This is a genomic window from Streptomyces phaeochromogenes, assembly GCF_001418655.1.
GTDB classification, from domain to species: domain Bacteria; phylum Actinomycetota; class Actinomycetes; order Streptomycetales; family Streptomycetaceae; genus Streptomyces; species Streptomyces phaeochromogenes.
Genome location: NZ_LIQZ01000105.1, coordinates 54359 through 101638, shown reverse-complemented (window position 1 = coordinate 101638; position 47280 = coordinate 54359). Strand labels below are relative to the sequence as shown.

The following is a 47280-nucleotide window of genomic DNA, read 5'->3' as shown; positions in this document are numbered from 1 at the left end:
GCTTGGTGACGTAGTCGTCGCTGCCGGTGGTGAAGCCGATCAGCCGGTCGACCTCCTCGTCCCGAGCAGTGAGCATGATGACCGGGATCTGGCTCGCCTCCCGGATGCGGCGCAGTACCTGAAATCCGTCCAGCCCCGGGAGCATCACATCGAGCACCACGAGGTCCGGCCGGTCACGGGTGACCGCCTGCAGGGCGGATGGTCCGTCCGCAGCTTCGACGACATGGAACCCGTCCGCCTCCAGGTAACCCCGCACGGTCATGCGGATCTTGGGTTCGTCATCGACGACCAGAACGCGCTGCGTACTCATCGTGCTCGCTTTCGCCCGAGGTGGGGAGGGAAGGGGAGGGCCGTCATGGCCGCGGGGTGACCGGCGGCGTGGAGGCGGAGGGCCTCGAATGTGACCAGCGTACGGTGGATGTCGTCGTCGGTAACGATCTCTCGGACTGCCTGGCCCTTCCGGCGCCGGGCCGCCGGGTCGTCGAGCAGTTCCCGCACGGACCCTCGTCACCGGTGCACGTTGTCGCCGCGCTCCACCTGGGCACCTCGGCTTGGTCCTCGCCTGGCTGCGTACCCCGGCAGCCGAGCCCACCGCCGCACCGGGCCCGCCACCGCAATGGGCCGAACGCCGAGGGCCGCGGTGATCTCACTGCGACAGGAGCGACGACCCGCCACGGTCGAAGCGGACCTGTGCAAACCTGCTTCCCCGTCCTGCGGGCCGCGTTCGACCGGCAGGCGACGTCGATTTCCCGTCGATGGCCCCTCCGTCGGCCGCGCTGACCTTTACACGGAGCACCGCCCGCGCCCCGTCGGCGGGGCAGCGGGCGGCGGGCTCGGCTCGCGGTCGCGGCTCAGCGCGAGCCGGCGCGGCGTATACGCGCCTTCAGCTTCGGGAACTGCTCGAGGGCGTTGGTCCGCTCCAGAGCGATCCGCTGGCGCCGACTGTAGATCTCGTCGACGGTCGGTTCGGGGTCGCCTGCCTTGAGATTCGGCAGGCTGCCCTTGAGGAAGGGCATCGTCTCGACGTTGTCGGCCGCGTAGAGGTGGCGGGTCGCGGGCCAGTCGCTGCCGAACATGATGTGGTCGTCGGGCACCAGCGACGCCAGCGGCTCCAACTGCGCGGCAGTGAACGCCTGTGCATTGTCGAAGAACATCCGCTTGATGTACTTGAGGGGTCCTTCCGGCAGCACCTCGTTGAACGGCGGGAAGGCCGAGTGCCGTGTCGCGAGCCGGAAGGCCAGGAACGGCAGTGCCCCGCCGCAGTGCGTGAAGTGCCAGCGGATGTTCGGGTAGTCCCGCAGAACACCGTTGTAGATCAGGCTCGTCATCGCACGGGTCGCGTCGAAGTTGTACTCGAAGACGTTGTTGCCGGCCGGGATGTCGGGGCCGAAGCAGAGCTTGGGAGCCGGGTTGTTCTCCGGACCCGTCGGGTGGACATAGACGTAGGCATGGCGGTCGTTGAGGACCTCGTACAGAGGCGCGAACGAAGGATCCCCCAGGTAGACGCCCTTGTAGTTGGTGAGCAGGCAGATGCCGTCGAGATCCAGTTCGCCGAGCGCTCGGTCCACCTCGGCCACCGAGCCGTCGATGTCGGGCATCGGGGTGACCGCGAAGATCCCGAACCGGTCGCCCCGGGTCTGCACGAGGTTGTGGGCGTAGTCGTTGACCGCGCGGGCGGTGGCGCGCCGGTCGTCGACCGGGCCGACGGTGACCTGGAGGTCGCCGAACGACAGGACGCTGGCCTGGATCCGGTACTGGTCCATGAAGGCAACGTGCCGCTCGACCGACCACGGACCGTACGCCCCGGTAATGGCGCCGAGGAGGCCGTAGCGCTGCAGGTAGTCGTTGTACACGTCGGGCGAGTAGTGCGCGTGGGTGTCGATACGCCAGTTGCCCTTCGGCAGCCCCGGACCGGACGATGCCGTCTCCGGACTGGCCATGGCAGCAGGCACCGTGGCCGCCGCCGCCGTGACGAGCGCCGCGGCCGATGCGCCTTCGATCATCCTTCGACGCGAGATGTTCCGTCGCAGGTTCATTTCAAGTTCCCCTCTTCATTCTGGGTGCGAGTCAGGTCGTATGTGCGTGCGTCACGGCGCCGTCGCCAGGCCGGGCAGGGCCCGCGCAGGACGCGATGGTCCCCGCCGTGATGAGGGCCGCCCTCTCCGCAGGCGGGTATGCGCGAGGTCCAGGCCGATACGGGAGCGCAAGCGGGTAGGCCGCTCCTCGGCCCGGCCAGTCGCCGCCAACAGGTCGATCCGACAGTCATGCGTGGGATCCCGATGGCGCCGACGTAGCCGCACCGGCCGGCAGGCGGCTGCGGAGCGGACCCGCGAGCAACGCCGCCGCCCTCACCCTGGTGAACAGGCCGGCGGTTCCGTCCCGCAGCGCGTCATCGCCGACCTCCTGCCCAGCGGAATCCACGTGCTTGGACGACCCCGGACGCAGGAGCGCGCCGATCACAGCGGAGCCGGACAGCGCGGTGTCAACCGCCGTCGTCAGGTGCCGCACGGCAGGGTGACCAACGCTGTCCACCGGCGGGATGAGGAGTGCGTGCATGACCGCCAGACAACAGCCGCCCCATAAAGCACGTACCGCTCGGCTCATGAAGCTTCCATGAAGCCAGGCGCCGGACTGACGCCCACTTCCCGAGGCGGTCTCCTGCTTCTTCCAGATTCAGGTGCCGCCCCGGCCGCCGTGCTGAGGAAGCTGACACGGAGGGCCAGGTGCTGCCACCTGACTCGTACGACGAACGCGAGACTGACTCGGACGGGTCCGTCAGGAGTGGTGGTCAGCTCTTGGGAGCCTCAACTCGACGGGGGCGACGACGGATTGACACGAGTCCGCTTTCGCTGCCTGAACGCGGTTGTTCCGGTTGGTCTCCGTCAAGACCCCTCGGTGACTACTACTGGAAGTCTCGCGGTGTGTCGGCGTGCTGGAGCGTGGTGAGCCACTGGGTGACGACGGCGTCGATGAAGGCGTCGGTGACCTGGCCGCGGTCGAGGAAGAGGCGGGCCAGGACGGGCCCGTAGAGCAGGGTGAACTCGTCCTCGCTGATCTGGATGCCCGAAGGCTCCAGCAGTTGGTTGAAGCCGGTGTAGCGGTCTTCGCTGATGCGGACGAGTGCCCGGGCGCTGTCGGGGTCGTGGTCGGCCTGAGCGGTGACGGCCAGTGCCGCGGTGCGTACGGCCGGGACGCTGACGCCGGCGCGCAGGCTTTTGAGCCAGGCGGTGGCCACGTCACGTACGTCGTTGCCCGGTTGGGGGTAGGTGCCGAGGTCTGGGCCTTCGAGGACGAGGTCGAAGAGGAGCGCGGCTCGCGTGGGCCAGTGCCGGTAGAGGGTCTGGCGGGTGACGTCGGCCCGCTCGGCGAGCAGGGCGTAGGTCAGCCCGGACGGGCCGACCTGGGGCAGCAGTTCTCGTGCGACGGCCAGCACGCGGTTGCGGGTGCGCTGCACGCGCGGGTTGCCCGGGGTCGGCTGACGGCGGTGGAGGGGCTGCTTCATGCCACCACCCTACCCACACATCATACATTGCGTGTGATTGAGGTCACAATCCAATCCGAATCATACGTTGCGTGTGATAGTTCTTGGAGCGTAATCACACGCACTGGATGATTAACTTGTCACGGTGCACCTTCGAAAGGTGAACAGCCATGTCATCTCGGAACCTGCCCGCACCCGCGTTCGCCCGCACCCGCCTCGGCTCCGGCCCCGGCCTGCTCCTCGCCCACGGCGCCGGCAGCAGCCTGGCCGGCACCTACGGCCCCGTCCTGGAAGCACTCGCCGCCCGCCACACCGTCGTCGGCATCGACTACCCCGGCAGCGGCGACACCCCCCGCTCCACCACCCCGCTGACCGTCGACGACCTCGCCGACCAGCTCATCGCCGCCGCCGACGCCGAAGGCCTCGACCGCTTCGCCATTTCCGGCTACTCCCTCGGCGGCCCCGTCGCCATCCGCACCGCCACCCGCCACCCCGAACGCGTCACCGCACTCGTCCTGACCGCCGCCTTCCCGCACCGCGACAACCGGCTCGCTCTCGCCTCCTCGGTCTGGAGCAAGATCGCCGCATCCGGCGATCGCGAACTGCTCGCCGAATTCCAGCTCATGATGGCTCTCGGCACCCAGGCGCTGGAATCCATGCCCGCCGAACAACTGCAGCAGACCCTCGGCTACGTCGCCGCCGGCGCGGCCGACGGCAGCTCCGAACAGACCGACCTCGTCGGCCGGCTCGACGTCCGGGACGACCTCGCCGGCATCACCGTCCCCACCCTGGTCGTCTCGACCACCGACGACCGGCTCGTCTCCACCGCTCTGCACCGCCAACTCGCCGAGACCATCCCCGGCGCCCAGCTCGCGGACATCGCCACAGGCCACCTGCCGATGCTGGAACGAACCAACGAATGGCTGCAGCTCACCACCGACTTCCTCGACAAGCACCACGCCTGACAACGCACCACGGGCGCGGCCACGCGACGAACAGCGGCGCAGCCCCTCCCCCGGACCGACGATTGATCGCGAGTCACTTACAAGCCCTAGTGATGGAATTGTCCGCCTCGCGGTCCCGAATCACTTGAATTCTGTGGGTTCGTAGACCCACTTCCCCTCTCGAGTTCATGGAGGAACCATGCTCAGCTTCGGCAATCTCGACGGGTCCACCCACTTCCGCGACCAGCAGAAGGAGAAGGCCGGCCCGGTCACCATCATCAACACGTTCGTCGCCCCGGAAGGTAAGGAGGACGAGGTTGTGGCCGCCTGGACGGACGACGCGGAGTACATGAAGAAGTCGGGGAGCCTTCTTTCGGTGCAGCTGTACCGGGGCATCGGCGGCAGCCGACTGTTCACCAACGTCGCGGTCTGGAAATCCACCGAGCACCTCCGTGCAGCGCTCGGCACGCCGGAGTTCGCCTCGCACCTGGAGCGCTACCCTGCCGGCACCGTCGCCTACCCGCACCTGTACCAGAAGTTCGCTGTCGAGGGCGTCTGCGAAGGGGAATGACGACCGCTCCCCGGTTCCGGGTCACACGTCGCCACGCACACGACGCGTGGCGACGTGTGACCCCTGGGCCGCCGGACGACCAGCGGAAGCGGCAGCATCACCGCAAAGTCGTCCGCCCGTCCTCCGCGGCGGCGAACACTGTCACACCGTCTCGACGGGGTTTGCCTTGCCACGGACGACTTCCCGCAGACGCTTCTTGTCGATCTTGCCCACCTTCGTCAGCGGAAGTTCGTCCAAGACCAGCAGGTCCTCGGGGAGTTTGTAGCGGGCCACCTGCATCGTGGTGAGGGCGACGCGGACCGATTCGAGGGTCAGGTCAGTGCCGGGTTCGAGGACCACCACCACGCACACCCGCTCGCCCAGGTCCGGGTCGGGCTTCGCGACGGCGGCGACGCGGGCGACACCAGGCAGGCAGTAGATGAGGTTCTCGACCTCTTCGGCGGATATCTTCTCGCCGCCTCGGTTGATGAGGTCCTTGTCTCGTCCTTCGACGACGAGGTTGCCCGAAGGGTGCAGCCGGACGATGTCGCCGGTGCGATACCAGCCGTCGGGGGTGAACGCACGGGCGTTGTGCTCGTCAGCCCGGTAGTAGCCGCGTGGGGTGTACGGGCCGCGGGTGAGGAGGGCGCCCATGCTTCCGGGGGGCACGGGATTGTCGGAGGCGTCGACGAGCAGGATTTCGTCGTCCGGGCACATGGGGCGCCCCTGGGTTTCGATCTTGATGTAGTCGGGGTCGTCGGGGCGCGTGTAGTTCAGCAGCCCCTCCGCCATGCCGAACACCTGCTGGAGCGTGCCGCCGAGCACCGGTTCGGCGCGGCGGGCCACCTCCGGGGCGAGGCGGGCGCCACCGACCTGCAGCAGTCGTAGCGCGGGTGGGGCGGCGTGGCGGCCGGAGGACACGGCGTCGATCCAGCGCTGGACGACGGCCGGCACAGCTGCGGTGGCCGTCACACCCTCGGCGGCCATCAGCGGCAGGACCTTGTCGGGGTCCGGGGTCCGGGCCAGCACCACACGGCCACCGTTCATGAGGGTGCCCAGAATCCCGGGGCAGGCCAGGGGAAAGTTGTGCCCGGCGGGCAAGGCCACCAAGTAGACGGTGTCCGAGTCGAGGCCGCACACCTCGGCGCTGCGCCGCGCGTTGTACTCGTAGTCGTCGTGAGTGCGGGTGATGAGCTTCGGCAGTCCGGTCGTACCGCCGGAGAGCAGGAAGACGGCGATGTCGCCGCTGTCCGGAGCGATGTCGTCGAGCCGGGCCTGTGCGGCGGCCGGGTCGTCGGCCGGGTCGGCCAGGGCGCGCAGATCCGTGGCATCGGTGTCGACCGTGCCACCCGCGACGAGCAGCAGCCGTACGCTCGGCGTGGCTTCGGCGACCTCCCGCCCCAGTGCCTGGTGATCGAAGTCGCCCAGCCTGTCCGGTACGGCGATCGAGGTGACCTCGGCATGGGCTGCCAGGTAGCGCAGTTCGTGGCCGCGGTGCGCGGGCATCGCCATCACGGGGGCGATGCCCGCTCGCAGACAGGCCAGGGTGAGTGTGACGAATTCCCAGCCGTTGGGCAGCTGGACGAGCATCGCGTCACCAGGGTGGAGGCCGGAGTCCAGGAGGCGGCACGCCAATCCGTCGGCGCGGTGGACGAGTTGACGGTAGGTCAGGCGGGTGTCGCCGTCCACGACGGCCACCGCGTCGCCATAGGTCTCGGCCCATTCGTGGAGGTACGAACCGAGCGGCCTGCCACGCCAGTACCCGGCCTCGCGGTAGCGGTCGGCCGCTTCCTTGGGCCAGGGGACGAATCCCTCACGCATCGTCGGATCCTCCTTGATCCCGGGGGTCACGCAGTAGCAGTACGGCGTCGAGCGCGACGACATCGCCGTCGGGCAGAACGCGCAGGGGGTTGATCTCGCACTCGGTTACGGCGTTGTCGGCGGCGAGGGAGGAGAGGGCGAGCAGCACGTGAGTGAGTCGCGCGCGGTCGACCGGGGTGGCGCCGCGCGCGCCGAGGAACATGTCGCGGGTGGCGAGTTCGTCGAGCATTGCGTGGGCCTCGTGTGTGGGCAGGGGCGCGAGGCGCAGGGAGATGTCGCCGAGGATTTCGGCGGCCGTTCCGCCGGCACCCAGCGCCAGGACGGGGCCGAAGACCGGGTCGCGGCGTACACCGACGATGAGTTCGGGGCCCGTGGGGGCCATCTGCTCGACCAGGAGTGCGGGGCTTGCGGGCATGCGGGCGAGCGCGTCGTCGAGCTCCTGGTGCGTGCGGATGCCGATCTGGACCCCGCCGACCTCCGTCTTGTGCAGGATCTCCGCGTCGAGGATCTTCACGACGACCGGTCCGCCGAGCTCATCGAGTGCCGCGTGCGCCGCGGCGGGGTCGGCGCACACCCGTCGTACGGGCGTACGGATGCCCAGGTCCGCGAGGACTCCCTTGGCGGTGTGCTCGTCGACAGGGCCGGACAGGAGCAGAGCGGGTGCACCCGGCGCGGTGACCACGGTGGCCTCCAAGCGGGCGCGGGCCGCCGCGTCCTCGACGAGCGCGCGGACCATGGCCGCTCCGGAGGCCGGTGTGGCCGCGCAAGGGATGCCGGCTTCGCCGAGTTGTCGTCGGGTCTGCCGCGCCTGTTCCGCGGGTCCGCCGACGACGGCGACGAGCGGGGTGGCCGTGCGGGCGGCGGCCAGCGCGGCCGAAAGGTCGACGGCCGTGGGTTCCAGCAGCCCGTAGACAGCGGTGACGTCGATGCCGGGATCCTCCGAGACCCGCTCCACGACCTGCGTGAGCGCGGGCGAGGGGCGGCCGGTGTCGACGGGATTGTTGAGGTAGGTGAGGGCGGGGAGCAGCTCGCGCAGCTCCTTCACCGTCCGTTCGACCAGTGGCGGAACCTGGATGCCGTGGGAGCGCAGGTCGTCGGTGAGCAGCAGGCCAGGTCCGGCCTGTGCGGTGACCAGGCCGATGCCTGGACGTGGGTTGGCCGGGAGCCGTACCCGGCTGAGGGCTGCGACGGCGTCGACGAGGCCGCGTTCGTCGTCCACGAGGACGGCTCCGGCCTGGCGCAGGGCCGTCCGTGTCACGCGCCAGGAGGTGGCCAGGGCGCCGGTGTGGGAGCGGGCGAAGTCGCCGATGTCGCTGCGGCCCACGACCAGGGCCACGACGGGGACATGACCGGTCAGGCGGCGCACGGCCTCGGTGAGGCGGCGGCCTTCCGCAGCGGTCTCCACATGCAGGGCGACGGCCCGTACGGCGTCGTCCTCGGCAAGGTGGCCCAGGACGTCGGCCTGGGTGACGTCCAGGCTGTTGCCCAGCCCGACCCCGAGGCGCAGACCGACGCCGGCCTCGGCCAGGGCGAAGGCCAACGCGTGATTCACGCCGCCGCTGGCGGCCACGACCGCCACCGGGCCCGGTTCCAGGTCGGCCACGCCCGGGACGAAGCTGGCCGTCAGTCGTCGGTGGGGGGCGAGGAAGCCTGAGGTGTTGGGCCCCAGGACACGGATGCCGGTGTCCCGCACCACCTCGGCCAACGCCTGTTGCAGCAGCGCACCGTCGCCGCCGGCTTCGGCGAAACCGCCGGCGCACACCAGGGCGGCACGAGCGCCGGCAGCCGCCGCGTCCCGGACGGCCCCGGCGGTGGCGGCGGCCGGGATGCAGGACACCACCAGGTCCGGTGCAATGCCATGGGCCTCGGCAGCCTCGGCGACGGTCGCGAAGAAGCCCTGGCCGGGATCCGGCCGGCCGGCGTTGACCTTCATCACCGGTCCGGGGAACGAGGCGAGGGAGTCGGTCATCGCAGAGCCGAGCTTTCCAGGTGTGGCCGACGCACCGAGCACGGCGATGGCACGGGGCGCGAACAGTGCATCGATGGCGGTCACTTGGTGCCTCCGACGAGGTCGGCCCGGCCGGACAGCAGGAGTGTGGTCGCGCTGTCGTCGTCGTACGCGCCGATGACCGCGGCGGGCAGGCCGTGAGTGAGTCGGGCCCCCTCCGCGACCAGTACCCGGGTCAGCGTCGTACCGCCGCGTATGCCGACGAGCGGGGCGCCCGCCTCTGCCGTCTCACGCACCTGGTCGAGGGCGAGCGGCACCCCCTCCTCGGTGTCCGGGGCGTCGATCCACACGCCCGCGCACGACGACTGACCGCTGAACGGGACCATCGGGATGTCAGTGCCGTCGGTTCCGGTCAGAAGGTCGTCGGCGGCTGTCACCCGGCGCGACGGAAGCCGGAACGGCCCTCCACGGAAGGGTGTCTCCAGGGGCACCGTCTCGTGGCGCTGTCGCCACCATCCGTCGACGCGGTCCACGTACGCCGCGTCGCGCACGGCTAGTTTGCCGCGCGGGATGCTGCGGGTGAGGAAGTGGAAGGCGAACTGCGTCGGATCGTCGAACGAGCGGACGTAGCGGCCGAAGTGCTCCCACCACGAGAGGCTGGGCCGCGCCGAGTTCTGGATCTTCTCGACCTTGGGGCGGCGGCGCGTCTCGTAGGTCTCGAGTGCCTCCGGCACGCTGTGCGGCGCCTCCCCCAGTGCCTCGGCCAGCGCGACCGCGTCCTCCATGGCCATCTTGGTGCCGGACCCGACGGAGAAGTGCGCGGTGTGCGCCGCGTCGCCGAGGAGCACCCACTTTCCCCGTCGCCATGAACGGGCCCTGCGGGTGGCGAAGTTGGCCCAGCGGGAGTTGTTGCCGACCAGTGTGTGCCCGTCGATCTGCTCGCGGAACAGGTCTTCCAGATAGCTCTTGGTCTTCTCGTCGCTCGTGCCCGGCGGGGTCGAGGGATCGAAGGCGTCGAGTCCGGCCCTGGCCCAGGAGTCGGCGTCGGTCTCGACGATGAAGGTGCTCAGCGAGTCGCTGATGGGATAGGCGTGGGCGGCGAAGACACCGTGGGGGCCGTCCTGGTGGACGAAGGTGAGCCCGTCGAACATGTACGGGGTGCCGAACCAGATGAACTTCGCGGTGGCCACCTCGGCGGTCGGTCCGAAGTCGTCGGCGAACAGGGTGCGGAGGCGACTGTTGGCGCCGTCGCACACGACGACCAGATCGAAGTCGTCCAGTTCGGCGGGGTCGCGGACCTCGTGCTGGAAGCGCGTCGACACGCCCTCGGCGCGAGCCCTCTCCTGCAACAGGCCGAGCAGCGTCTTGCGGGCCACGGCCGCCATGCCCATGCCTCCGACCCGCTCCCGTGCGCCGTGTACGCGGACCTCGATGTCGTCCCAGTGCCTGCCGTGCTTGTCCAACGCCTCACTCAGGACGGGGTCGGCGTTGTCGATGGCGTCGAGTGTGGCGTCGGAGAAGACCACTCCGAAGCCGAACGTGTCGTCGGGACGGTTGCGTTCGAAGACCACGACATCGGCGCCAGGCAGGCTCCGCTTCAGCAGTGTGGCGAAGAACAGTCCTCCGGGACCTGCGCCGATGCAGGCAACTTTCATCGTCTTTCCTTCGCTGTCACAACCACGCGGGCAGCTTCGGCAGGGATTCCCCGCCGGCGGGATGGAGGGGGCCGGGCACGGGGCGCCCGGTCGTGTAGGCGGCCAGGCTGGGAAGAGCACCGCTCACCACGACCGGCTCCGCGCCGCCGGGCACGCCCAGGAGCCAGCTGCGGGCGCCGTCCTGGGTCCGCAACTCGACGGGGGGACAGTCCGGGTGGGTCAGGAAGGCGGTGGCCACATCATCGACGAGCGCCGCACACACTTCGTGCGGGATGTCGTCGAAGGTGGTGATGTCCAGGTCGACGGTGTGGACCCATACTTCCCGCACCCGCATCCACGGCACCATCGTGGCCGGCACTTCGCGTCCCCGTGCCGTCCGCACGGTCGCACCCCAGCACTGGTCCGGCAGACCGGCGAGTTCCTCGGCCAGTCGTCCGTCGGCCGCGAGGAGGTCGGCGCGCAGGGCGCCGGCCGGTTGGCGGGCGCCGTCCTCGATCTCGTTCATGCGCTGGTCGGGACTTGTGTACATGGGCGTCTCGACACCCGTACGCGCCCAGATCAGCAGGTTGACGAGTGCGTCGGCGTTGCGGGCGACGTGGGCGACGACGTGGGCCCGGCTCCAGCCAGGCAGGTACGACGGCGTTGTGATGCCCGAGTCGGTCAGCCAGTGCACGGCGGCTTCGAAGGCCGCCGTGCCCTTGGCGACCCACTCCAGCATCGGCTCGGGGCGTGCACTCACCGGGTCTCCCGGCGGCAGGTGTTGCGGCACTCGCCGATGCCCTCGATCCGGGTGACGAGGCGCGTACCGTCCTGCAGATAGCGGGCGGGCTTGCGGGCATGGCCGACGCCGCCGGGAGTGCCGGTGGCGATCACATCGCCGGGCACCAGCGTGATGATCTCGGAGAGGTACGCGACCAGCGTCGCGGGGTCGAAGACGAGGTCGCCGGTGTCGGCCTTCTGGACCGTGTCGCCGTCGACCTCGCAGGTCAGGCTCAGGCCCTGGGCGGTGACCGCGGGGTCGTCGGCGGTCACCAGCCACGGCCCGATGGGGGTGGTGGCCTCGAAGGTCTTGCCCTGGTCCCACTGGGTGGTGCGGTACTGCCAGTCGCGGGCGGTGACGTCGTTGAGCACGGTGTACCCGGCGATCGCGGCCCGTGCCTGCTCCCGGTCGGCGTGCCGGACCTCGGCCCCGATGACGACGCCGAGTTCGGCCTCCCAGTCCACCTGCTCGGACGCGGCGGGCAGGGTCACGTCGTCGTACGCGCCGACCAGTGCCCGCGCGTACTTGTTGAACAGCGTCGGATGCGAGGGGAGTTCGCGCCCCATCTCCAGAATGTGGGTGCGGTAGTTGAGACCGACGCACACGACCTTCTCCGGAGCGACGACCACCGGGGCGTAGTCCAGGGCGCCTTCGTACGTCTCGCCGTCGGCGTTCGCGGCACGCGCGGTCCAGTCGCCGTGGCGCAGGAAGGCCACCAGGTCGGTCTCGCCCAGGTCCACTGCCTTGTTCTCGTCGACGCGGACGGCGCGCGTGGTGCCGTTGACCCGGATGGTGGCGAGCTTCACTTGTGTTCTCCTCGGGCGGTACGGGCGAGGCCCAGGGCCTCGTAGACGGGCTCGTCGCTGAACCGGAACAGGTCGACCTGGGTGCGGGCGGACAGCGAGACCTCGCACCAGGACGGGACGACGAACAGGTCGCCCTTGGCTATCTCGAAGACCTTGTCGCCGACATGGGCGACCGCCTCGCCGTCGAACACCTGCCAGACCGCGGAGCCGACCGTGCGCACCGGGACGGTCTGGGTGCCGGCCCGCAGGCGGCGCATCTCGGTGCGCATCGTGACCAGGGCGTCCTTGCCGGTGGTGGGGTTGGAAAAGCGCACTCCGGCGTGCCCGGGCTCCAGCACACCTGGTACGCCTTCGTTCTCCAGCTCCAGTTGTGCGGTCAGAGCGGCGTCGGTGTGCTCCCAGCGGTAGGCGCCCAGCGGGGAGTTGGGCTGGTCGAGCTGCCCGATCGGGCGCAGCCCGGGGTGGCCCCACAGTCGCTCGCCGCGCGAGCGCTCGGGGGTTTCACGGGTGGAGAGTTCGTCGGGTCCGAACTCGAAGAATCCCGCGTCCAGTTGGGAGACGAGCGGGATGTCGAGGCCGTCGAGCCAGGCCATCGGCTTGTCGGTGACGTTCTGGTGCTCGTGGAAGGCCCAGCTCGGCGTGAGCAGCAGGTCACCCCGCCGCATCGCCACCGCGTCCCCGTCGACGTTGGTCCACACACCCTCGCCCTCGACGACGAACCGAAAGGCTCCCTGGCTGTGGCGGTGCGAGGGGGCGACCTCGCGCGGGCCCAGGTACTGGATCGCGGTCCACAGGGTCGCAGTGGCGTAAGGGCGGCCCGGCAGGCCGGGGTTGGACAGGGCCATGGCGCGGCGCTCACCGCCACGCCCCACCGGTACGAGCTCTCCGGAGCGCTGTGCGATGGGCAGCAGCTCCGCCCACCGCCACAGGTGCGGGACCGCGGCGGGCTGCGGCGACATCGGCATGAGGTCGTCCACCTGGGTCCACAGCGGGATCAGGCCCGCGTCCTTGAAGTCCGCGTACAGCTCGTCGAGCAGCTTGTGCTCGGTCTGTTCACTGGTGGTGTCGGTCACGGAAACCTCCACGTCGTGTGTCTGGCGACCGCCAGAAGAAGCGCGCTTCATTCCGCGCTGTTCCTGACGCTACGCCGCCATTTCCCCTCACCGGAATCCTTGAAGGGTAGGATTCCTCTGTGGAGAATTCAGAGAATTCGGCGGACCGTTCGCCCAGCCCCTCGTATCCGGTGAGCGCCGCCGGCAACGCCCTGCGCGTCGTCCGGCTGCTGCACGAGCTCGACGAGCTTCGGGTGATGGACGTCGCGGACCGGCTGGGCGTCGCGCGTTCGACCGCTCACCGGATCCTCGCGATGCTCGTCTTCGAGGGATTCGCGGCGCAAGACCGCCACAAGGTGTACCGGCCCGGGCCGGCCCTGCAGGCGATCAGGGGAAGCCATGCGGCGCCTCCCCCGGACCTGATCACCATCGCGCAACCCCACCTGCGACGGCTGGCGGACGCCGTGGGTGAGACGACCCACCTGATGGTGCTCGAAGGCAACGGAGCCCGCTTCCTGGACGGCGTGGAGGGACCCCAGGCGCTGCGCGTCAGCTACCGCACCGGCACGCTGCTGCCCGCGCATGTGGCCTCGGGCGGCAAGGCCATACTCGCGGCCCTGCCGGCGGACCGGCTCCGGGCCCTCTACCCCAACGGACTCCCCGGGGGCCGGGCAAAAACTCCCAAGGACTTCGAGAGCCTGATGCATGAACTGGTGTCCGTGCGCCGCCACGGCTACGCCCTCAACCTGCAGGAGAGCGAGCGCGGGGTGCTCGCCGTCGGCGCCTGCGTGCGTGACCGCACGGGCAGCGCCGTAGCAGCCGTGGCCGTGGCGGCTCCGTCCGTCCGCTGCACCCGCGCACGGCTCACGGAACTGTCCCGACCACTGCTCGCGACCGTGCAGGACATCGGTCAGGGACTGTGAACGGCGGCGTGCGGCACCGTCGGCCCATGGGTGCCGTATTGGTCGCTGTACGCCGTACCTGCGAGGCGGTTACGCCGCCTCGCAGGCCGGGTTTCACTTGTCCGGTCCGGTCACCTCGAGGGACGGCGCCCAGCGCGGGATCTCGCCCCTGCCGGAGACCAGGCGGATGTTCTTGCTGTAGCCGTACTCGCGCAGGGTCTCCGCCGCGGTTTCGCGGCCGAAGCCGCTCGCACCGACACCGCCGAACGGCGCGCCCGTGAAGTTCCGGTTGTAGTTGTTCACGAATACGAACCCGGTGTGCAGGGCGCGGCTGACCCGCAGCGCGCGTTCGGAGTCCGGCGTGAACACCGCGGCGACCAGGCCGAAGTCGGTGCCGTTGGCGATCCTGACGGCCTCGTCCTCGTCGCGGAAGGGGATCATCGAGATGACCGGGCCGAAGATCTCCTCCTGCGCGATGCGCATGTCCGGGCGAACGCCGGTGAACAGCGTCGGCGCGACGTAGAAGCCGCCTGCCAGCTCCGGGTCGTCGGGGAGCGGCGCCTGCGCCGCGATCGTGGCACCCTCCTTGACGCCGATGTCGATGTAGTCCAGCACCCGCTTGCGCTGGGCGGCGGACACCATCGGTCCGATGTGCGTGCCGGGGTCGACGCCGTTGCCGACGCGCAGCCGCTTCACCGCGTTGCCGTAGCGGCGCGCGACGTCTTCGTAGATGTCGGTGTGCACCAGGACGCGGGATGCCGAGGTGCAGGCCTCACCCTGGTTGAAGAGGCCGCCCTCGATGGCCCACGGCAGCGCGAGGTCGAGGTCCGCGTCCTCGAAGATGATGAACGGGTCCTTGCCGCCGAGCTCCATCAGGGTCGGGGTCAGGTTGTCGGCCGCGGTCTTGATGACCGAGACGCCCGTGGTGGGCGACCCGGTGAACGAGATCTTGCCGACGAGCGGGTGGCCGGCGAGCCGCGATCCGATCGAGCCGGTGCCAGGAATGATGTGCACCACGTCGTCGGGCAGGACGGACTGGATGATCTCCACCATGCGCATGGCCGACAGCGGGGCCTGCTCCGGCGGCTTGATCACCACCGCGTTGCCCACGGCCAGCGCCGGGGCCAGCTTGCTGGCGGTGTGAATCGGCGGCCAGTTGAACGGCACGATCGCGCCGATGACGCCGTACGGTTCGAGCACCGTGATGTCCAGCAGGCTTCCGCCGTCGTTGACCTGGCCGGGCATGGAGTCGCACAGGCTCGCGAAGTATTCGAAGATCCCGATGGCCGCGTTCACGTCCATATTGCGCGCCTGGGTCAGGGGCTTGCCGTTGTCGCTGCACTCCAGGGCCGCGATCTCGTCGGCGTGCTCGCGCACCGCCTGCGCGATCTTCCGCAGCCAGCTGCCGCGCTCGCGGGCGGTGCGGGCCTTCCAGGAGAAGTGCGCGTCGTAGGCCGTCTGTACGGCCCGGTCGACTTCCTTGTCGCCGGCGCCCTGCACGACGGCCAGCGTCGCGCCAGTCGCGGGGTTGTCGACGGTGAACTGATCGGCGGCGTCCTCGGACGACCACCGGGTGCGGATCGCACCTTCGGGTGGTGACGACATTGCCATGGTCCTGCTCCGCTCAGGGGTTTGCTTCGGTGTGACGACTCGCTCGCCCATGCGGCGGCGACCGGTGTATGACGGCCTCTCAGGGCCTGAGAACGATCTTTCCGTTCGTGTGCCGACGTTCCAGTTCCCGGAAGGCGTCGCGGACTTCGTCGAGCGGGTAGACGCGGGCGATGGGGATTTCCAGCTCACCGTCGGCGATCAGCGTGGCAAGTTCCCGCAGTACGTCGGCGCTTGCCGCCGCCGCGCTGCCCTCGGCCTTGGTGCCGTGCTTCGCCGCGCCCGGGAAGTCGATGATCGTGTTGATCCGTTCACCGGGTACGCCGAGTTCCAGCGCCAGTTCGATGTACGGAGCGCCGAAGGTGTCGATGAAGGCGTCGATCGTGCCGTCGGCCGCGGCGCGGATGCGCTCGCCGACGCCCTCTCCGTAGTTCAGCGGGATCGCTCCGTGCCGGGTGAGCCATGCGTGGTGGGGCTCGCTCGCCAGACCGATGACGGTGGCCCCGGCGTGCCGCGCGAGTTGGACGACGAGAGAGCCCACCCCGCCGGCGGCCCCGGAGACGACGACGGTCTCGCCACGCCCGACCTTGACGGCGTGTACCGCCGCGTACGCCGTGGCACCGGCGACGAAGAGCGCGCCGGCCTGCTCCCAGGGGACCGCCGCCGGTCGGTGGATGAGCTGGGCCTCCTCCACGACCACGTACTCGGCGTGGCTGGCCCGGTCGTCGGTGAAGCCGATCACCTCGGCACCGACGGCGAATCCGGTGACTCCTCCGCCGAGTTCCTCGACGATCCCGGCAAGGTCGCTGCCCTGGCCCGACGGGAACGTCGCCGGAAACCTGTCGTGGAGGAACCCCTGCCGGATCACGGCCTCGCCCGGGTTGATCCCGGCGGCCACCACCTTGACGAGTACCTGGCGTTCACCGGGCTCGGGCCGTTCCACGTCGACCACGTTCAGTACGTCTCTGTCCCCGTACTCCGCGAATCGCACTGCTTTCGGCATCGTGGCTCCTCTGATCGCGCTGGGAGTGAAGAGAAGAGGGACTATGTGCGGGCTGTCGGTCGTTCACAGCCCCAGAAGGCGCTCGGCATTGCCGTGCGCGATGCGTGCGAGGTCGGCCGGCGCGTACGGCGCGGAACGCAGGAACCCCACCGCCTCGGCGCTGGACTCGAACGGGTAGTCGATGGAGAACAGCACCCGGTCGACGCCGACGGCATGAACGGCTCCCAGCAGCGCGGCATGGGACATGACTCCGCTGGTGGTGGCGTACACGTTGTTCCGCAGGTAGTACGAGGGCACGTGCTGCACCCTCTTCTCAACCGGAACTTGGGCGGGGTAGCGGCTGTCGAGCCGGGCCATCTGGAACGGCAGCAGCTCGCCCATGTGCCCCAACGTCACCGAGGCGCCCGGGAACTCGTCGAACACGCCGCCGTAGATCAGCCGGAGCGCATGGGCACCCACCGTCGCGGTCCAGCCCCAGGACGGCCCGACCAGCACGGGATAGCCGTCGAAGACACGCCAGTTGTCGGCCGGAATGACAGCCGGATGCAGATACAGCGTCACGCCGAGGCGCTCCAGCTCGGCCCATACGGGCCTGAACTGCGGCTCGTCCAGGTAGTGCCCCCGTACATGGTCGTTGTACAGCACACCCTTGAGCCCGAGTTTCTTCACCGCCCGACGCAGCTCCACGACCGCGGCCTTCGGGTCCTGCAGCGGAAGCACCGCGAAGCCCGCGAACCGGTTCGGATGACTGGCGACCGCCTTGGCCAGATAGTCGTTGACCCGCCGCGCCACGGCCACCGCCTCCGCCGGATCCTCGATCACTTCCAGGCCCGGCGTGGAGTACGAGAGGACCTGCATGTCGACGCCGTTGGCGTCCATGTCCTCCAGCCGCAGCTCGGTCACGTCGTCCAGGCGCCGGAACCACTCCCGCTTGGTCTCTTCCGTTGCCTCCAAGCGCTGGCGGATCGCTGCCTCCTGCCGGATGGCTCCGGGAATGGAGAACGCCTCTTCCACGGCCACGATGCGCATCTTCTTCTCCTTCTTGGCGTTCCGGTCGTCCTTCGAGCCGCCGACCGCCGTGGCGGCACGGCTGCCGGGCACCGCCTCGGCGGCGAGCGCGGGTTGTCCCGCGGCCAGACCGCCGACCACGGCGGCTCCTCCGGCAGCGGCGGTCGCGGCGATGAATCTTCGCCGGGTGGCCGCGGTCGGGGGCTCGGCGGGCGGAGTCACGGCTTGGACGGGACGTTCGTTGGACATGTCCGCTCTCCCTCATTGGTGGCGCGGTGATTGTCGGGACGTGCCGATCGCTGTCGCGCTCCGCGAAGGTGCGCGTCGTTTCCCCGGAGTGGTCCGATGGCCCGCCGAGCCGGTCAATGACCGGTCGCGACGCGGTGGATGCCGAACCGTTCGCCTCCGCCCGTCAGTTGGCGAGCTGGTCAGTCAGTCTTCTCGGCGCTCTCGGCCAGGATCCTGTTGCGCACGCCGGCGAGGGCTCCCGCCATCGCGCCCGCGGGCCTGCCGAAGGTGGTGGCCGAGAACTGGGCGGGGCCGGTCTTGGCGGTGAAGGAGTGCGGGTAGGCGAACTCCCGGAGTCCTTCCTCGCCCTGCTTGCGCCCGTAACCGCTGTCGCCGCGACCGCCGAAGGGCACCGCGGGGTTGATGGAGAAGACCAGGGCGTCGTTGATGCTGGTCATTCCGACGCGGAGCCGGCGGGCGATGTCCTCGCCGCGGTCGCGGCTGAAGACGGCGCTGCCCAGTCCGTAGCGGCCGCCGTTGACGTGGGCGATGGCCTCCTCGGTGTCGGTGACCTTGACGACGGCGAGTGTGGGCCCGAACGTCTCCTCGGTCACCGCCAGGGCGTCGAGGCTCACGCCGACGAGGACGGTGGGGGTGACATAGCGCTCCCCCACTGCGTCGAGGCCGCCGACAGTGGCTGTCGCGCCGCGGTCGAGAGCGTCCCGGATGTGCTCCCGGATGATCGGGATCTGGGTGGGCAGGGGAACAGGGCCAATCTCCGCGGCGTCGTCGCTGCCGGCGCGTACCTGCTTGGCAAGGTCGCTGATCTTCTCGACGAACGCGTCGTGCACCGACTCGACGACGTAGGCCACTTCGAGGCTGATGCAGCCGTGTCCGGTGTTCTGCATGGCGCCCCAGACGATGTGCCTGGCCGCTTCGTCCAGGTCGGCGTCCTCGGCCACGATGACACCGTCCTTTCCGCCGAGTTCCAGCAGAACGGGGGTCAGGGTCTGCGCGCACTGGGCGGCCACGGTCTTGCCGGTGGCGACGCTGCCGGTGAACGCGAGCTTGTTCAGGCCGGACTCGATGAGTGCCTGGCCCGTGGCCCCGAACCCGTTGAGGCACTGGAGGACGTCCGGGAAGTCGGGAACCGCGCGCTGCCAGGTCCGGACGAGCCACTCCCCGATGCCGGGCGTGATCTGGCTGGGCTTGAGGATGGCGGCGTTTCCGGCCGCGATCGCCTCGATGAGGATGGCCCCCGGCGTGAGCAGGGGGAAGTTCCACGGGCCGATGACACCGACGACACCGTAGGGCTGATATTCGACCCACGCACGCTGGTTGGGCACGGTGCGGCTCCCGGGGACCTCCCGGCGTCCCAGCACGCGCTCGGCGTTCTCGACGGCGTACTGCACGTGCTCCAGAATCCCGAGCACCTCCACACGGGCTTCGTCCAGAGGCTTGCCGTTCTCGGCGTGGATGAGAGCGACTCCCTCCTCGCCGCTGATGGCCATCTCCCGCCGCCACGCGCGCAGTTGCTCGGCACGGCCCTCGAATCCCAGGTCCCACCAGGGCCCGGAGGCCGAGCGGGCGGCAGCGACGGCCACGGCCGCCTCCTCCTTGCCGGCCACGGGATACCGGGCGAACTCCGCCCCGGTGGCCTGATCGACGGTGACCACCTCGCTCCCGTCCTGTCCGATGACTCCGTCACGCGTGATGGTTGGAGTGTTGTTGGTCACGGGTCTCTCCCACTTTCTTACGACCGCCTGCGCCCGAGCATCACCCCGAGGGTGGTGGGCAGATGGCGGACGCCGTGTTCGGCGCGATGAAGGGCCGCCGTGTGACAGCGGGCGCGCCGACGTAAATGACTTGAGCGATGGCCCGAGGGCCTTGGCAAGTACTAGGTTATCAACCTGCTGACTAGTGTCAAGCGTTTGATAACTAGTAAGACGCTTGGCATTCACTTGGTCAGGTCGAGAGCGGCACGGACGATGCTGTCCGCATCGAGCCCGTGATGTCGGTAGACGTCCTCCAGTGATCCGGACTGCCCGAACCGCGTCACGCCGAGGGAGGAAACAGGCACACAGTTGACGGTGGCCTGGAAGGCCAGGGTGTGCGGATGGCCGTCGAGGACCGTGACCAGAGGTGTGGCGCGCTCGGCCCGGAAGACCTGGTCCAGCACCCAGGACTCGGCCTGCTCGTGGCCCTGCCTGGCACGCACCGCCCGGTACAGGAGATCGGGACTGGTGACACACACCACCTCCGCCGGGACCCCGACCTGCGCCAGACGCTCAGCGGCCGCCAGCGCCTCCGGCACCACCGCGCCCATCGCGGCGATGGTGACCTTGGCACCGTCGGTGCGCAGCAGGGGATACGCCCCCGCGACGACCTGACGCCGGCGACGCTCCCGTGCGGCAGGGGCATTGGGTACCGCGGCCGGTTCTCGGCGGCGATGTCGGGCACGACTCTGTCCAGCGACCGCCGGTTCAGGTCGACGACCCAGACCACCTCCCCCAGCTCACCGACAGCGGGATCGAGTACCGCCTCCCACACAGCGCCCTCGTCCAGCTCGGCGTCCCCCACCAACGAGAACTGCCGCCCGGTACCCACGTCGCCGACCGTGGCGTTGACACAGCGCCGCGAGAGCGCCCCCCAGATCGGTGCGGTCGCGCCTATGCCGACGGACCCGGTCGAGTAGTCGACCGGGTCCGGATCCTTGGACCTGCTCGGATAGCTCTGCAGGCCGCCGAACTCGCGCAGCCTCGGCAGACAGGACGAGTCCAGCTCGCCCAGCAGGTAGTTGATCGCGTGCAGCACGGGCGATGCGTGCGGTTTCACCGACAACCGGCCCTGCGGCCGCAGATGCCGGAACCAGAGCGCCGTCATGATCGACACTATGGACGCCGACGAGGCCTGATGCCCGCCCACCTTGAGTCCCGAGGGGTTCGCACGGACGCGGTTCGCGTGGTGGGTGGTCGCCGATGACAGCCAGAGCACCCTGCTTTCCACCTCGCGCAGAACGCCGAAGTCGTCCTGGGTGTCGGGCGGCGTGGTTACCGGGCTGCTCATGACTGACCAACTCCTGCGGTCGGCGGCGACTTCGGAGAGGCCACCTGACCATCAGCGCGTGAGCGGTCCACTCAGCCGCTCTTGAACGGGAGCCAAGTTAGTTATGAGGCATTGATCCAGTCAACACTCAGGACAAGGGCGTGGAATCTACCGTCCCCCTCATGACTCAGCGCCAAGAGTTGAGGTACTCTCGCCGGGCGGGCAGGAAGCGATCACCTGCCCGCCGACCATGACTGCCCTAAGCGCGCGGAGCCGCGTAGCGAGCCGCGAGTGCCGACTGGTTGCCGCCCGAGACGAAAGCGGCCTCCGCGGCGAGCAGGGCATCCAGGGCGGCGTCCTGCCCCTCCAGACCGGGGGCGCAGACGGTCTCCCCCAGGCGCAGCCCGGCCAGGCTGGCCGACGCCACATCCTCGGGCGTCATCGCCCAGGGGATGTTGTGGCCGGCGCCGCTGTTCCACTCCGTTGCCACCACGCCGGGGCACAGCACCTGGACGCGGAGCGGGGTGTCGGCGAGTTCACTGGCGAGGGTGCGGGTGAAACCCAGGGTGGCGGCCTTCGCGGCGACGTACAGGGTGCGCCGGGGTGCTCGCGCATCCGTGAAACCCGCACTGAAGGCGAGAAGCGAGGCGACGGTGACGATGGCGCCTTCTCCTGCCGCGAGCATTCCGGGAAGTGCGGCGTGCACCAGCCGGACGGGAGCGACGGCGTTGAGCGTGAGCAGGCGGTCGATGTCGGCCGACTCGACGTCGGTGAGCGGGGCGTAGCCGCCGGCGCCGGCGTTGCTGATCAGCGTGCGTACGTCCCCGGTGGCCAGGCGGTCGGTGACAGCGGTGATCCCGTCGTGGGTCATGAGGTCGGCGGGCAGCACCTCGACGGCTGCCCCACGGGCGCGGAGTTCCTCGGCGAGGTCGGCGAGCCGGTCGGCGCGTCGCGCCACCAGGACGAGGTCGTGGTCGTCGGCCAGGAGCCGGGCGTAGGCGGCGCCGATGCCGGAGGAGGCGCCAGTGATCAAAGCAATGGTACGAGTCATGGGATCAGTGTCGTTCAAACGCTGGAGCACTGTCAAACACTTGATGGTCGTGAAGTGTCATATCCTTCTCCGGTGATACGAAACAATGAGGAGCTCGTCGAGCCCAACGCTCTTGACCGGGTGACCTGGGCGTTGCGCCGCGCAGAACTGGCTGTACAGGCACTCAAGGAGCAGCGGCTGCGCCCGCTGGGCCTGGCGGCCTCGCACTACACCCTCCTGATGTCGGTGCACTCCGACCCTGGTCTGACCGGCGCAGAACTGGCCCGTCGCCTCAACGTAACCCCGCAGGCCGTCGCCTCACTGGTGGCCCGCCTGGAGAGCCGCGGGCAGCTCGAGAGACGCGAGCACCCGCGCCACCGGCATGTACAGGAGCTGCACCTCACCGATGCCGGGCGCGAGGTCCTGCGCGCGGCCGACAAAGTGATCGCCGGCATCGAGCTGCAGATCACCGGCGGTCTCGGCCCGCAGGAGAGCGCCCAACTGCGGGGGCTGCTCGACCGGGTGGCCGAGACGGTTCGCGAGGACTGAGCCGCGGCAGTCCCTCAAACGGGCCAGTGCTCAGGTAGTTGGTCACGATCAGGTGTTTGACATATGCCCAGGTGTCGTATTCTCGCCGCGTGAGACACGATGATGACGGGCTGATCGCTGCCGACGCACTGGACCGGGTGACCTGGGCGATGCGGCGGGCGGAGTGGGCTGCCCAGGCCTGGAAGGACCAGCGGCTGCGACCGCTGGGTCTCGCGGCCGCGCAGTACACCCTGTTGATCAACATCCATTCCGATCCCGGTCTGACCGGCGCGGAACTGGCCCGCCGCCTGAACGTCACCCCGCAGGCAGTGGCCTCCCAGGTGGCCCGCCTGGAAGAACGTGGCCACCTGGAACGCCGACCGCACCCGCGCCACCGCCACGTGCAGGAGCTGCACCTCACCGACGCCGGCCGCGAGGTCCTGCGTGATGCCGATGCCGTGATCGTGGAGATCGAACAGCAGATCGCCGAGAAGCTCGGTCCCGAGAAGACCTCACAGCTGAGGGCACTCCTCGATGAGGTGGCTGACGCGGTCCGGGCGCCTTGACCGGTCCCGTTCCAGAGGGGAAGCGGGCCCGTGCCCGGCTGCGCCGAGCGCGCTGATCACCGCCCGTGCTGTTCCGCGCTTCCAGCGGCGCGTTCCGCCCCTGACCGAAGGAGAACCGGTGGGCGCCCCCACACTCGATTCCCTCGACCTCCAGATCATGCAAGCGCTGCAGCTCGACGGGCGCGCCCCGTTCAGCCGTATCGCGGCCGTCCTCGGTGTCTCCGACCAGACCGTCGCCCGGCGGTACCGACGGCTGCGCAGCACCGTCAACGTGCGGGTGCTCGGCATGACGGACGAGAACCGTCTCGGCCGCCAGAGCTGGCTCGTACGAATGCGCTGCACCCCGGATGTGGCGGAACAGCTCGCGGAGGCACTCGCCAAGCGCCCGGACACGCTCTACGTGAATCTCATCTCCGGTGGCACCGAGGTCGTCTGCGGCATGAAACCACGCAGCCGCAAGGAGCGGGACGAGCTGCTCTTCGATCGGCTCCAGCGCACCCGGCAGATCGTCACGGTGACCGCCCACTGCCTGCTGCACTCCTTCTACGGCGGCCCGCTCAGCCGGCTGAACAAGTCCAACGCGCTCACCCCCGGCCAGGAGGCCGCTCTGCGACTGCCGCCTCCGGTGTCGCCGGATGCACCCGTCACTCTGGACGCGGCCGACAAGGCGCTGCTCGCGACGGTCCGCCGCGACGGCCGGGCCACCCTCACCGACCTGCAGAAAGCCACCGACCAGTCGGAGTCCGCGGTCAAACGGCGGCTCGAAACCCTGCTCTCCACCGGCGTGCTGTACTTCGACGTGCAGTACGATCACGGGCCTCTCGGGCAGGACGTCGGCGCCATGCTCTGGCTCACCGTGGCACCTCACGCGCTCGCCGAGGTCGGCCGCAGCCTCGCCGCACACCCTGAGGTGCACTTCGCGTCCGCCACCACGGGCCAGGCCAACATCGTCGCCACGGTCCACTTCCGGAGCCCCGACGACCTGTACACCTACCTGAGCGAGAAGATCGGTGCCCTCAGCGGCATCCAAGCGGTGGAGTCGGCGCTCATCCTGCGCCAGGTCAAGCAACTCACCTACGAACCGAACCGCTGACCCCGGCACGCGATCGCGCAGAGGTCGGCGTGTCGTGGTCCGGGCCCGCGGGAGTACGGGTCCCGGACCACGCGCGGGCGCCTTCCCGTCCCCACGGACGCGCCCCATACCGGTACCGGCCGCTCCATGCCCTCGCTGCGACCCGGTCCGGTACGTTCTGCGGCCCTGCCTCTCGGAAGGGCCCGCTGATCAGGTGGCCGGCTCAGCTCTCCGGATGAGCCAGCTCCAGGTCGAGCTCACGTCCCGGCCCGTCCACGACTATCGGCGCGGCAACCGGCGGATAGCCGCCTGCGATCACCGAGTAGTCGCCCGCGTCCAGGTCGGCGAAGGCATAGCCACCGTCGGCCCCGGTGGTCGCCGTGCCGATCACGTTGCCCGCCTTGTCCACGAGCGTGACTCGCGCGTCGGTCAACGGCCGGCGATCGGCGCCCGCCCGCACGGTGCCCCGAAGTACCGCCCCCGGCCACAACGCCACGTCCAGACGGGCGAGTCGAGGGCCGAACACCCGCACCGGGAGCGCGGCGGGCCGGAATCCCGCCGCGTTCACGATCACCGTGACATCGCCCTGCGGGAGCTCTCCGAACGCGAACGCACCTGCCGCGTCGGTCGTTTCGGCGGCCAGTGCCTCTCCCCGCGCGTCCGTCACCGCCACCGTCGCACCCTGCACGGGCGCCCCGTCCCCGGCGGTGACCACCGTGCCGGCCAACCCGCTGTTCGCGGACAGCAGGACATCGTGCGACAACGGCTCCTCCCCCACCACCACGGTGGACGCCTGCGGCTGGTGGCCCTCCGCCGCCGCGATCAGCACGTACGATCCCGCGCTCGGTGCGTCCAGACGGTAGCGTCCTCCGGGACGCGCCACAGCACGGCCCAGCTGTCGCCCGCCCAGTGAGATCAGCGTCAGCGTGGCTCCCTCGACGGCGTCCCCGCCCGTCTCGAGTGCCCGGCCGTACAGGGCGGGACCCCGTCCACCGTCAGGGACGAACGTGTCACCGCCGGCTGCGGAGCCGACCGCGCCCAGCCGCTGCTCAGGCCCGCCCGACCGCCCCCCGGCACGGGCACCGACCAGCACCGGCTCCGTCTCCAACTCGGACTCGATGGGGAGCCCGGCGTCCTCGGATGCCACCTGATCCGCAGAGCCGGCGACAGGTGCCATGGTGCGCCGCGGAGTCCGCAGCAGTACCGCGCCGACGAGTGCGGCGACCAGGGCCAGACATGCGGCCACGATCAGGCACAGGTAGAGGCCGTCGAGGAAGGCCTCACCCAACGCGCCCATGGCCCGGCCGGTGTCCTGGCCGAGGTTCACGCGGGCCGCCGCTCCCAGACCTCCCGCGTCCACGGCGTCGGTGATCCGGTGGGCCACCGCCCCGGTGAGGCCGACGTCGCGCAGGTGGCCGGGCAGGGTGTCGGCGCTCTTCGTCGTCAGCAGGGTGCCCAGCACGGCCGGGCCGAGAACAGCGCCGACCTGCCGGAAGGCGTTATTGCCCGCCGCCGCCATACCGGCCAGGTGGTGCGGCACCGCCGCGACCGCCGTGGCGGTCATCGGGGTGATCACCAGGCCCAGACCGAGACCGAGCAGGGCCAGCCGCCAGGCCAGCGGGCCGAAGCCGGTCCCGGCGTCGATCGCGGTCAGGGAGAACAGCGACCCCGCGGTGATCAGCAGGCCGGTCGTGATCATGAATCGGGGCGGGATCCGGTGCATGAGGCGGCCCGCCAGTGCTCCCACGACCAGGGACATCACGCTGACGACCAGCAGCCGGTAGCCCGCATGCAGGGTGTCGAGGCGCTGCACCATGCCGAGGTAGAGACTGAGGACGAAGAAGAAACCGATCAGCCCCAGGAACGTGATCATGGCGATCAGGGCCGTAGCGCTGAAGGCCGCGCTACGGAAGAGCGACAGGTCGAGCATCGGGCCGGCGCTGCGCAGCTCGGCCAGGACGAAGGCGATGGCGCCGACCACGGCCAGTGACAGGGCCGCGATCACCCGACCCTCGGTGAACGACGCGGCACCGCCCTCGATGACGCCGTAGACCAGCGCGCTGATCGTCACCGCCGCGGTGATCTGGCCGGGCCAGTCCAGCCGACGCTCACCGGGCGCGCGGGAGTCCGTCACCAGGGGCGCCGCGACCGCCAGGGTGATGACCGCTACCGGTATGGCCGGCAGGAAGATCCAGCGCCAGGTGGTGTGGTCGAGGATCACACCGGCGATCAAGGGGCCGACAGCCAGCGCGGCCATGAGAGACGCCGCCCAGAGTCCGACGAACGTGCCACGTTTGCGCGGGTCGGGTACGGCATGACTGATCAGCGCCAGCGTCGACGGCAGCAACGCGGCCGCGCCCAGCCCGGCGCACGCCTGACCGACCCACAGAACCTCGATCGACTGCGCCGACAGTGCGATCACGGCTCCCGCGCCTGCCAGCGCGAGTCCTGTCAGGTACACCTTCTTGCGGCCGTGTACGTCTCCGAAGACCCCGGCGGTCAGGATGAAAGCGGCCATGGGGAGCTGGAACGCGGACGAGACCCAGGTCAGTTGGGAGGTCGACGCGTGCAACGCGCTCTGGATGGTGGGCAGGCTCACCGAGACGGTGGTCACCGGCAGATAGGCGACGAACATCCCGAGACAGGCCATGACCAGTGTGGCCACCTGCCGTTCTCGTGGCTCGTTCACCGATGGAGCGACGTTCACGAAACTCTCCCTTGTGGCGCGGCGGGGCCGCACTCTGCTGACACGTCGACACCTTCCGGCCACTCCTGCCTCCCGAGCCAGCCACAGCCGCCAGAACCCGGAAAACCGACATCCGGAGCGGCCTTGCGAGGGATTTCCGACGAGCCGACGGCTTCGGAACGCAGCGCGGGCAAGCGTTCGCCCTGGCTCCGGCCCTCCCAGGAATTTCGATCACAGTGGCCGACGACGAGCGTCACTCCAAGGTCGCTGCTGCCGACAGCCGCGTACCGCGGTCGTGGTACAGGCAGTGACCGCCGTAGGGCGACGCAAAGACCGACCCCGTTGCACGAGCCTTGAGGCCTGAAGCAACCCGGAGGTGGATTGTGATCGAGGTGAACAACCTCAGTAAGAGGTACGGGGACAAGCTCGCGGTCGACGCGCTGAGTTTCACCGTGCGTCCTGGAGTGGTGACCGGATTCCTCGGGCCCAATGGGGCGGGCAAGTCGACGACAATGCGGATGGTCATGGGGCTGGACCGGCCGTCGTCCGGAACCGTCCGCGTCAACGGCCGCGCCTACGAGCAGCACAAGGCCCCGCTGCAGGAGATCGGGGCACTGCTGGAGGCGAAGGCGATCCACCCTGGACGCTCGGCGTACAACCACCTGCTCGCGCTGGCCGCGAGCAACGGCATCGGCAAGCAGCGGGTGCTGGAAGTGATCGACATGGTCGGCCTGACGGAGGTGGCCCGCAAGCGGGCGGGCGGCTTCTCGCTGGGTATGGGGCAGCGGCTGGGCATCGCCTCGGCCCTGCTCGGCGACCCGCACATCGTCATGCTGGACGAGCCGGTGAACGGCCTCGACCCCGAAGGCGTGCTGTGGATCCGCAACCTCCTCAAAGACCTCGCGGACCAGGGACGGACCGTCTTCGTCTCCTCCCATCTGATGACCGAGATGGCGTTGATCGCCGAGGACCTCATCGTGATCGGGCGCGGCCGGCTGCTGTCCGCGGGCCCGCTCGCCGACTTCATCGCCCAGTCCGCCGGCAGGAGCGTGCGGGTGCAGTCACCGCAGGCCGCGTCCCTGCGTGACCTTCTGCTGGGGGACGGCGTCTCGGTCAGCAGCAGCCGGACCGGCGTGCTGGACGTCCAGGGGCTGGAGGCCTCCGAGATCGGTGAACGCGCCGCGGCCGCCGGGCTGGTACTGCACGAGTTGTTCGTTCAGGAGGCGTCGCTGGAGGAGGCGTTCATGGAGCTGACCCGCGACTCCGTCGAATACCACGCCACCACCGCCGAGTTCGCCACCGCCGGAAGGACGAACCGATGAGCACCACCGCCCTCGACACCCAGGACGCACAGGACTCACGGAAGACGACCGGGACCGCCGGTCGGCACGCGGGCGGTCAGCAGGTCACCTTTCCACGGGTCGTCCACATGGAATGGATCAAGCTACGGTCGCTGCGCTCGACTCTCTACACGCTGGCGATCACCGTGGCCCTGGTCATCGGCTTCGGCCTGCTGTTCAGCAGCGTGGTCGGTTCGGGAGACGGCCCGGGAGAGGATGATTTCGGTGACCCGACCTCGATCAGCCTGGGCGGGGTGATGCTCGCCGCGCTGGCCGTCGCGGTGCTCGGGGTGCTGATGAGCGCCGGCGAATACGCCACCGGATCCATCCGCGCCACGCTGGCCGCGGTCCCCTCACGCCTGCCGGTGCTGTGGGGCAAGGTGACCGTCTTCGCCGTGGTGAGCTTCGCCCTCATGCTCGTCGCGGTCCTGGGGGCCTTCCTGGCCGGTCAGTCGGTCATGTCCTCCCGCGGTCTGGACACCACCTCGCTGTCCGATCCAGGAGTGTTCCGGGCGCTGGCCGGTGCGGCGATCTACCTCACCGGAGCCGGTCTGATCGGACTGGCGGTCGGCGTCCTGCTGCGCAACACCGCCGGCGCGATCACCCTCGTGGTGGGCTCACTGTTCGTGGTGCCCGGCCTGATCCAGCTGCTCCCGAGCAGCTGGAACGACGCCATCGGCCCCTACCTGCCGTCGAACGCCGCGAACGCGGTCATGACGGTGCGGACGGCCAGTGACTCGCTGTCACCCGGGTCCGGGCTCGCGGTGTTCGCCGGCTACATCGTCGTGCTCCTGGCCGGCGCGGCCGTACTGTTCAAGCGACGCGACGCGTGACGCCGGTTGCCGCAGTTACACCGTCCACCCGCTCGTAGGCCTTCAAGCGTGAGGACAGGCGGCCGTATCTGTCCGAAACCAAGGATCTGCACTGAGGATCTGTACTAAGGAACGGTGAAGCCGTGATCGGACCGGCGTCGCTGCAACGGGTAACCGGCGCTCACCCGCGCCTGCTGGATGCCACCCTCGCCACCCTCGTGGGCGGTATCGGCCTGCTGCCCCTGCTGTTCGGACGGTGGCCCGACGGCGTACAGCCGTCGGGCGCCGACGCCGTCGCCGCGGCGGCCGCGTTCCTGCTTCTGCTGGCCCGCCGCCGGGCCCCGCTGCCCGTCCTGGCGCTGACAGTGCTCGGGGAGGTGGCCTTCACCGTCCTCGCGTCGTATCCGTCGCGGGTGCTGAAGGTCGCCGCGTTGATCGCGGTCTACACCGTGGCCCGAACGGTCCGTCGGCGGATCGCCTTGATCGCCGTCTCGTGCACGGCCCTCTCCCTGTACGCAGTCATCACCTATGCGACGGATTCGGCCGCCGGCCCGGAGGCCGGCGCCGTGTTCGCCTGGACCGGGATGTTCGCCGCCGTCGGGGCCACCGTACGCACCTGGCACGACTACGCCGCCGCGATGGAGGAACGAGCGCTGCGGGCGGAGGCGAGTAAGGAAGAAGAGGCACGCCGCCGGGTCGCCGAGGAGCGGCTGCGCATCGCGCGGGAACTCCACGACGTGATCGCCCACCACATCGCGCTGATCACCATTCAGGCAGGGGTCGCCGGTCACTTCCTGCGAGGCCGGCCCGATCAGGCCGAGGTGGCGCTCGGTCACATCCGTGACGCCGGCCGCACGGTCCTGGACGAACTGGGCCCGCTGCTGCACGTACTGCGCCAGTCCGGGGACGACAAGGCGGACGAGACGCAACCGACCGAGCCTGTGCCCGGCCTGTCCCGCCTCGGAGGGCTTCTCGAATCGCTGACCGCCGCCGGGCTGAGCATCCGCCAGCGGCAGGCCGGCCACCCACGCCCCCTCCCGACCGCCATCGACCTGACCGCCTACCGCGTCGTCCAGGAGGGGCTGACCAACGCACACAAGCACGGCCCGACCTCCGAGGCGGACCTGCTCGTCGACTACGGGCCCGACGAACTGCGCATCCGGATCACCAACCCCCTGGACTCCGGACCGTACCCGGCGGCCGCGACGGGCACCGGACACGGGCTGACGGGCATGCGCGAGCGAGCCCACGCGGTCGGTGGCAGCCTCCATGCCGGTGCAGACACCGACGGTCATTTCTGTCTCGTCGTGCGTCTACCGCTGCCCCCGGCCGGACCACCGTCCGACACTCGCACGTCACAGTGGCCGGGCACGGCCCTGCCCGCGACCGCCGCCGATGGGAGGCAGGGATGACCGTCCGCGTTCTGCTCGCCGACGACCAGGCCCTCGTACGCTCCAGCTTCCGCATGCTCATCGAGTCGGAGCCGGACCTGGAGGTCGTCGGAGAGGCGGCGACGGGTGCAGAGGCGGTCGCGCTGGCCCGCAGCACCCGTGCCGACGTCGTACTGATGGACATCCGGATGCCGGACATGGACGGCCTCGCCGCCACGCGTGCCATCTCCGCGGACGAAGACCTCGCGGGCGTCCGGGTGCTGATCCTGACGACCTTCGAAGCCGACGAGCACGTCTTCCACGCGCTGCGCGCCGGGGCCAGCGGGTTCCTCGGAAAGGGCGTGGAGCTCTCCTACCTTCTCGACGCCATCCGGCTGGTCGCCCGCGGAGAGGCGCTGCTGTCCCCCAGGGCGACCAGGACACTCATCTCCCACTACCTCGCCTCACCCGACATGACGAGCACTCCGACCCCGGCGCTGACGGCCCTGACCGACCGCGAGCGCCAAGTGCTCCACTTCGTGGCCGCCGGACTCTCCAACGACGCCATCGCCGAACAGCTCCACATCTCGCCATCGACCGCCAAGACCCACGTGAACCGCATCATGACCAAGCTCGGCGTCCGCGACCGCGCCCAACTCGTCGTGATCGCCTACCAGAACGGCTACGCCCACCCCGGCGCATGACCGACCGCACACCACTCGGTACGCGGGATGCCCGTCGGCTGTGCTGCCTGACAGCGTGCGGGGTGACTTGTGAGGGGTCCGCCGCCGCATCCTGGGGGAGAGGACGTGGCGACGGACCGTGCCCGGCGGTGCGGCATCGCAGGCCGCCGGACGCTTGGGAGCCCCGATGGCCGGGTGGCCGGTTGGGCGCACCGGCCACCCGGAGGCTCAGAGCAGTGCTTCGGCGGTGATGGGCAGTTCGCGGATGCGGCGGCCGGTGGCGTTGAAGACTGCGTTGGCTATGGCGGGTGCCACTCCGACGATGACGATCTCACCGAGTCCCTTGACGCCGATCGGGTCGGCTTCGTAGTCCTCACCCTCGATGTAGATGGCTTTCATGTCGGGCATGTCGGCGTGTGTCGGCACGAGGTAGTCGGCAAGGTTGGCGTTGACGATCCGGCCGTCGCGGTGGTCGGTGACCGTGTGCTCCAGGAGGGCATGACCGATACCGCCGACCATGGCCCCGATGGCCTGACTGTCCGCGAGCCTCGGGTTGATGATCCGGGCGGCGTCGTACACGCCGACCATGCGCCGGACCCGTACCAGGCCGAGACGGGCGTCGACGGCGACTTCCGCGAAGGTCGCGGCGTAGGCGTAGAAGGAGAACTTCTCCGACTCCGGCGCCCCGGCGTACGAGCCCATCGCTTCGAGGTGGGTGCGGTTGTTGCGGGCCAGAAGGCGCTGGTACGTCTCCCCGCGGGTGGGCTCGTCCTTCACAAACAGCCGGCCGCCTCGTACGACGATGTCTGCGGCGTCGGCCCCGTACAGCGGTGAGTCCTCGTCCTTGACCGCGAGCGTGATCGCCTGCTTGCGCAGCTTGTCGCACCCGTCCTGAACGGCGGAGCCGACACTGGCCATGGTCTGGGAGCCCGCGTGGACGGGGGCCGGGGGCATGAGGGAGTCGCCGAGCCGGAACGTCACCTGACGCATGGTCAGGCCGAGGGCGTCGGCAGCGACCTGGGTCATGGAGGTCGCGGTGCCGGGACCCATGTCGCTGGTCGCGGACTGCACCAGGGCGGTGCCGTCGGCGTCGAGCCTGACCGAGGCCTGGGCCGCGCTGCGCTGGGTGTCGTAGACACCGGCGGCCATCCCCATACCGATGAGCCAGTCACCGTCACGCGTCGAGCGGGGCTTGGGGTTGCGCCGGTGCCAGCCGAACTCGCGGGCGCCCGCGCGGTAGCAGTCACGCAGGCGACGGGTGGAGAACGGCAGATTGGTCGACTCGTCGTCGGCGGGTTCGTTGCGCAGCCGCAACTCGATCGGGTCCAGGCCCAGTTCGTGGGCGAGTTCGTCCATCGCCGACTCGACGGGGAAGGCGCCGCTGGCGTAGCCGGGGCCGCGCATGAACCACGGCGTACTCACGTCCAGCGGGACATGACGGTAGGCCTGACGGACGTTGGGTGTGCTGTAGAGCATCCGGCCGGGTTCCAGGACGTGTTCGCTGTGCCGTTCGTAGCGGGAGCTCTCGGTGCGGATGTCGTGCGCCGACGCGGTCAGGCGGCCCTGCCGGTTGCCGCCGAGGCTCAGGTCGTACTCGTATGCGGGCCGAAATCCCACGCCGAAGTACAACTGCCTTCGCGTGAGGACGAGTTTCACGGGGCGTTTCACTTCGCGGGCGGCCAGGGCCGCGGTGACGGCGTGCACGTAGGTACGGGCGGCGCTGCCGAAGGCCCCGCCGACGAACGGCGAGATGACGCGGACGTTGCCGGGCGGGATGCCGAACTCACCGGCCAGAGTGCGCACGGCGCCCACCACGTTCTGGGTCTTCTCCCAGACGGTCAGCCGGTCACCGTCCCAGTGGGCGACGGTGGCGTGCGGCTCCATCGGATTGTGGTGGTTGCGGGCCATCCGGTACGTCAGGTCCAGCCGGACCGGGGCGGATTCCAGGGCTGCTTCGGCGTCGCCACGTGCATAGGTCTCGGGGTCGTCGGCGGGTTCGGCGACGCTGATGTCGGTCGAGACGGACTCGGCATCGTAGGAGACCCGCACCAGGCTCGCGGCGTGCTGTGCACTCTCCAGCGTAGTCGCCACCACGACCGCGACCGGCTGACCGAAGAACCGGACCCGGTCGTCCTGGAAGGCACGCAGCCGCTGGCCCGGCGGGAATCCCCCCTGGACGGGCGGCAGCTTGGGCGCGTTGAGGTGACTGATCACCTTCAGGACGCCGGCTTCGGCTTCGGCGGCACGGGCATCGATGCCGGTGACACGGCCCCGGCCGACGCTGCTCTCGACAAGAACCGCGTGCACGACCCCGTCGGGGCTGTTGTCGGCGGCGTACTTCGCTTTGCCGGTCACCCTCAGCCGTGCGTCGACCCGGGGCTCCGCCGCACCGACGGCTGCCTGCGGCTGCGGGCTCATTTGGTGCCTCCTACGGTGCTCAGCTGGCGTTCGACGGTGCGTTTGAGCAGCTCGACCTTGAAACGGTTGTGCGCAAGGGGGCGGGCCCCGACGCCCGCTTGCTGCGCGGCGGCAGCCCACAACGACGCCGAGGGACGCTCACCCACGAGATGCAACTCGACGGCGGGCAGCTTCCACGGCACCGTGCCCACTCCCCCGGCGGCCACCTTCGCCTCCTGGATCACGCCACCGCGCACGTGCAGTGCGACGGCGGCCGACGTGAGCGCGAACTCGTACGACTGCCGGTCGCGCACCTTCAAGTAGCCGGACTTCAGAGGGCGCGGAAGGGCCGGGATCTCGACCGCCGTGATCAACTCGCCCTGCCGGAGGGCCTGTTCGCGCTGTGGGGTGCTGCCCGGCTGCAGCAGGAAGTCGGTGAAGGCGACACGGCGTTCGCCGTCCGGGCCCAGCAGGTGCACCGTCGCTTCCAGCGCGGCGAAGGCGACGGCGACGTCGGAGGGGTGGGTGGCCACGCAGTCGTCGGAGGTGCCGAGGATCGCGTGGGTGCGGTTGAAGCCTTCCCGCGCCGCGCAGCCCGAGCCGGGGTCGCGCTTGTTGCAGTCGGCGCTCACGTCGCGGAAGTAGGTGCAGCGGGTGCGCTGCATGATGTTGCCGCCGATGGTGGCCATGTTCCGCAGCTGGGCGGATGCGCTCAGCTCCAGCGCCTGGGAGATGACCGGGTAGAGGGTGCGGACCTTGGGGTGGGCGGCGGCCTCGGACATCCGCACGAGTGCGCCGACGCGCAGGCCCCCTCGCTCGGTGACGGTGACCTCGCGCAGCGGCAGCGCGCTGATGTCGACGAGCGTGTCGGGGTGTTCGACGGTCTCCCGCATGAGGTCGACGAGCGTGGTGCCGCCTGCGATGTAACGCCCGCCGCGCCGACCGGCGTTGAGTGCCTCTCGCGTGTCCGCGGCCTTGGTGTAGGTGAAGGGATACATGGGATCAGCCCTTCCGGCCGGCGGCCTGCTCGACCGCGCGCTCGATCTTCAGGTAGCAGCCGCAGCGGCAGAGGTTGCCGCTCATCCACTCCCGGATCTCCTCCGGCGAACCGGTGTGACCCTCCTGGATGCACCCGGCACCGGACACGATCTGCCCCGGCGTGCAGAAGCCGCACTGGAAGGCGTCCTGGTCGATGAACGCCTGCTGCAGCGGGTGGAGCCGGTCGCCCTTGGCCAGGCCCTCGATCGTGGTGACCTCGGCGCCTTCCAGACGCACGGCCAGCGTCAGACAGGAGTTGACCCGGCGTCCGTCGACCAGGACCGTGCAGGCGCCGCAGGCACCGGCGTTGCAGCCCTTCTTCGAACCGGTCAGGTCGAGATGCTCGCGCAGCAGGTCGAGGAGCGAGGTGCGGTTGTCGACCGTGACGGTGCGCCGGACACCGTTGACCGTCAAGGCGACACGGCTGCCAGGTGGCGCCTCGACGCCGTCCGCTTCCTCGGCGAGCGCGGGCGACCCTGCGACCAGGTCGCCGACCACGGCGGCCCCGCCTACAGCCGTGGTCGTGGCGATGAAGGTACGCCGGGTGGGCGCGGATGGGGACTCGACGGGAGGAGTCTGGGCTTGGACGGGATGTTCGGCGGACATGTCCACTCTCCCTCAATGGGGTGCGGGTCGATGGGGCGGCGGGTGATCGTCGGGGGCTCAGACATGGCCGTGCCGTTCCGCGAAGGCGCGCCCGTTGCTCAGGCCGACTGCTGTTTCCTCGTACCGGTGGGAAGACTGGTTGGCACCGGAGGTAAGACCGACAGCCGGATGGGGCAGGCCGTCAGGCGCGGCGGTCAAGGGCTGGGCGCAGGCGGCACCGCCGGCCGAAGAGCCGTCGGTGATCAGGGCCAGGGTCCGGAGCACAGGTCTAGCATTAACCTCCTGATGACTACCAAGCAAGCGTTTATGCATCAAGCATCTTTACACTCACACGACTCTTTGCTCCTATGCAGTTCCGCTACAGGGACACGCGACGGCCGCTCGTGCGGCGTCGATCGCCCGTCGGATCGAATCGGAGACGGCCTCGCCGCTCTCCCCGGACGACAAGGACGCCATTCACCGGCTGCTCCACCGCTCGGTCGAGGAACTGAACCCCGACGCCCTTGCCGTCGGCAGTCGATCGTTGAACTAGCCCCGGACAGCAGAAAAACCTGGGACACAGGTCACCAGGCACAGGTGAGCGCCGCTCTGCAGACGCAGTCCCGACGCGGCCCGAGCCACGTACATCGGCGCACCGCGAACGAAAGGAGCGGGATGCCATGAGCAGTGCCGAGAGCCGTCCGCCATCGTACGGATCCACCCGCGGTCGTCCCCGCAGCGAAGCCGTGGAACAGGCCATCCTGGATGGGGTGATGCAACTCCTGGAGGACGGCGTTCCGCTGGCCGATGTCTCCATCGAACGCATCGCTCGCTCCGCCGGTGTCGGCAAGGCCGCCATCTACCGGCGCTGGAGCGACAAGGAGGATCTGTTCGTCGACGTCATGTGGGCCGCCGAGCCCGCGGAGCCCGAGCTCCCCGGCACCTCGATGCGCGACGACCTGGTCGTGCTGCTGGAGTCGCTGCGCCAACGCGCCCTGGTCAGCGGCCTGTCAGCGATCCTGCACAACGCGCACGCCCAGATGAGGAGCAGCCCGAAACTATGGGCCGCCTACCATTCCGGCGTGATCACTCCCCGGCGTGACCTCGGCCTGGAGGTCCTCCGCCGAGGCCGGACGAACGGGGAACTTCGTACGGACGTCGACCTGGAACTGGCTGTCGAAATGTTCGTCGGCCCCCTGCTCACCCGGGCGTTCATACGCCACGACCCCGACCTCCCGGACGGACTGGCCGAACAGATCGTCGACACCGTCCTCCACGGCCTACGGCCCGTCAGCTCCGCGAGCGCTTGACTGCCGTCACGGTTGGCGGGCGATCGTGGGCACGATGCGGGGTCTCAGGGGACGTCGAACGCGGCGGTCGCTTCCTCGAAGGACGCGGGTTCGTGGCCGAGCAGCATCCGCAGGACGTTGCTGTTGCCGTGCAGGCCGTGCCGGTCGTAGTCCTGCCACATGGCCCGCATGTCGGGGCCCCGGGACGGATCGTCCGCCACTCCTGGCGGGAGCGGCGCCTTTGCCCAGTCGACCGTCCGCGCCTCGAGCTGCACGCCTCGTGCACGCCCCGCGATGCGCAGGGCCTCGGCCGGCGTGGTGGTGGGTCCCGCCAGTTCGTAGGTCGCCGAGGCGTGGCCCTGCTCGGACAGCACCTTGACGCCGACCTCGGCGAGCTCACGCAAGTCGATGAAGGAGAACCGGTGATTGACGTCGAACGGCACGTCGACCTGCCCGGCGGGAGCCCTCCCCCACGTCGACAGGACGATCTGAGCGAACATCGATGGCTGGAGGATCGTCCAGTCCAGGTCCGAACCCCGCACGGCGGCCTCGGCGTTGGCCTTGCGCAGGTGGTGACGGAGCCCGGGAGTGTGCGGGTGGAGGACGGACAGGTACACGAACCGGCGCGCGCCCGCGTTCTCGGCCGCCTCCAGCGCCCTGATCGCGAAGATGTCCTCCTCCGGGTGGAACGCCGGCGGGATCATGAACACGGAGTCGGCGCCCTTCACCGCCCGGCGGACGGAGTCGGGCTCCGCGAGATCGGCCTCGACGATCTCGTCGGCGCCCAGGGCGGCCACCCGTGCACGGCCCGCCGGCCCGTGCACCACCGCACGGACCCGGAACGGAGCCCGCCGCGCCGCCTCCAACAGGTAGCTGCCACAGAGCCCGCCCGCCCCGATCACCGCGAGCAGGGGCGGCCCTTCGCTGCGTACGGCTTCCGTTTCGGACACTTTCCGGTTTCCTCTCGCTGGATCCTCGATGGCTTCGCTGCACACGATGACGGACTCGTGCCCAGGATCAGGGATTGATCACGGGCATCCACATGGGTTCGTCACGGCGTTGGACAGCGTCGACGGCCCCCATCGCATCGCTGAGCGGGAACCGATGGGTGATGAGCTCGTCAGCGGTGAGCGCACCGGTCTCCAGCAGGCGCAGGACCTCCAGCGCGTCGTTGCGGGTACAGGCGCGGGTCCCGACGAACCGCCACATGTTCATCATGAGTGCCATCGGTGACTGCTGCAGCGGCGTCATATTGCCTCCCATGTGCACCAGTGCGCCGCCGGTCGCGACCCCGGCCATGGCCTGACCGGTGACCGGCCCGTCGGGGACGTAGTCGAGGACCGCGTGTGCTCCGCCGGGTGCCAGTTCACGCAGCCTGCCGGCGAGCGCGCCGGTGGTCGCCCAGTCGTCGGGGAGTTCGTCCAGGGCGACGACGCTGGTCGGGATGCCACCGGACAGCCCGGCGACGGCCTTGAGCCGGTCTCTGTGGCGGCCGACGAGGATGAGGTCGGCGACACCGAAGTGCTTCGCGAGCTTGACCGTCGCGCTGCCCATGGCACCGGTCGCGGCGGTGACGACGATCGTGGATCCCATCGGCAGCTCGGCCCACTTGAGTGCGCGTACCGCGTTGCCCATGGTGAGGACCTTGGCGGCGATGTCGAAGCCGACGGATTCCGGCAGCGGGTCGACCAGCCAGTACGGGATGCGTACGTATTCGGCGAGCACGCCGTTGTGGTACTCGTCGTAGAGGGGCATCGAGGAGTCGTTGAAGGCGGCGTAGCCCATCATGGACTGCTGCGAGCACATCATGTCGCGGTCGGTACGGCAGTAGATGCAGGTACGGCAGTTCAGGAGGGTGTGCGCCCTGACCCGGTCACCGATACGGACGCCGGTGGCGTCGCTGCCGACGGCGGCGATGGTGCCGGCGGCCTCGAAGCCGAGGGTGGTCGGCAGATGCTTGAACGCGCCCATTTTGAGCAGGCGCATGATCCCCGGCGCCAGGCCGGCGGAGGCGACCCGCACGACGACGTCCATCGGACCGGGCTCGGGAACGGGGATGTCCTCCAGGACCAGGGTGCTGGCGTCGCGATGGGCGCGCAGGGCAAGCATCGTGGTCATGAGTGGACCTCCGTGGTGAGGGCCGCGAGCCGTTCGGGCGAGTACCGGTCGGCGGTACGGGAGGTCTTGGCGACCTGCGGCACCTCGCTGCGCGAGAGCAGGCTGACATAGTCGCCCGCCTCGGTCGCGACACTGGCGTACGAGATCCCGAGCGGGATGCGCACGAAGTCGCCGGGCTCGAGGTCGACCAGACCGTGCTGGGTGATCAGGGTGCGGTGGCCGTTGGCCTGGTACTGGATCTCGTCGGCGTCGAGGGTGCGGCGATAGCGGCGTTCACCACCGGGCACGGTGTTGACGAGGCCGATGCGGACGCGGTCGGTGCCGTACAGCCAGGTGGTGTCCTGGGAACGGTCGGGGCGCAGTACCTGTAGCCGACGGTCGTCATTGTGAACATGTTCGAGCAGCTGCTGTTCGTCGACCCCGAAGATGGTGATGTCGCGACCGGGTGTGCCCAGGTTCCAGCTGACGGCCTCGTTGGCCGGGGCGGGCTGCCAGCCGGGAAAGGGAGGGAACACCGCCTGGGACTCACGCTGGGCCGGCACCAGCTCGGCGACCGGCGCCGGGATGTAGAACAGCAGGTGGCTTGCGGCGCGGCCGTAGTTGTCGTGGGCCACGCCCCGGGGGATGCGGGAGAACTCGCCGGGCCGGTGCTCGACCACGCCGAGTTCGGTCATCAGGGTGCGCTCGCCGGCGATCTGGTAGGAGAGCTCGTCCACGTCGCAGTTGCGGTGATAGAAGGGCTGCCGGCCGTCCATCTTCTGCCACTCGACGCGGAGCTCGTCGTTCTCGTACACACCGCGCGGAGGGGCGAACGCCTCTGCCTGGTACTCCTGCGGGTAATGCACCATCGTCAGTGGCGGCTGCTCGTCCCACAGTTTCATGGGCACCTTGGACGGATGCGGTGGGGCCAGCAGCAGGTGCTCGTCGCGGACGACGCTCTGCAGCGGCTGGTCCGATGCCATGACCATGAGGTCCTCGTTGACACTCACGGCTACCTCCTCGTTCGGGGTGGCGTCGCTTGATGCGGCTCAGGTTGTCAGCCGATCCCGCTGCGGGAACTCGGCAGGATCGGGGTCTCTTCGGAACGATTTCGGTGCTGGCGACGCTGTTATTTCTTTCGTCCCCAGAACATCTCGATTCCGCGCCATTCCAGCAGCTGCGGACTGTCGACGGTGTCCCCGAATGCTTCGCGGACCTCTTCGCCGGACCAGTAGGGAATGTCTTCCACGGAGACCTGCTGAAACAGCTTGTCGAACCATTGCCGGAGATGGACGTCGGAGTTGATGCGTGCGGTGAACGTCGGCCCCTTCAGGACCGACTCGGCCAGCACGATGCGGCGGCCCGGTTTCATCACGCGCAGCAGGTCCCTGGCCGCCTCTTCCCAGTCGTCGCAGTGCTGGGTCGCCTGGAGCACCGCGACGCAGTCGTACTGCTCGTCGGCCTTCGAGTCGGCGTAGTCCCAGCGCCAGCAGCCGGTCTGGCCGTTCCGCCCGGGGAGCTTGCCCAGGACCGCCTTGCGCCCCTCGTGGATGATCTCCACCTCATCCACGACGCCGTCCGGTCCGACGATCTCCCGCATGTCTTCCACCCACCCCGCGGGGGCGATGCCCTCGCCGATGAGCAGGACCTTGTCTCCGGCGCGGAGTTCGAGGAGGCCATAGACGATTTCGGAGATCGGCCGGGCCAGCTCCCTCCAGATGTAGGGCAGCCCGCCGGCGATCGACACGGCGGTCCCCCACTTGTTCTGCAGGGTGCCGTCGTGGACTTCCTTCCCGAAGATTTCCTCGTCCCACGGCTGAATGTGGTCCCACGGGTTTCCGCCGCCGAAACTGCTCTTGGGATCGCTGGTCACCTGATTGCCTCCTACGACTGGGCCCTCGCACCTGCGATGGCCGCCAGAATTGACTATTGCCGACTTCCAGGACGCCACGGCTCCGGCATCCTCAGGGTGGCCTCCCCGCGTCAGGCGCAGGTGTTCGCGAGGGTGCCGATGCCCTCGATCTCGATCCGGACCTCGTCCCCGGACCGCAGGAACAGGCCTCGTTTGTGCCCCACTCCGGCCGGGGTTCCGGTGGCGATCACGTCGCCGGGTTCGAGGGTCGTCTGCCGCGACAGGTAGGAGACCAGCGCGGGAACCGGGTGAATGAGCTGGGAGGTACGCGCGTCCTGGCGGAGCTCGCCCGCGACCCAGGTACGCAGGTGCAGGTCACCAGGATCGGCGAACTCGTCGAGCGTGGCCAGGGCGGGGCCCATGGGGGTGAAGGTGTCGAAGCTCTTGGCCGCGGTGACGTTGGCAGCCCGGCCGGGAACGCGTCCCTTCTGGACATCGCGCGCGCTGACGTCGTTGCAGATCGTGAAGCCGGCGACGAACGAGTACGCGTCCGCTTCCGGCACGTCGGTGGCGCGCCTGCCGATGACGACCGCGAGTTCGCCTTCGTAGTCGACCTCGTCCGGGGCGGCCTTCGGGAAGCGGATCCGCTCTCCGGTGCCGATCACCGAGGACGGGGCCTTCAGGAAGATGACCGGGTCCTCCGCCGTGCCGGCGTACCCCACTTCCGTGCGGTGACCGGCGTACGCGTAACCCACCGCCCAGATCTTGGAGGGCCTGGGGACGGGCGCGGCGAGCTGGGCCTGGGCCATGGGTATCCGGTCGCGGACCGTGGCCGTGGCGATGGACGCGATGTCGAGTCCGGACTGCAGGGCCGCACCGAGGTCGGTCGCGTCGAGGTCGAGGAGGGCGACGGTCTCACCGTCGTCCTCCAGCCTGCCGATCCCCTTGGCCGTGCTGACGAGCCTGGTCACAGGGCCACCGCCTGGTTGTCGAGGCGCAGCAACTCGTCCTTGGGGTCACCGGCGCGGTAGCGGGCGACAAAGCGCTCGGCGTTGAGCTCCAGGCCGGAGGGGTTCGCCGCGAAGACGGGGCCGGACATGAAGGCCACCTCCTCCTCCGTGGTGGCGAAGTTGGCGCAGGAGAACTCGACGATGTTCCCGTCCGGGTCGCGGTAGTAGAAGCTGGTGGCCTGGCCGTGGTTGGCGGCACGGTGCGGGCGCGCACCCAGGGACGCCATGTGCTCGTACTGGGTGACCAGTTCACCGAGCGAGCCGACGCCGAACTGGAAGTGATGCAGGCCCGGCCCTGACGCGTCGGTCCCGATCAGGCTGTCGATGCCGAACAGCGCGAGGACCTGGCTGCCGTGCGGGGCGTCATGCACACGGAAGAAGCCCAGTCGGACATCGACCGCCCGTTCGGGCATCCCCGCGGGACGCGGCGGGGCGTCGGGGTCCGGGGTCCGCTCGTAGAACGGGCCGTGTCCCAGTACGTATGTGTAGAAGGCGGCCATGTCGTCGTAGCGGCCGGTCTTGAGTACGAGTTCGGCAATCTGCAGCGCGACGGCCTGTGTCTCGGTGGCCGCGGGGGCGGCCGTGCTCTGGGGGGTGGTCGTCATCGTGAGGGACTCCTTGTCCGTCAGACGGTGGGGTGCAGCGGCCTCGAAGTGCGGCGCGTGATCCGCCACTCTCCGCCGGAGTGGCGGAACCGGTGAACGGTGTTGAGGACGCGGTCCAGGACATAGGCGCCGTCGGGTTGCCGGACGTGCAGCAGGACCATGGCCTGCAGCTCGACCCGCTTGCGGCCACTTCCGTCGTCCTCGTCGTCATGACCGGTGACGACCTCGTTGGCGAGCACATGGACGGTCTGCCGTCCGGTGTCGGCCTCTCGCGCCTTGAGGAAGCCGAGTATCTCGTCCCGTCCGCGGAAGACCCGGCCGTGTGCCTCGAACTCGGCGTCGTCGGCGAACGCGCCGATCCCGGCGGTGGCCCGGCCGCTGTCGATGTCGCGGTGGTAGCTGACGACCAGGGCCCGACAGTGGCCCACAGCATCGCTTCGATCCGCCGGAGACACCACGACGTTCCCCTATCTCTTGAACTGGGGTCAAGCGTAACACCGCACCCACCTTGCCGAAAGATGCCTGATACATATCGCTCTTCCAAAGAACGGCCTGGACATGCGAGTCTGACTCAGGTTCAAGAGTTTGGGTCGCGATTGATCCAACCCGTGTTCAGGAAGGCAGGTCCCCTGTGTCTGACCGCAACGAAAGAGCCGAATCCCGGCGTGTCCTGGTCGTCGGGGCGGGCCCCGTGGGCCTCTCGCTCGCGATCGAGCTGGGGTGGCGCGGTGTGCCGGTGACGGTGATCGACCAAGGCGACGGCCGCGTGCCCTTCCCGGCGGGCGAGGCGATCTTCTCCCGCACCATGGAACACCTTCGGCGCTGGGGCTGTGCGGAGGAGGCGCGCGCGGAGTCGGCACCCCCCACGGACTATCCGCACCGCACGGTGTTCGCCACGTCAGTGACGGGACACGTACTCGCCGAATTCGATTACGGTGTCACGAACCGGTCTCCCGGCGTGTACGGCCCGCTGACGCCGGAGGGTCCCGCGTTCCTGTCCAAGTTCTCGTTCCTGCCGTTGCTCGAACGGACGGCGCGAGGTCTGCCCTCGGTGGAGATCAGGTTCGCCACGCGCCTGGAGACGTTCGAGCAGGACTCCGACGGTGTCCTCGCCGTGGTGCGTGACCTGGAGAGCGGCGCCTCCGAGACACTGGCCGGCGCGTACCTCGTGGCCTGTGACGGGGGCCGCAGCAGCGTACGGCGGACGCTGGGCGTCGAGTTCGAGGGCATGTTCGCGCAGGGCCAGAACTTCGCGGTGCACTTCCGTGCGCCGCAACTGGCGGCCCTGCTCCGGGAGCGGTTGGGCGGCCCGGCGGTGCAGATCCACACACTGTCGTCGGCGCGCAGGCCGTACATCACCGTGGTCAACGGCGTGGACGAGTGGCGGCTCTCGGTCTACCTGGAGCAAGAGCCGGAGCCCGGGGACGCGGTCGCCTGGGTGCAGGAAGCCGTAGGTGCGCCCATCGACGTGGAGATACTCGCCGCCCAGCCCTGGAGCGGGCACTGCGTCGTGGCCCGCAGCTACCGCGCGGGGCGGGTGTTCCTCGCGGGTGACTCGGCGCATCTGCTGTGGCCCAAGGGAGGCTTCGGTGCCAACACCGGGATCGGCGACGCCGTCGACCTCGGCTGGAAGCTCGCCGCGGTCCTTCAGGGCTGGGCGGCCCCCGCACTGCTCGACAGCTACGAGTCGGAGCGGCGGCCGATCGCCGTCCGCAATGTCACGGAGGCTTCGAGCAACTGGCGGTCCGACTCCGAGCTCGCACCCGACGCCGCACTCGGGCGCGCGGACGCGGAGGGCGACCGGGTCCGCGGTGAGATGGGCGAGATGATCCGCCGGTCGAGGGGCAAGGAGTTCCGCTGCACGGGCATCCAGCTCGGATACCGCTACAGCGGCTCCCCGATCTGCGTGCCGGACGGTACTCCGGAGCCGCCCGACGAGCCGGACGACTACGTCCCGTCGACCTGGCCCGGTTGCCGCGCACCGCACGTATGGCTGCCCGACGGCGGCTCGGTGCTCGACCACTTCGGCCGCGGGTTCGTGCTCGTGGTCTCGGGGCCGGCGGACCCGTCCGCGCTGGTGGAGGCCGCACACCATCGTGGCGTGCCGCTGACGGTGCTGCGCCTCACCGATCCGGCCGCGGCGAGGCTCTACGAGAGGCCGCTGGTGCTGGTCCGCCCCGACGGGCATGTCGGGTGGCGGGGCGAGCAGGCCCCGGCCGACCCCGGGGCTGTACTCGACCGGCTGCGCGGGGCGGAGGCCGGGAATCCGGCCACGGATTCGGTCATGGAGACGCGGGCGGTGTCGGCGGGAGTCGCCACCGGCCAACTCTGACCACTCGCCAACTCCGGCCGTCGCGACTCCAGCCCGCCGCGATCAACGGTCAGCGGTCACGCCCTCTTGACCGGTGAACGCCCGGCCAGGACGGACTCCAACAGGAAGCGGAGCATCTCGTGTGCCGGTCGGTTCCGGTCATTGGGCACGTGCGCGCCTTCGAACACGGTGACCACGGTGTCGCGGAGGAGCGTGGCATCGATGTCGGGGTCGCCGTCGAGGCCGTGTTCAGCCATGACCTCGTCGACCAGTCCGACGATCCAGCCCAGGAAGGTGTTGTGGGCGGCCCGAACCGCCTCCGAATGCGGAAGCCGGTCGTGCATGGCCTGGTGCAGCGGCCGGGAATAGCGCATGTCGGACAGCCCCCGCACCAGCCGGCTCAGTGGGTCGGCGCCCGCCTGCTCCGCACTGAGGGTACGGATCTCGCGGCTGAGCATCCGGTCCATCACCGCGGCGAAGATGTCGTCCTTCGAGTCGAAGTACCAGTACACGTTGCCCCTGGCCACCCCGGCGGCGGCACTGATGTCCGCCATCGTGGTCTTGTCGTACCCCTTGGCGAGGAAAAGCTCGGTGGCCGCGGCCAGCAGATCACCTGCCCGCTCTTCACGGGGGATCTGTTGGCGGTTCCGCGGCATTCCGGGCTCCTCTGATGTGTTCAGCTCGTCTCAACTGAGTGTAGTCAGCGAACTGAACCGGCCTGACGGCAATGAAGCGTTCTTGCCGAAAGAGCGGCGGCACGACGGTGCCGGGCATCCCGGAAGCCTGCGAGATGGCTGTATGGCGTAGACATGACTGTGTCCCCCCACCTGTGGCGGGGGGACACAGTCGTCTCGGTCTGCCGACCGGTACTTCGGCGTCCGTGAGGTCGTCGGCCGAAAGCACGGTCCCGTCGAGTCAGGGCACCAGGACGATTTTCCCGCTGGTGCGACCGGTCATGACCTGGCGATGGGCGGCAGCGGCTTCGTGAAGCGGGTAGCTGCCGGCGATCAGGACGTTCAGCCGCCCCGCCTCCGCGGCCTCGGTGAGCCGCAGTCGGGCGGCAGCCCGGACCTCCGTGCCCGGATCCGCGCCGGGCCCGCCACCGAGCAGCTTGATGCCGGCCTGGGCCCCGCGCGCGAACCCCGCGATGGTGGCGATGCGGGAACGGTCCGCCACGAGTTCCACGGAGACGTCCACCGCCTCGTCGGTGCCCACCAGGTCGGCCGCCGCGTGGACACCGTCCGGCGCTGCCGCGCGTACCCGGTCGGCCAGACCGGGCCCGTACGCGATCGGAATCGCCCCCAGGTCGCGCAGCATGTCGTGCTTGCCGGGGCTTGCCGTTCCCACGACGGTGGCGCCGCCCGCCACCGCCAGCTGCACGGCCATCAGGCCGACTCCTCCGGCGGCACCATGGATCAGCACCGACTCGTCCTTGCCCAGACCGATCGCATCGAGAACGTGTGCGGCGGTGACGCCGACGACCATCAGGCCGGCGGCCTGCTCCCAGGACAGCGCGGCGGGCTTCGGCACCACCGACGAGGCCGGGACGACGAGTTCGGCGGCGTACGCGCCGGGCGCACGATAGGCGATCACCTCGTCGCCGACCTCGACCGGACCTGCGGGGCCGTTCGCGTGGGCGCCCACCGCGGTCACCACACCCGCCGCCTCGGCGCCGAGCCTCATCGGCAGCTTCGCCGGATCGGTCCCGAAGGTGCCGTCGTACGTCTTGTGGTCGAAGGGGTTCACCCCGGCGGCGCGGACCGTGATGCGCACCTGGCCCGGCCCGGGGTCCGGGACGGCGACATCGATCACCGACAGCACCTCGGGATTTCCGTACGCACTCGCCACTACTACTTCACTCATGTCACCAACTCAGTTCCGAGGGACTCGTTCCCGCACAGTCGCAGTCGCTTGCGTCGTCCGGCACGGTGCTGAGCAGCCGTGCCCACCGCGAACAGTGGGTTGTCATGCAGGGGTGTCGATGCTCCAAGACGTGGCCCAGTTGGGTACCACCTCGACCCAGTTCGGACCGAAACCCGGCCCCAGTACCTCGCCACCCTCCGTGTGCAGGACCGCTGCTCCCTTGATGAGGATCCCGCGCGGCTGCCAGGTCTGCCCGTCCGCCACGTCGTCGACCACCAACGCCGCCTGCGGGTTGACCGTGAGGTGACGGATGTAGAGCCGCTCCTGTCCGCGCCCTTCCAGGACGCGCCCCCCGATCTTGATGACCTCGCGCTCCGGATCGAAGTGGTACCGGATGGGCACCACGTGCGGTTTGCCGGACGTACCCGTCGTGGCGAGCCGCCCAAGTATGTGTTCGCTCAGGTAAGCGACTTCCTGCGCGTTGAACCTGCCCATGACGATCTCCGCTTCATTTGTTGGCTCCGACGTCCACGGAACGTCGGCTCACCGCGGCAGCGGCTACTGGTAGCGGGAGGCGAGGTCCGAACGGCGGCCGCCGGACAGTACGGCGCTTTCGGCGGCGAGCAGCGCGTCGAGTGCCGCGGGCTGGTCCTCCAGGCGGTCCGCGCGGCGGGCCACCAGGACGAAGTCCATGTCGTCTGCGCGGAGGCGGGCATACGCGGCACCGATACCAGAGGAAGCACCTGTTATCAGAGCAAGGGGCCTAGTCATGACGACATGGTAATTCAGCAGCTTGCCCACGGACAAATGCTTGATACTCATTAAGGCACCTTAGCTTTTCCCAGTGCCTGAAGCGGCGAACCGGAGGGGCGGATGAGCCGCGGCGGGCGACCGGGGGGGACCGAGGGGCTGCGCCGCTGTTTGCTGCGTGACCGCTCACCAGGTGCGCGGTCACGCCTCTCCATCGCCGTCAGCCGACCCCGGGCAACCCGCGCGTGCAGCGCACCCGCAACCGCGTGCTGGCCGTCGCACGAGAACTGCTGCCCCAGGTCGGCCCGGCCGGGCTGACCTACGCCCTGCTCGCCGAGCGGGCCGACGTCACCCGCCAGACCCTCTACCGGCACTGGCCCACCCGGGCCGCACTCCTCTTCGACCTCGTCCTCGAAGGCCCCGACCTCGGCACCTACCCCCAACCAGGCAACGACGTACGTGACGTGGCCACCGCCTGGCTCAAAAGCCTGCGCGCCGGCGTCAGCGTCCCGGCCGTACGCACCGCGGCACTGGCCGTCACCGCTCAGGCCGACCACGACCCCGACAGCGCCCGGGCACTCGTCC

43 protein-coding genes (1 of these 43 running past the window's edge) are annotated in these 47280 nt (G+C 69.6%); 13 read left to right on the top strand and 30 right to left on the bottom strand.

The features are described 5' to 3' along the window. From AOK17_RS15280 to AOK17_RS15260, 3 genes are all read right to left on the bottom strand, one after another. The coding region (locus AOK17_RS15280; RefSeq protein ID WP_157881334.1) for a response regulator at positions 1-310 on the bottom strand (310 nt) is incomplete at its 3' end. A gap of 541 nt (positions 311-851) precedes the next feature. Further along, entirely contained in the window at positions 852-2003 is a 1152-nt protein-coding gene (locus tag AOK17_RS15270; protein ID WP_055612996.1) for an amidohydrolase family protein, read from the bottom strand. An 899-nt stretch (positions 2004-2902) separates the two neighbouring features. Further along, a complete protein-coding gene (locus AOK17_RS15260) occupies positions 2903-3502 on the bottom strand; it encodes a TetR/AcrR family transcriptional regulator (RefSeq protein WP_055612994.1) in 600 nt (199 codons plus the stop codon). Between the two features lie 149 nt (positions 3503-3651). On the opposite strand from AOK17_RS15260, the gene AOK17_RS15255 reads away from it, so the two are divergent. Together AOK17_RS15255 and AOK17_RS15250 are read left to right on the top strand one after the other, a co-directional pair. Further along, a complete protein-coding gene (locus AOK17_RS15255; RefSeq protein WP_055612993.1) occupies positions 3652-4446 on the top strand; it encodes an alpha/beta fold hydrolase in 795 nt (264 codons plus the stop codon). Positions 4447-4624: 178 nt separating this feature from the next. Then, entirely contained in the window at positions 4625-4996 is a 372-nt protein-coding gene (locus AOK17_RS15250) for an antibiotic biosynthesis monooxygenase family protein (RefSeq protein WP_055612992.1), read from the top strand. Positions 4997-5137: 141 nt separating this feature from the next. Here AOK17_RS15250 and AOK17_RS15245 read toward each other — a convergent pair whose 3' ends face one another. Genes AOK17_RS15245 through AOK17_RS15220 form a run of 6 tightly spaced genes read right to left on the bottom strand, consistent with a single transcriptional unit; the run spans position 5138 to position 13038 of the window. Further along, the gene (locus AOK17_RS15245) at positions 5138-6796 is read right to left on the bottom strand and encodes a (2,3-dihydroxybenzoyl)adenylate synthase (protein ID WP_055612991.1); all 1659 of its coding nucleotides are present in this window, start codon (positions 6794-6796) and stop codon (positions 5138-5140) included. Beyond that, positions 6789-8849 (bottom strand): acetate--CoA ligase family protein, encoded by a 2061-nt coding sequence (locus AOK17_RS15240; RefSeq protein ID WP_055612990.1) that lies wholly within the window; start codon positions 8847-8849, stop codon positions 6789-6791. The genes AOK17_RS15245 and AOK17_RS15240 overlap by 8 nt, the downstream gene beginning before the upstream one ends. Beyond that, the gene (locus tag AOK17_RS15235) at positions 8846-10399 is read right to left on the bottom strand and encodes an FAD-dependent monooxygenase (protein ID WP_055612989.1); all 1554 of its coding nucleotides are present in this window, start codon (positions 10397-10399) and stop codon (positions 8846-8848) included. The genes AOK17_RS15240 and AOK17_RS15235 overlap by 4 nt, the downstream gene beginning before the upstream one ends. A gap of 16 nt (positions 10400-10415) precedes the next feature. Beyond that, positions 10416-11138: a maleylpyruvate isomerase family mycothiol-dependent enzyme gene (locus tag AOK17_RS15230; protein WP_055612988.1), complete on the bottom strand. Its 723-nt coding sequence runs from the start codon at positions 11136-11138 to the stop codon at positions 10416-10418. Continuing rightward, positions 11135-11965 carry a fumarylacetoacetate hydrolase family protein gene (locus AOK17_RS15225; RefSeq protein ID WP_055612987.1) on the bottom strand — a complete coding sequence of 277 codons (831 nt, stop codon included), beginning with the start codon at positions 11963-11965 and terminating at the stop codon, positions 11135-11137. The genes AOK17_RS15230 and AOK17_RS15225 overlap by 4 nt, the downstream gene beginning before the upstream one ends. After that, a complete protein-coding gene (locus AOK17_RS15220; RefSeq protein WP_055613004.1) occupies positions 11962-13038 on the bottom strand; it encodes a cupin domain-containing protein in 1077 nt (358 codons plus the stop codon). Before AOK17_RS15220 ends, AOK17_RS15225 begins: the two co-directional genes overlap by 4 nt. Before the next feature lie 119 nt (positions 13039-13157). On the opposite strand from AOK17_RS15220, the gene AOK17_RS15215 reads away from it, so the two are divergent. After that, the gene (locus AOK17_RS15215; protein ID WP_063997222.1) at positions 13158-13940 is read left to right on the top strand and encodes an IclR family transcriptional regulator; all 783 of its coding nucleotides are present in this window, start codon (positions 13158-13160) and stop codon (positions 13938-13940) included. Between the two features lie 93 nt (positions 13941-14033). On the opposite strand, the gene AOK17_RS15210 is transcribed toward AOK17_RS15215, so the two are convergent. From AOK17_RS15210 to AOK17_RS15185, 6 genes are all read right to left on the bottom strand, one after another. After that, complete coding sequence (locus AOK17_RS15210) at positions 14034-15524, bottom strand: aldehyde dehydrogenase family protein (RefSeq protein WP_107102400.1); 1491 nt, start codon at positions 15522-15524, stop codon at positions 14034-14036. An 85-nt stretch (positions 15525-15609) separates the two neighbouring features. Continuing rightward, a complete protein-coding gene (locus tag AOK17_RS15205; protein WP_055612984.1) occupies positions 15610-16530 on the bottom strand; it encodes an NADP-dependent oxidoreductase in 921 nt (306 codons plus the stop codon). A 63-nt stretch (positions 16531-16593) separates the two neighbouring features. Continuing rightward, complete coding sequence (locus AOK17_RS15200; protein ID WP_245697163.1) at positions 16594-17787, bottom strand: amidohydrolase family protein; 1194 nt, start codon at positions 17785-17787, stop codon at positions 16594-16596. Between the two features lie 179 nt (positions 17788-17966). Then, complete coding sequence (locus AOK17_RS15195; protein WP_055612983.1) at positions 17967-19502, bottom strand: aldehyde dehydrogenase family protein; 1536 nt, start codon at positions 19500-19502, stop codon at positions 17967-17969. Between the two features lie 221 nt (positions 19503-19723). Continuing rightward, the gene (locus AOK17_RS53955) at positions 19724-20092 is read right to left on the bottom strand and encodes a transketolase-like TK C-terminal-containing protein (protein ID WP_055612982.1); all 369 of its coding nucleotides are present in this window, start codon (positions 20090-20092) and stop codon (positions 19724-19726) included. 978 nt (positions 20093-21070) lie between these two features. Further along, positions 21071-21862, bottom strand: a complete 792-nt coding sequence (locus tag AOK17_RS15185) for an SDR family NAD(P)-dependent oxidoreductase (protein ID WP_055612981.1) — start codon at positions 21860-21862, stop codon at positions 21071-21073. A gap of 72 nt (positions 21863-21934) precedes the next feature. Here AOK17_RS15185 and AOK17_RS15180 point away from each other — a divergent pair, with 72 nt between their 5' ends. The 3 genes from AOK17_RS15180 to AOK17_RS15170 all read left to right on the top strand — a co-directional run bounded on the left by AOK17_RS15180 (position 21935) and on the right by AOK17_RS15170 (position 24028). Then, complete coding sequence (locus AOK17_RS15180) at positions 21935-22390, top strand: MarR family winged helix-turn-helix transcriptional regulator (RefSeq protein ID WP_055612980.1); 456 nt, start codon at positions 21935-21937, stop codon at positions 22388-22390. An 89-nt stretch (positions 22391-22479) separates the two neighbouring features. After that, positions 22480-22935 (top strand): MarR family winged helix-turn-helix transcriptional regulator, encoded by a 456-nt coding sequence (locus AOK17_RS15175; protein ID WP_107102399.1) that lies wholly within the window; start codon positions 22480-22482, stop codon positions 22933-22935. A gap of 118 nt (positions 22936-23053) precedes the next feature. Then, on the top strand, positions 23054-24028 hold the full coding sequence (locus tag AOK17_RS15170) for an Lrp/AsnC family transcriptional regulator (protein ID WP_055612979.1): 975 nt from the start codon (positions 23054-23056) through the stop codon (positions 24026-24028). 202 nt (positions 24029-24230) lie between these two features. Here the strand turns inward: AOK17_RS15170 and AOK17_RS48450 are convergent, their stop codons facing one another. Continuing rightward, positions 24231-26657: an MFS transporter gene (locus AOK17_RS48450; protein WP_245697167.1), complete on the bottom strand. Its 2427-nt coding sequence runs from the start codon at positions 26655-26657 to the stop codon at positions 24231-24233. Positions 26658-27076: 419 nt separating this feature from the next. Between AOK17_RS48450 and AOK17_RS15160 the strand changes: the two genes are divergently transcribed. The 4 genes from AOK17_RS15160 to AOK17_RS15145 all read left to right on the top strand — a co-directional run bounded on the left by AOK17_RS15160 (position 27077) and on the right by AOK17_RS15145 (position 30919). Then, positions 27077-28015 (top strand): ABC transporter ATP-binding protein, encoded by a 939-nt coding sequence (locus AOK17_RS15160; protein WP_055612978.1) that lies wholly within the window; start codon positions 27077-27079, stop codon positions 28013-28015. Continuing rightward, a complete protein-coding gene (locus AOK17_RS15155) occupies positions 28012-28866 on the top strand; it encodes an ABC transporter permease (RefSeq protein WP_063997221.1) in 855 nt (284 codons plus the stop codon). The genes AOK17_RS15160 and AOK17_RS15155 overlap by 4 nt, the downstream gene beginning before the upstream one ends. A gap of 122 nt (positions 28867-28988) precedes the next feature. Then, the gene (locus AOK17_RS15150) at positions 28989-30257 is read left to right on the top strand and encodes a sensor histidine kinase (protein WP_055612977.1); all 1269 of its coding nucleotides are present in this window, start codon (positions 28989-28991) and stop codon (positions 30255-30257) included. Further along, positions 30254-30919: a response regulator gene (locus tag AOK17_RS15145; RefSeq protein WP_055612976.1), complete on the top strand. Its 666-nt coding sequence runs from the start codon at positions 30254-30256 to the stop codon at positions 30917-30919. Before AOK17_RS15150 ends, AOK17_RS15145 begins: the two co-directional genes overlap by 4 nt. A gap of 207 nt (positions 30920-31126) precedes the next feature. On the opposite strand, the gene AOK17_RS15140 is transcribed toward AOK17_RS15145, so the two are convergent. The 3 genes from AOK17_RS15140 to AOK17_RS15130 are packed head-to-tail and all read right to left on the bottom strand — an operon-like array spanning position 31127 to position 34939. Then, entirely contained in the window at positions 31127-33316 is a 2190-nt protein-coding gene (locus tag AOK17_RS15140; RefSeq protein ID WP_055612975.1) for a xanthine dehydrogenase family protein molybdopterin-binding subunit, read from the bottom strand. Continuing rightward, positions 33313-34293, bottom strand: a complete 981-nt coding sequence (locus tag AOK17_RS15135; RefSeq protein WP_055612974.1) for an FAD binding domain-containing protein — start codon at positions 34291-34293, stop codon at positions 33313-33315. Before AOK17_RS15135 ends, AOK17_RS15140 begins: the two co-directional genes overlap by 4 nt. A 4-nt stretch (positions 34294-34297) precedes the next feature. Beyond that, positions 34298-34939 carry a (2Fe-2S)-binding protein gene (locus tag AOK17_RS15130; protein ID WP_055612973.1) on the bottom strand — a complete coding sequence of 214 codons (642 nt, stop codon included), beginning with the start codon at positions 34937-34939 and terminating at the stop codon, positions 34298-34300. 659 nt (positions 34940-35598) lie between these two features. Here AOK17_RS15130 and AOK17_RS15120 point away from each other — a divergent pair. Beyond that, complete coding sequence (locus AOK17_RS15120) at positions 35599-36228, top strand: TetR/AcrR family transcriptional regulator (protein ID WP_055612971.1); 630 nt, start codon at positions 35599-35601, stop codon at positions 36226-36228. Between the two features lie 44 nt (positions 36229-36272). Here AOK17_RS15120 and AOK17_RS15115 read toward each other — a convergent pair whose 3' ends face one another. The 7 genes from AOK17_RS15115 to AOK17_RS15085 all read right to left on the bottom strand — a co-directional run bounded on the left by AOK17_RS15115 (position 36273) and on the right by AOK17_RS15085 (position 42199). Beyond that, positions 36273-37157: an SDR family oxidoreductase gene (locus AOK17_RS15115; protein WP_055612970.1), complete on the bottom strand. Its 885-nt coding sequence runs from the start codon at positions 37155-37157 to the stop codon at positions 36273-36275. Positions 37158-37224: 67 nt separating this feature from the next. After that, the gene (locus AOK17_RS15110; RefSeq protein WP_055612969.1) at positions 37225-38325 is read right to left on the bottom strand and encodes an alcohol dehydrogenase catalytic domain-containing protein; all 1101 of its coding nucleotides are present in this window, start codon (positions 38323-38325) and stop codon (positions 37225-37227) included. Continuing rightward, a complete protein-coding gene (locus AOK17_RS15105) occupies positions 38322-39314 on the bottom strand; it encodes a cupin domain-containing protein (protein ID WP_055612968.1) in 993 nt (330 codons plus the stop codon). Before AOK17_RS15105 ends, AOK17_RS15110 begins: the two co-directional genes overlap by 4 nt. Positions 39315-39433: 119 nt before the next feature. Further along, the gene (locus tag AOK17_RS15100) at positions 39434-40177 is read right to left on the bottom strand and encodes a methyltransferase domain-containing protein (protein ID WP_055612967.1); all 744 of its coding nucleotides are present in this window, start codon (positions 40175-40177) and stop codon (positions 39434-39436) included. Between the two features lie 110 nt (positions 40178-40287). Further along, on the bottom strand, positions 40288-41127 hold the full coding sequence (locus AOK17_RS15095; RefSeq protein ID WP_055612966.1) for a fumarylacetoacetate hydrolase family protein: 840 nt from the start codon (positions 41125-41127) through the stop codon (positions 40288-40290). Next, complete coding sequence (locus AOK17_RS15090) at positions 41124-41771, bottom strand: VOC family protein (protein ID WP_157881332.1); 648 nt, start codon at positions 41769-41771, stop codon at positions 41124-41126. Before AOK17_RS15090 ends, AOK17_RS15095 begins: the two co-directional genes overlap by 4 nt. Positions 41772-41791: 20 nt before the next feature. Then, positions 41792-42199, bottom strand: a complete 408-nt coding sequence (locus tag AOK17_RS15085) for a nuclear transport factor 2 family protein (RefSeq protein ID WP_055612964.1) — start codon at positions 42197-42199, stop codon at positions 41792-41794. A gap of 203 nt (positions 42200-42402) precedes the next feature. Here AOK17_RS15085 and AOK17_RS15080 point away from each other — a divergent pair, with 203 nt between their 5' ends. After that, positions 42403-44103, top strand: coding sequence for an FAD-dependent monooxygenase (locus tag AOK17_RS15080; protein WP_063997220.1), 1701 nt, complete (start codon positions 42403-42405; stop codon positions 44101-44103). Between the two features lie 56 nt (positions 44104-44159). Here AOK17_RS15080 and AOK17_RS52220 read toward each other — a convergent pair whose 3' ends face one another. From AOK17_RS52220 to AOK17_RS53950, 4 genes are all read right to left on the bottom strand, one after another. Next, complete coding sequence (locus tag AOK17_RS52220; protein ID WP_055612963.1) at positions 44160-44738, bottom strand: TetR/AcrR family transcriptional regulator; 579 nt, start codon at positions 44736-44738, stop codon at positions 44160-44162. Positions 44739-44997: 259 nt separating this feature from the next. Continuing rightward, complete coding sequence (locus AOK17_RS15070) at positions 44998-45930, bottom strand: quinone oxidoreductase family protein (RefSeq protein ID WP_055612962.1); 933 nt, start codon at positions 45928-45930, stop codon at positions 44998-45000. Between the two features lie 117 nt (positions 45931-46047). After that, positions 46048-46440 (bottom strand): pyridoxamine 5'-phosphate oxidase family protein, encoded by a 393-nt coding sequence (locus AOK17_RS15065; protein WP_055612961.1) that lies wholly within the window; start codon positions 46438-46440, stop codon positions 46048-46050. Positions 46441-46503: 63 nt separating this feature from the next. Then, on the bottom strand, positions 46504-46638 hold the full coding sequence (locus AOK17_RS53950; RefSeq protein ID WP_425424609.1) for a hypothetical protein: 135 nt from the start codon (positions 46636-46638) through the stop codon (positions 46504-46506). A 302-nt stretch (positions 46639-46940) separates the two neighbouring features. Here AOK17_RS53950 and AOK17_RS15060 point away from each other — a divergent pair, with 302 nt between their 5' ends. Then, positions 46941-47280: the 5' portion of a TetR/AcrR family transcriptional regulator gene (locus AOK17_RS15060; RefSeq protein ID WP_245697162.1), read on the top strand. 194 nt of this gene lie beyond the right edge of the window; 340 of the gene's 534 nt are visible here — the first part of the coding sequence; it begins with the start codon at positions 46941-46943; its stop codon lies beyond the right edge, outside the window.

Coding starts and splice junctions, on each gene's coding strand:
- AOK17_RS15270 (WP_055612996.1), bottom strand. CDS start 2,003: ATGATCGAAGGCGCATCGGCCGCGGCGCTCGTCACGGCGGCGGCGGCC.
- AOK17_RS15260 (WP_055612994.1), bottom strand. CDS start 3,502: ATGAAGCAGCCCCTCCACCGCCGTCAGCCGACCCCGGGCAACCCGCGC.
- AOK17_RS15255 (WP_055612993.1), top strand. CDS start 3,652: ATGTCATCTCGGAACCTGCCCGCACCCGCGTTCGCCCGCACCCGCCTC.
- AOK17_RS15250 (WP_055612992.1), top strand. CDS start 4,625: ATGCTCAGCTTCGGCAATCTCGACGGGTCCACCCACTTCCGCGACCAG.
- AOK17_RS15245 (WP_055612991.1), bottom strand. CDS start 6,796: ATGCGTGAGGGATTCGTCCCCTGGCCCAAGGAAGCGGCCGACCGCTAC.
- AOK17_RS15235 (WP_055612989.1), bottom strand. CDS start 10,399: ATGAAAGTTGCCTGCATCGGCGCAGGTCCCGGAGGACTGTTCTTCGCC.
- AOK17_RS15210 (WP_107102400.1), bottom strand. CDS start 15,524: ATGTCGTCACCACCCGAAGGTGCGATCCGCACCCGGTGGTCGTCCGAG.
- AOK17_RS15205 (WP_055612984.1), bottom strand. CDS start 16,530: ATGCCGAAAGCAGTGCGATTCGCGGAGTACGGGGACAGAGACGTACTG.
- AOK17_RS15200 (WP_245697163.1), bottom strand. CDS start 17,787: ATGTCCAACGAACGTCCCGTCCAAGCCGTGACTCCGCCCGCCGAGCCC.
- AOK17_RS53955 (WP_055612982.1), bottom strand. CDS start 20,092: ATGGGCGCGGTGGTGCCGGAGGCGCTGGCGGCCGCTGAGCGTCTGGCG.
- AOK17_RS15185 (WP_055612981.1), bottom strand. CDS start 21,862: ATGACTCGTACCATTGCTTTGATCACTGGCGCCTCCTCCGGCATCGGC.
- AOK17_RS48450 (WP_245697167.1), bottom strand. CDS start 26,657: ATGGCCTGTCTCGGGATGTTCGTCGCCTATCTGCCGGTGACCACCGTC.
- AOK17_RS15155 (WP_063997221.1), top strand. CDS start 28,012: ATGAGCACCACCGCCCTCGACACCCAGGACGCACAGGACTCACGGAAG.
- AOK17_RS15145 (WP_055612976.1), top strand. CDS start 30,254: ATGACCGTCCGCGTTCTGCTCGCCGACGACCAGGCCCTCGTACGCTCC.
- AOK17_RS15140 (WP_055612975.1), bottom strand. CDS start 33,316: ATGAGCCCGCAGCCGCAGGCAGCCGTCGGTGCGGCGGAGCCCCGGGTC.
- AOK17_RS15135 (WP_055612974.1), bottom strand. CDS start 34,293: ATGTATCCCTTCACCTACACCAAGGCCGCGGACACGCGAGAGGCACTC.
- AOK17_RS15130 (WP_055612973.1), bottom strand. CDS start 34,939: ATGTCCGCCGAACATCCCGTCCAAGCCCAGACTCCTCCCGTCGAGTCC.
- AOK17_RS15120 (WP_055612971.1), top strand. CDS start 35,599: ATGAGCAGTGCCGAGAGCCGTCCGCCATCGTACGGATCCACCCGCGGT.
- AOK17_RS15110 (WP_055612969.1), bottom strand. CDS start 38,325: ATGACCACGATGCTTGCCCTGCGCGCCCATCGCGACGCCAGCACCCTG.
- AOK17_RS15090 (WP_157881332.1), bottom strand. CDS start 41,771: ATGACGACCACCCCCCAGAGCACGGCCGCCCCCGCGGCCACCGAGACA.
- AOK17_RS52220 (WP_055612963.1), bottom strand. CDS start 44,738: ATGCCGCGGAACCGCCAACAGATCCCCCGTGAAGAGCGGGCAGGTGAT.
- AOK17_RS15065 (WP_055612961.1), bottom strand. CDS start 46,440: ATGGGCAGGTTCAACGCGCAGGAAGTCGCTTACCTGAGCGAACACATA.
- AOK17_RS53950 (WP_425424609.1), bottom strand. CDS start 46,638: ATGGACTTCGTCCTGGTGGCCCGCCGCGCGGACCGCCTGGAGGACCAG.